Origin of the sequence: Clostridium sp. C8-1-8, assembly GCF_009928445.1 — a bacterium.
Lineage (GTDB): Bacteria > Bacillota > Clostridia > Clostridiales > Clostridiaceae > Clostridium_AR.
On sequence record NZ_JAABNO010000028.1, the window covers coordinates 1 to 57,671 of the forward strand.

A 57,671-nucleotide genomic window follows, 5' to 3' on the forward strand; every position below is an offset into this window, starting at 1 on the left:
AAGACTTAGACGGCTGATGGTACTGCATGGGCGACTGTGTGGGAGAGTAAGTGGTTGCCAGGTTAGTAAGGATCTTTAGCTCAGTTGGTTAGAGCAACCGGCTCATAACCGGTAGGTCCGGGGTTCGAGTCCCTGAAGGTCCACCATATTTGGGGGTATAGCTCAGTTGGGAGAGCACCTGCCTTGCACGCAGGGGGTCAAGAGTTCGAATCTCTTTATCTCCACCAAATTGAACCATGAACATTTAGTTCATGGTTTTTTTGTTTTGCCAAAATATTTCGCATGTAATATAACACTTTTGACTTATTTAGACATTTTGTGAGAACTATATGGATTTACTTGAATATAATATTATGAAACATACAAAAAGTAGGCTTTGTTTAAGAATATTGTTGAAATTAAGTTGTATGGTAAAATCATATTAATTATTTGCTTCAGTTCATAAAAGCATTTGATGACTGACGACTAAATTTCAATATGGTACTTTAGCAGAAAAAATAAAATTGTTACCCTCCAGTATATATACATTAGTATTAAAAGCAAGGTCTTTAGTATAGGTACTTACAGAGACAGGAGGATAAAGTTATGAGTTGGATCTATTTATTTGTGATAGCCTTTATTAACAGTATTGATAATATAGGAATAGGTGTTGCATATAGTGTAGGTAGAATAAAGATTGGTATTAAGAAAAATATAATTATATCATTTTTAGCCTTTTTTGTTTCCTATTTAGCTGCTTTTTTAGGAGATATACTATCTAGTTTTTTAAGTGATACTGTTTGTTCAATTGTAAGTATGGCAATATTAATCTTTATGGGAATTAAGATGATATACAAATCATTCAAAGGTAAAGATAGCAGTGATATAGAAATTAATTCTATAAATTATAAGGAGGCAATATCAATTGGAATAGTGCTAGCACTTGATGATGTTGGCAGTTCTATAAGTTCAAGTTTGATAGGACATTCATCTTTTATGATTGCATTTCCATACTTCATAATAAGTATGATTATCTTCATACTATCTGATTATGGAACAAAGTTTTTTAGTAAGCTTAAAATTGGTAGGAAGGCTACCATAGTATCTGGAGCGATAATGATATTAATGGGATTGCTTCAATTAATAGAATAAATTAATCATATCTAAATGTTTGGTTACGCATAGAATTACGAAATAGATATAGATAAAATAGCTAAAACCATTGTTTTAGCTATTTTTGTTTAACTAATATTTTTGAGTTATATAGTCTTATAAAATGACTTATGGATTTAATATCAAAACATGTACATTATTGTAATAATTATGATAACATTTTCTATAGGCAAGCCTATAGAATATATATATAATATTTAAAGAAAGGTAATTAAGAGGAATTACGATAGTATGAAGAATAATAAAATAAAGAAGATATTTATTGGATTTTGCATTTTTTTTATATGTAATAGTATAGTAGGTATTATTTATTCAGTACCTATGGTGTATTATGGACCTTTTGGTAATATTAGAGACATGTTAGTAACTTCTGCAATGAGAACACTTAGTCATCAATATATAGCTACATGGTTCTTAAGTAAAGATGAAATAGATAAAATAATCAATAAGAGTAAAATAGATAATAGTGAAAAGTCTGAGATTGCAGATATATCTATAGCTGTATCTGCACAAACAGATTCTGTTGTAAATACTGATGAAACCAAGTCAAGAACAGAAGGTGTTGAGGTTGTAAATATAGATGAGAGCAGATATAAGGGATATTTGTTAATTGTTAAAGATCCTAATCGCATAGAACTTGGGGTTACTAGTAATTTAAATAAGTTTGGTTTAAAGTTGGATGATATGGCTAAAGAGAATGGTGCGATAGGTGGTATAAATGCTGGAGGCTTCGAAGATAAAGATGGACAAGGAAATGGGGGGACTCCTACTAGCATAGTTGTAAAGGATGGAAATATATTATTTAAAACTCAGAGTGATAGCTATTCAATTGTTGGATTTAATAAGCAAGGAGTTTTGGTTATAGGAAATTACTCCTTAGAGGAAATAAGTAAGTTAAATTTAAAGGCGGCAGTTTCTTTTGAACCATTCTTGATAGTAAATGGTAAAACCACAATAAAATCTGGTAATGGTGGTTGGGGGATGTCTCCTAGAACTGTTATTGGTCAAAGAAAAGATGGTACAGTATTAATGCTTGTAACAGAAGGTAGGAAATTGACTGAACCTGGAGCTACATTAAAGGATGTACAAGATATTATGCTTAAGTATCAAGCTTACAATGCTGCTAATTTAGATGGAGGATCTTCATCTACCATATATTGGGATGGTAAAATTTTAAATGATCCTTCAAGTTCTGATGGTGTTAGATTTATACCTACTGCATTCTTAATTAAGTAGAAAGAGGTAAATAAATTAATGAAAAAAAGAGTTATTACAATTTCAGTTTACGTACTGATAGCTATAATTTTACAAACATCTATATTGGCATTTATAAATTATAGATATCTGGCTGGATTCAGCGATGAGGATAAAACTGTTCAGGCTAAGAAGGTAGAGATTCCAGTAAAACCTGTGGAAAAGAAGAACATAATTGAAGAAAAAGCAGAAGATATTAAAGCTTCGGATAGTAATAAATATGTTTCATATATAAAAGATAATCAATTAAAGTATATTGATTTAGAAAAGAAGGAGCTAAAGGTAGTATCTGATTCAAAGCCTACTATCTATAAATGGCTATACGATGATAAAATATTATTTATAAATAATACAGCTCAAACGTCTAATTATGATATATACATATATGATTTAGCGACAGGAGAAAAGAAGTTAGTAACAACTTTAAAATTAAAAAACGAAAGTGAGAAAATTGATAGTATAGTCAACTCCACTTTTAAGAATTTAGTTTTTATTCATGTTAAAAGTTCTGGTAAGAGTGAAATACTAAAGCTAAATGTAGCACAAGGTATATTGGAGGATGTAAATATTCAATGTAAGAGTATAGAAAGCTTATCTGTAATACCTCATGAGGACAAGCTTATGTACAAAGGTGAAAATGTAAGTAGACTTTATATAAGCTATATAAATAAAAGCATACTATTTAGAGATAATGGGCAGCAAGTGTTATTAGGGGTTGATGATTCTGATAAGGTATTTGTAGGAATACAGCAAGGTGAGTTCATAAAAAGTGTATATTATGGGCTTATAAATGAGGGAATAGATACTTGGACAAAAGTACAAATTAAAAGCGATGTGAAGAAGGATGATATTATTATAACTAGAGATGGAAAGATACTTGAGAATAATAAAGCAGATAAAGTTATTAAATCTGTTGTAGGAGATAAGGAGATTAGATACAAAGGAGCTTATTTATCTATGAATAAGTCTGATGTTTTATCTATTCTTGATAATGAAGTTATTATTAATAGTATTCCATAAGGTTATGCTGAGATATATAAGAAGTAAGTAATAAAGATTGCGTACTTCTCCATTCATTAAATATATAAATTTAAGGACATAAAACCCGTATAGCACAATAATAAAAAAATAAGTGTCTACTATGAAGGCTATAGTAGTTCTTTATTAAGATAAAAGTCATGCATAAAAAGTAGGATATTCTCTTTTTTGCATGACTTTTATTTTTATAAATATATAGATACTTGAATTGTAATAGGGCATAGCTATTTTATCATCAGAAAGTTATTTTAATATATAAAAAAATTAAAGAAGATAATAAGTGAAAAGGTTATCTTTGTAAAAAACATATTGACTCTTAAATATAACAGGAGTAGAATATATTTTGCATAAGAAATGTTTCGATGCGAAATATTTCTATAAAAAACATTTGTATGCGAAATTTATATAGAAGGTGATAATTTAATGGAAGAAACGAATAGTGGAGTAATCGTAATTAGGAAGCTTAAAGATATTGGAAAGTTAATGAAAAAGAATACCGGCAATAATTTTGAAGCAATGGGGCTTACGCATTCTCAAGGAATGCTTATTGGCGTTTTGTGCCATTCTGGCGAGATGAAGGTAAGTGATTTAAGCGAAAAATTAGGGCTATCTAATAGCACGGTTTCTGGAATAATAGATAGATTAGAGAAGCAAGGATTGGTAGAAAGAAAAAGAAGCAAGGATGATAAAAGAATTGTTAATGTAGCTGTTACAGAAGAGTTCTTAAAAAACTTTAGAGACAATTTTGAGCAACTGGAAAGAAGATTCGAACAGATGGTGAGTGATGCTACTGAAGAAGAAATTAATACTATATTAAAGGGATTAGAGACTCTGATTAAAGTGATGAAATATAATCCATAATAACTAATAAGGACTTGTATCGCTAAGCTATAAATATTTAGCTAGTTGGAGAAAATAAATTTTATTAAATATAAATTACATATAAAAAATAATTTACTATATTACGGAGAAGGAGTGAATGCTTAGATGGTTAAATTAGCTAAATATGCAAAGCCATTTATTTTACCATTAATAGTTGCAATAGCATTATTATTTGTACAGGCAATGACTGATTTGGCTCTGCCAGATTATATGTCAAATATCGTAAACAAAGGTATACAACAGAATGGTATTGAAAATGCGGTGCCAAATGCAATAACACAAAGTAAGATGAACAAGTTAACGTTGTTCATGAATGAAAATGATAAGAAAGAGGTAATGGATAACTACACTTTGATTAATAAGGATAGCTCAGATTATGATAAGTATGCTAAAGACTATCCTAAATTAGAAAAGGAATCAATATATGTATTAAAAGATATCAATAAGTCAGAGATTGAAGATTTGAATCCTATACTAGGTAAGGCATTTCTAACTGTTTCTGGTATAGATAAGATGAAGAGTGAAGCAAAGAATGGAAAAGTAAACTTTAATGGTCAAGAGATTCCTGCAAACACTGATCTTTTTGCTTTACTTGGAAAGCTTCCAGAAGAGCAACGTACCAAAGTAAGTGAGCAGGCAAACAAAAAGTTTGAAGAATTAGGCGATAATATGATTGTTCAGGCGGCTGTAGCTCCTATAAAGGATGAATATAAAGCATTAGGGGTAAATACTGATAAACTTCAAAGTAGCTATATAAAAAGAACTGGCGTCACAATGTTAGGAATCTCCCTGATTGGAGCAGTTTGTACTATTCTTGTTGGCTTTTTAGGAGCAAGGATCGCAGCAGGCCTTTCAAGAAATTTACGTAGAGATGTATTTACCAAGGTTGAAAGTTTCTCTAATACAGAGTTTGATAAGTTCTCAACAGCTTCACTTATAACAAGAACTACTAATGATATTACACAGATACAAATGGTTATAAACATGAGTGTGAGAATGGTATTTTATGCTCCAATAATGGGTGTAGGTGGTATACTTAGGGCATTGCAAAAGAGCCATTCGATGTCATGGATTATAGCTGTAGCCGTTATAGCTTTATTAGGTTTAATCCTTATTGTATTTTCTATAGCATTGCCAAAGTTTAAAGCAATACAAAAACTAATAGATAGACTTAATCTAGTTACAAGAGAAAATCTTTCAGGAATGATGGTAATAAGGGCATTCAGTACTCAAAGATTTGAAGAACAACGTTTTGACAAAGCTAATAAGGATTTAACTGGAACAAACCTTTTTGTAAATCGTGTTATGGTATCTATGATGCCTATAATGATGCTTATTATGAATGGTATAACTTTATTAATTGTATGGGTTGGAGCACATCAAGTAGCTGAGTCGTCAATGCAGGTTGGTGATATGATGGCCTTTATGCAATATGCTATGCAAATAATATTTTCATTCTTGATGTTATCCATGATGTTCATATTGATACCAAGAGCATCAGTTGCGGCTGATCGTGTAGCTGAGGTCTTAACAGTTCAACCTGTAATAGTTGATAAAAAGGATTCTAAGCATTTTGAAGAACAGATTCAAGGAACTATTGAATTCAAAAATGTATCCTTTAGATATCCTGGTGCAGAAGAAGACGTAATTAAAAATTTAAACTTTAAAGCACTACCTGGACAAACAACAGCAATAATAGGTTCCACTGGTGCAGGTAAAACAACGCTTATTAATCTTGTTCCACGTTTTTATGATGTTACTGATGGTCAAATACTTATAGATGGAGTAGACATAAGAGAAGTTCCTCAAAAAGAGCTTCGTGATAAAATTGGATATGTACCTCAAAAAGGTGCACTATTTAGTGGTACTATAGAATCAAATTTAAAGTATGCCGATGAAAACTCATCAGAAGAAAATATAAGAAGAGCTGCAGAAATTGCTCAAGCATTTGAGTTTATAGATGATAAGCCAGAGGGATTTGAAACTCCTATATCTCAAGGTGGTACAAATGTATCTGGTGGACAGAAACAGAGACTTTCTATTGCAAGAGCACTTGTTAAAAGACCAGAAATTTATATATTTGATGATAGCTTCTCAGCACTTGATTTCAAGACAGATTCAGCTCTTAGAAGAGCGCTTAAGAAGAATACTGGTTCAAGTACAGTACTATTGGTGGCACAACGTATATCAACTATCATGAATGCTGAACAAATAATAGTTCTTGATGAAGGGAAGATTGTTGGAGTTGGTACGCATAAAGAACTTATAAAGAGTTGTGAGACCTACCAAGAAATAGCTTCATCACAGCTTTCAAAGGAGGAATTAGCATGAGTGAGCATAATAAAAGACCAAGTGGAAATAAAAGAGGTCCTGGAGGTCCAGGTGGTCCAATGATGCATGGTGGAGAGAAGGCACGTGATTTTAAGGGAACAATGGGAAAGCTAGTTAAGTATTTAAGTGAGTTTAAGTTATCAATACTGATTGTAATGATATTTGCAATAGCTAGCACTATATTTACTATAGTTGGTCCTAAGATATTGGGTAAAGCAACAACAAAGCTATTTGAGGGAATCATGGCTAAGATGACAGGTTCCGGAAGTGTAGATTTTAATTATATTGGCAATATTATAATTACCCTTGCAGCACTGTATGTTATAAGTGCGTTATTTAGTTATATACAAGGATGGGTAATGTCTGGGGTTACTATGAAGGTGACATACAGATTAAGAAGAGATATTTCTGAAAAAATCAATCGCATACCTTTGAAGTATTTTGATGGTACTAACCATGGGGAAGTTTTATCTCGTGTTACTAATGATGTCGATACTATAAGTCAGACATTAAATCAGAGTTTGACGCAAATAATTACATCTGTAACTAGCGTAATTGGTGTGCTAGCAATGATGTTTAGTATAAATTGGCTTATGACCCTTGTAGCATTATGTATAATACCAGTATCTATGATATTTATAATGATAATAGTTAAAAACTCTCAAAAGTATTTTAAAGAGCAACAAGACTATTTAGGTCATGTTAATGGACATATAGAAGAGATGTATGGTGGCCATTTGGTTATGAAAGCTTTTAATGGTGAGGATAGAAGTGTAGAAAAGTTCCAAGGATTAAATGATACACTCTACAAATCTGCCTGGAAGTCACAATTTTTATCAGGACTTATGATGCCTATAATGGGATTTGTAGGTAACCTGGGGTATGTTGCAATTTCAATATTAGGTGGATATCTTGCTGCTAAGAAGACAATATCTGTTGGAGATATTCAAGCTTTTATCCAATATGTTCGTTCATTTACTCAACCTATAACTCAGCTTGCTAATATTTCCAATATACTTCAACAGACCGCGGCTTCTTCAGAAAGAGTTTTTGAGTTCTTAGAAGTTGAAGAAGAGGTAGCAGAAGTAGAAAATCCAGTTAAACTTGAAAAGGTTAATGGAAGAGTTGATTTTAATCATGTTCACTTTGGATACAATGCAGATAAGACTATAATTAATGACTTCTCAGCTTCAGTAAAACCTGGTCAAAAAGTTGCTATAGTTGGACCAACAGGTGCAGGTAAAACTACTATGATTAAGCTTCTTATGAGATTTTATGATGTTAATGAAGGAGCAATATTAGTTGATGGTCATGATATAAGGAACTTTACTCGTGGTGATCTAAGAGGCATGTTTGGTATGGTTCTACAAGATACTTGGCTTTACAATACATCTATAATGGAAAATATAAGATATGGAAGATTAGATGCTACTGATGAAGAAGTTATAGCTGCAGCAAAAGCTGCCCATGTAGATAGCTTCGTTCACACATTGCCTGATGGATATAATATGGTACTAAATGAAGAAGCCTCTAATATATCTCAAGGTCAGAAACAGCTTCTTACTATTGCTAGAGCAATACTTGCTGATCCTAGCATATTAATACTAGATGAAGCAACAAGTTCTGTAGATACCCGTACAGAAGTGCAAATTCAAAAAGCTATGAATAACCTTATGAAGAATAGAACCAGTTTCATAATAGCTCATCGTTTATCAACAATTCGTGATGCTGATTTAATTTTAGTCATGAATCATGGGGATATAGTTGAGCAAGGTAGTCATGAACAACTTCTTGCAAAGGGCGGTTTCTACGCTAATCTTTATAATAGCCAATTTGAAAGTCAGCAGATTAGCTAATATAAAAATAAAACTTAATTCTTCAGCTGGAATATGTACACATGAATTATGATATTAGGTATATAAAAAAAGTAACTATTTTTGCTGCTAAGTTTTTCACATATTAATTTAAAAAATCAGATACACAAAAAGATTCACTGAAGAATTTAGCTCCAGTGAATCTTTTTTCTATTAATACTAATTAGATTGTTTTTGCAACTTGTCCAGCAAAAGCTAGAGACACAACTATTGTCAGTACAATTATTATTGCTGAGAATATTAGAGTAGCCTGGCAGTAAGTTTTCTTGCTTTTATTAACATTAGTTCCGAATCCCCAAACAAATAATAAGACTAGATTCACTATTGGAATAGCTAATAAAATCATAGTTACTACCCAGTTACCTAGTGTCATTGGTTGTGAGTTCTTGTCAAACATCATTTCGTCTTTAGAATAAAAATTGTTTTCCATTATGTATTTTATAACTCCTTTTTATTAAAAAATATGTGTATTAATTCTATAATTGTAATATTTTTTTCTTCAAAATACAATATTAAAAAAATGGTAACAGATATATTAGTTGGATAAGTTATTGACCAATATGAATACTTTAACAGTAATAAAGCTTAAAGCCTGTTAGTATAGGCTGTATTATTGACTTGAAGATAAAGATGATTAATAATGATAATATACAATTAATGGGGAAAGATATATAAAGGGGATAATTTAATGGATATAAATATAAGACAAGCTTCCTTAGAGGATTGTGAAGAGCTATATAATATAAGGCAAATGCCAAAGGTTATGGAAAATATTTTATCATATCAAAATGAGCCTAAGGATGGTATAAAGAATAAGTTTTTAAATAAAGGACAGGACCTTTGGATAGTTGCAGAGGCTGAAGATAAGGTAGTTGGGCTTATAATTTTAGGAGTTCACAAGAATCCTAGAAAAAGCCATGTTGGTTATCTAACTATTATAGTTAATAGTAACTATCATGGTATGGGGATAGGTTCCAAACTAATGTCTACTGTCATGGATATAGCAGACAATAATCTTAAGCTAAAGAGACTAGAGTTATCAGTATTTATCGAAAACGAACGTGCCATTAATTTATATAAAAAGTTTGGCTTCGATATAGAGGGCATAGCTAAGATGACTGCACTGAGAAATGGCGTTTATTGTGACGAATATAATATGGCGAGACTTCTTTTGGATTAAATGTATTTAATTAAAATAATTCCATAATTAATTGCTAAACTATAGTAGTAATAGTTGTTTTTTGTTGACTAGAAACAGAAAATGAAATTAAAAATTTATAAAGTGTAATAAAGAACAAGTATATCAGAAATCACTAAATATTAGATATTTAGTGATTTTTTCGTTGCTATAGCTATGTTTTTAATACAGAATGTTAGTATCAGGTATTAGATTGTTTAAATGTACATTAGTGATAAACTTTGTTATTTGGCATTTTTGTTGTCCATACTGAAAGTAAAAATATATTAATAATTTTGTAATTTTATAGAATAGTATACGTTTTATAAATTGAAGATCTTCAATTTAGATAAATGGAGGAAGCTATGGATTTTGAAAACATTAACTATATAGCTGAATTAAAGCAAAAGAACGAAAAGGCAATGGATATAGTAATAAATAAATATAGTAAGTTATTATATAAGGTTATCTACTCTGTATTAGGACAATACAAGGATGAAGGACAAATGGAGGAGTGCTTAAGTGACGTGTTTTTATCCATATGGAATAATTCACACAAATTTTTAGGGGATGAGAGCAGATTTAAAAGTTGGATTTGTGTTATTGCAAAATATAAGGCTATTGATTATAGTCGAAAGAAGCTAAAGTTTGAAAATATGCACAATATTGCTGATATAGACTTAATTGTCAAAGGTAGTGTGGAAGAAGAGGTTCTAGTTAAGGAATATAAGGATAAGTTATTCGAATTAATAGATACGATGAAAGAACCAGACCGAAGTATATTTGTAAAAAAGTACTTTTTAGGGTATTCAGCTGAAAAAATATCAAAGGATCTTGGTATTACCAAGAGTAATGTAAATACTCACCTAAGCAGAGGTAGGAAAGCACTAAAGGAGAAATTAAATTTTATTTTAGGGGAGGTAATATAAATGAAAGACATGTATGACTTATTCGGTGATATAGAGATTGATATAGATGAATATGAGAATAGTAATATAGAGGTTCCTAAAGGTCTAGAAAGGAGAATGCGTCATAATTTTAAGAAGAATGTTAGTACTGAAAAAAGCAAGTTTTATAATATAAAGAGGTTTGGTAAAGTAGCTGTGTTTGCACTTGCATTAATCTCTTTTGGGACTATAACTAGCACTGTATTTGCAAAAGGTATACCTATAGTTGGAAGTTTTATAAGCTATCTACAAAATAGATCTACAATAAGCAATGAGGAATATAGCAAATATGCAAATAATATGACTTTAAGTTCCATAGATAAGAAAATAAACGTGCAATTAGATTCTGTTTTATATGATGGTAGCTATTTGTACTTAGCCTATAAGGTTCAAGGAGAGAACAGAGAGAGTCTAGTGAATAATGAAAATGACATTAATATAAAACAACTAGCGATTAATAATGTAAATATTGAATTAGATAAGGAAGTTTTTAAGTCCCAGGGAATCAAAAATACGTATAAGACATATGATACAGAAATAGGTTATGACTTTAATAATGCAGATAATAATACAATAGTTACAAGAGTAGATATAAAAAATACTAGGATAGCAGACACTTCAAATATACATCTATCAATAGACAAGATTGGAAAGGTCAGTGGTAATTGGGAGTTTAAATTTCAAGTGAATAAAAGTGAATTAGTAGATAGAACAAAGCGATACGAGAATTTAGGACAATTGAATGTTAATGATAAGGTGAAGTTTGATCTTAATGCAATTACATTTTCTCCCCTCGGAACAACAATAGAAAATACTATATTAGCTCCTAAAGACAGCTTTCAAAAGTTTATTGATGGCAAGTTTACCAATCTTGGCTTTAGCTATGTATTTATTACTGACAAAGGAGAAGAAATTTTTAGTCTAGGGGAAAGAGTTCAGAGTTTATATAATGACAAAGATGCATTAGTAAAAAGATATAGCAGATTCACTTCTTTAAAAGAAGTTCCGAAATCACTTACTATAGTACCTGTTATACAAAAAAAAGAACAACTGAATATAGGGTTTGAAAGCTATAAGTATATTAAGTTAAAGGATATAAAGAAAGGGCAGTATATATCTCAAGGCAAAGATTGTGGTGTGACTATAAATGATATTTATAAAAATGGTAGAAATACTATAGTTAGCATAAAATTTGATGGACTCGACATATATCGTAGAAGTAATATGTTTTTAGTTAAAGATATGGAAAAGTACAAAAGATATAATAGTATGGTTGAAGGAAAAGATAAGGACAAGATGTACTTGGATAGCGTTTTAGAGACGATAGAACATCAGCATAATGTAGATATCACAAGACATTACTCTAAAGAAGGAAATGAATATACCTTTGAAAATGCTAATGATGAATATTACCTAGCAACTCCTCAGTATGATGGCCTTTATAGGCTAGATATGAAAAATGCAAAAACTATTAATTTCGTCAATTAATAATTATATATTTCCTTGGAAATGAAGAGAAGTCTACTATTATTGTCATATGAAATTAATTTATAGTGAATTATGGTTTATTAATAGAAAATGTTTGAAAAGGTAAAAGACTATAATATAAGAGCCATGCATATAGGGAAAATGATTTCCTAACTATGCGTGGCTTTTTAATAATATTTATGATGCAAGTTATTATAGAAGTTTACTATAATTATGGAGTCCTATCCAGTATTATGCTAATTAGAATTTTACAGACGGAACCTTCTCTGCTCCTGCAGCAGCTTTAAAGTATTGTTTATCCTGATACTTGTTACCAAAGAACATATTTACAAAAAACGTCTTTTTATAGCTGTTAAAGTCTTGAACAGAATCATTATAATCTTTTCTTGATACAGCTATTCGGTTTTCTGTACCAGCTAACTCATCTTGTAGTCTTAAGTAATTTTCATTTGCCTTAAGGTTAGGATAGTTTTCTACTATAACATTAAGACCTCTCAGAGCAGTGGTGATCTGCGCGTCAGCATTAGCTCTATCTTGAACAGAAGCTGAATTTGCAAGTCTGCTTCTAGCGTCAGCTAGATCTTTAAAAACTTGTTCCTCATGTTTTGTATATCCTTTAACTGTTTCTACCAGATTAGGAATCAAGTCATTTCTTCTTTGAAGCTGATTGTCTATTTGGCTAAGTTTAGAATTAACATTTTGATCTTTAGCAACTAATTTGTTATAGGTACCTACATATGTACCAATTAATATAGAAATAATTAAAGCTAAAACAACTAATATAGATAAAAGTACTTTTTTATTCATTAACTAATTAACCTCCAAACATATTTTTTACCAACCACCTGATGAACCTCCGCCACCTGAGTCACCTCCGCCAAAGCTATCTGAACCTCCAGAACCTCCACCGAAACCGCTATCATTAAAGCCTCCGCCACCATAGAAGTATCCACCTCCGCCTCTTCCACCTCGTCCTCTCAATTTAGAGAAGAATACTAATAAAAACACAATCACAATTATGGTTTTTAATATACTCTCACCATTGCTAGAAGAAAGGTTTGATGAACCATTGTTATTTGTAGAATCATCAGCAATTTTATCAGGAACGCCTTTAGTATAATTAGTGGTATCTATATTATATTCTTGTCCAATGTCTCCTATTATTCTTTTATAGGTGGTAGCTATTCCTTTGTCATATTCATTGGACTTAAAATAACTAGACATTTCTCTCAGATAAGAGCCTGTTTTTCCATCTGGTAAAATTCCCTCTAAACCATAACCTACCTCAATTCTAAACTTTCTATCATTTTTTGATATTAATATTAGTACACCATTATTCTTTTCTTTATTTCCTATACCCCATTTTCTAAAAAGATTATTTGCATATTCCTCAATAGTGTTTCCGTTTAAAGAATCGATTGTGACTACAGCCACTTCAGCAGTAGTTTTATTTCGTATTTCATCAGAAGTTGATAGAATATAATTTTTTGTCTCCTTAGAAAACATCTTGGCATAGTCCTGAAAAAATATTTCTGATGTAGGTTTGGGTGGTATGCTTCCTGGAGAGACTCCAGATATTAATGTTGATAAAAGTAGTAGTACAAAGATAATTTTATAATATCCTTTCATAAAACGCTCCTTTTATGTTTGTTTAATACCATTGCATGGACCCTAATAAATTACTTTAAAATAATTTATTATAGATAATATTATCTTAAATACTTTGATAATTATATATTATGTATAAATGTAAGAAGTTATAAGTCCATGGTTATAATAAAATTATAATAAGCAACTATTATTAAATAATAGTTGACAATGAATAATGATTATTGATATCATATGTACATAAAATACTTTGATAATCAAAATATTATTTTTTAGAAACTGCTATACATCTACGTTTTGATGTAACGAGAGTATAAATTTATGCTCTGCTCTAAAGTAGTATATTAAGCAGGTTTCAGGGAGGATGTAATTAAATGAGAGAGTTTCATGACATTGCTTGGTATGTAAAGGCATTATCAAAAGAATTACCCAATGATATACGAAAGCCAGCTCCACAGAGATTGCTTGGAGGATTAGCATATATAATTGTTATTGTAGCTTGTATTGTGGCAATGTATAAGTTTGATATGAACTTAGTTGAAAAATTAATCTTTTCTTTAGTGTTAGGATTTAGTTTTGCTTCAATGGGGCTTTTAGGCCATGAAATACTTCATGGAACTGTGGTAAGGACACCATGGCTTAGAAATCTTCTTGGAGGAATAGCCTTTGGACCCTTAAGTGTAAGCTCAAGATTATGGATAAAGTGGCATAACACCACACACCATGCTCACACTCAAGATGAAGAAAAGGATCCGGATGCGTGGATAAGTTTAGAACAATTGGTGAAGAGTCCAAAGATTGTTAGATGGGTATATAGACTACCTCTTGGGTTTAGAGCCTTTGTAAGTTTTTTATCATTAAGCTTTACATTTTCAATGCATACAATGAGGATGTTCTTCATGTATATAAATGAGTTTAAGTCTAAAAAACTAGTGGTGTGGTTAGAAATGCTTATTCCTTGGGCTGTTTGGTTTGGACTTTTATTCTATGTTGGATTTAACAATTGGATATTTATGTACTTGATACCACTGTTGATAGGTAACTTTATAGTAATGGCTTATATATCTACTAATCATAGATTGAATCCATTGGTACCTATAAACGATCCTTTAGCTAACAGTCTTTCAGTAACAGTTCCAAAATTCATAGATGTTCTTAACTTTAATTTTTCTTATCACGTAGAGCATCACATGTTTCCAGGTATTAATCCTAAGCATTATCCGCTTATCAAGGCAAAGATACTAGAGCATTGGCCAGAAAGATATCTTCATATGTCTCTTATGAAAGCTCTTGTAACACTTTGGAAAACACCAAGAATATATTATAAAGAAACAGAATTCCTAGATCCACGCAAAAATACTGCATACGATTCTTTAGGTAATGGTTTAGATATAAATAATATAAAGTTTAAAAAGTTGAAGTCTATATAGATATATAATAATCCCTAGTGAGCTTCCATTGAAATTCACTAGGGATTTTATGTAGATGTAGCTTGGAATTGTTAGATATATAAGCTCAAATTATAAACAAGAAATAAAATAGCATCAGTAGCCAATAAAATAATACTAGTACATTTGTAAGTTAAAACCTACTTATGTTATAGAAAGTTTTCTTTGTAACCACTCAAGGATAAGAGCAGTTGTGATGGAAGGTAAAAGAACCATACTAAAAAGTATATTATTTGTAATGAAGGTACCTCATAACATAGAGTTAAAATTTGATATAACCCAACATTTATATCACATAAAAAGAATAGTGACATACCAATAGCTATCATAAAGGAACTTACTTTTTTATAAAACTCATTAAAGAGTGTGGACCATGCAATAGCCAAGCTGTTGAGTAGAAAATAACCATATACTAATGCTATTACGTACAGAGAAGTATTAATACAATATGGTTTAAATAGTATAGAGATAGCTATCAGTGCAGCAAATGCTAAAATACTTGTTTTTATATATTTAATATTAGGGCACCTTTTTCTAGAATGCCTTATTATGTAGGTTACTTGAACTAATATAAAAAACAAAATGCCAAGAATATAATAATTTTTAATTATTAAAAAGAAATCTGCAATTGATGTAAAGAAAAATGCTAGTTGCAAAAGATTTCTATCAGCAGTATCATAACCTTTCCTTCCTATAAGAAGAGTTAAGCTAAAGCACAATAGAATATAGATATATCTGATGTTTGATGGTAGAGCTAGCTCTACATTTTTTACAAGATAAAATGATATTAAGAAATATATATAAATAAAAAGATTAACTACTACGACTAAAATTCTAAAAAAGTTTTTCAATTTTTATAACCTCTGTTATATTCATATTAGATTTAATAAGCTAACTATATATATATTATGTAATTAGATAAATAAATATTTTAGAGATTATTAAGTTATTAAAAAGGCATGAAAAGAACTAAAAGCTAAACTTAAGCTTTAGTCCTTTTTAGGTTATACAAATTTATGGATTTTTTATTCTAATTACTTTAGCAATTTAGAATGTTTCTACTTTTTAAGTTGTTCAAGTATGGAAGCCATTATACTGAGACCTTTTTCAAGGGTTTCCTTATTAACTCCAGCTATGCTGATTCGGATACCTTTTTTATATTGATCTTGGTTGTAGTAAAATATTTTCCCTGACTTTACTAAAACCGATTTGTCTTCTAACTTTGCTCTTAATATATCTTCATTAATCCACTCTGGAAGCTTTAGATAAGAATAGAAACCATAATTGCCACCTATTGTTTCGACTCCATATTGTTTTAGCAACTTAAAGTGCTTTTTTAGTATAAGATGCTTTTCAGACAACTCCTTTGATATTTCAGTAGTATGCTTTTTAAGAATATTACTTCTTATATATATCTCTAAGGTAGCTTGAGATATAAGAGAAGCAGAGAAGTATGAAGAGTAATAAGATAGTTGTATATGTTCTTGAAATATTTCTAGTAAGTTAGTGGGAACAACTATAAGGCCTACTCTCATCCAAGGCATTATTTTTGAAAAACTCTTCAGATAAATGCTATGGGCATGGTCTGAATATGAGAATATAGGATCATACTTTGGGTCACTTGATATATCACCGAAGTAGTCATCTTCCACAATATAAACATCATATTTTTCAGCTAGTGAAGCGATGGCCTTTCTCTGAAGCTTATTGAGAGAAGTGCCTAAAGGGCTATGGTTTCTAGGGATTGTATAAAAGAACTTAATATCTCCTGTCTTAAAAAGTTTTTCAAGTTGCTTTAAGTTAATGCCACTATCTGTTCTTTCTATTGTTAGAACATCTACCTTAGAATATTTTAAAAAGTCAATATAATGACGATAAGTTGGTTCTTCAATAAGAATCTTTGACTTATTATTAGGAAAGGGCATAAAGGTTAAGATGCTCAGGGTTTGTTGAACTCCTAAAGTTACAAATATGTTTTTCATATCAACAAATATTTGAAAATCCGAAAGATACTTCGCTAATAATTTCCTTAAAGAGGCTACGCCATACATAGTGTTGTTTAAGGAATTATTTTTATATATATCAACAGCTCTATCCAAACAGTGTTTTAAATCAGGAGTATTCATTGTACCTATGGTTGGGTTACCTGTATCAAAGTGTATTATAGAGGAATTAGGCATATCATTTTTTATACTTTTTTCTACTACGTAGTACCCACTCTGAGGAATAGAATAAATTATATGGTTGTATCTTAGTATATTAAAGGCTTTAACTACAGTATTTTGAGAGCAGTTATATCTTTGAGAAAGCTTTCTTATTGAAGGCATTCTCTGACCTGACTTGTACATACCATTACTTATATCAGTCTCTATATCAGAAACTATCTTTTTATAAACATTATCCATAGAACATCCCCCTATCTGTATTAATACAGTTTAATTTTATCACCATTGAAAAGGTTTTTATAGAGCAATATTATATATTTAAGGACAGTTTTAGGCATAGGCAGAAAAGTGTGACTTCCTACAAAATCATGAATTATGAATATAAAAGGAGTGAGTTTAATGAGTGGTATTAAAATTGTTACTATAGGTGGAGGGTCAAGCTATACACCAGAACTTGTAGAAGGTTTTATAAAAAGGTATGAGGAATTACCTGTAAGAGAATTATGGTTAGTTGATATTGAAGAAGGAAAAGAAAAACTTGATATAGTAAGTAGCTTAGCTAGAAGAATGGTAGAAAAGGCTGGTGTACCTATTGAGATACACACAACTTTAGACAGAAGAGAAGCATTGCCAGGAGCAGACTTTGTAACTACTCAAATAAGAGTAGGCTTACTTGACGCAAGAATAAAGGATGAAAGAATTCCACTTAGTCATGGGTGTATGGGACAAGAAACAAACGGTGCAGGCGGAATGTTTAAAGGGTTAAGAACTGTTCCGGTGATATTAGATATAGATAAGGATATTGAGGAGCTATGTCCAGATGCTTGGCTCATTAATTTTGCTAATCCATCGGGAATGGTTACTGAGGCTGTTTTAAGATATGGAAGAAAAAATAAAAAGGTAGTTGGGCTATGCAATGTTCCAATAGGAATGGAAATGGCTGTAGCAAAGGATTTTGGAGTTGATCATAGTAAAGTTAGGATAGATTTTGCAGGATTAAACCATATGGTGTTTGGTCTTAATGTCTATGTAGAGGGGGAAAATGTTACAAATACAGTTGTAGATAGAATGGCGAAAGGCCTATTTAATGGCAGTCCTAAAAACATACAAGATGTTGAGTGGGTTTCAGAATTTGTTAAGGGACTTGGAATTATACCATGTGGATATCATAGATATTATTTCCTAGGAAAAGAAATGCTTGAAAAAGAACTTGCAGAGTTCTCAAAAGGAGAGACTAGAGCAGAGGTTGTAAAGCGATTAGAAAAAGATCTTTTTGAATTATATAAAGATCCTAATCTTGATATAAAGCCGCCTCAATTAGAAAAGAGAGGTGGAGCTTATTATAGCGATGCAGCATGTAGACTAATAAGTTCCATATATAATGACAGAGGTGATATTCAACCAGTAAATACTAGGAATAATGGTGCAATAACTGGAATTCCAGCAGAGTCAGCAGTTGAGATCAGCTGTGTTATAACTAAAGATGGACCTAAGACTATAACAGTAGGAGAACTTCCTGTAGCAGTAAATGGATTAATTCAACAGATTAAATCTTTTGAAAGGACAACCATAGAAGCAGCTTTAACTGGCGATTATAATACTGCATTAGTGGCTATGACTATAAATCCATTAGTACCATCACAAACAATAGGAAAGATATTGCTTGATGAACTATTGGAAGCACATAAAAAGTACCTTCCAAACTTTAATGCATACTTGGAAGGCAAATAGGTTTTGATTTAATATAAAGGTTTTTAGAAGCTTAAAAATTAGACTTCTAGAAGCCTTTTTACTATGATAAGTAATTTTTTAAGAAATGTAAGTTTTATGTTCTGTTAAAGTAGTGTGTTGAAATTAAGTGATAAATCATCCTAGGTCTGCGCAAAAGATCATTTAATTCTAATAGATTGCTTATATATCTTCTCCTTCATAACTACTTAATTTCAATAATATTATTGAACGTAGACAAGTTTAAAGCTTAAAATAGACCTTTGACATATACGTTAATAACATAGATTGAAAAGAAAGCTTATCCAACTGACAGCTTTGCCTCATATCTGATAATAGAGCTTTATTTTAGATATTGGGCTGAAAACACAATATCTACTTTTTATATATTGCAAAATAAAAATAAAAGGTATAATGATAAAGGATAAAAAAATAGTTATTATAGGAGAATGTTCATGGCAAATAAAAAGTCTGCATTGGATTCAGCAATCAATTTTATTTTAGGTTCTGCGGTAGGTGTAATTCTAGCTTATATATTTGTAAAAAGAAAAAGCATAAGCGTATTAAATCTACCAGCAGATAATATTAAACCTTATCATTGGATAGCGGTTATAGTATTGTTCTTCATAGTGTTTTACATACACCTTGCACTTCATGAGTTCGGACATCTTATAGCAGGATATTTAGTGAAGTTTAAGCTTTTTAGCTATAAGATTGGACCTTTTGGGTGGTATCGAGAGGGTGATAAAATCAAGCATGGAAAAGATAAGAGCCTTGGGTATGGTAGCAGATGTTCTATGCTTCCAGTTAATACTAACAATATATATCCAAAGCTTGCAGTATACTCTCTAGGTGGGATTACTTTAAACATAATTTTATCTATAGTATTCTTTTTAGGATCAGTTTACATAGCACCTAAGCACGATAATTTCTTTGTAAGCGTATTTTTCATTCTTGGATGGGGCATGGGTGCATTTGTAGTTATATACAATATAATACCTTTTTCAAATAAGGGATTTAAGACTGATGGCTTGTTAGCTCTAAGTGTTATGACAAAGTCTCCAGATGACATGGCTCAGTTAGCCACTGTTTTGGTAAGCAATCAACTGGCCGCTGGTATAAGACCTAAAGATGTTGATTCAAGCTTTTTTCAGAATAATGGATACCTACAGGATAACGATGTTTCAGGAATAGTTATGAACTATTATAGATTCTACCACTTCCTAGACTTAGGGGATAAGGTGAAAGCTATGGATGCAATTAGATCAATTGAAAACAACATAGAAGTATATCCAGAGTATTACAGAGCAGAGATGCTTTATAACGTTTTATATGCTTATTGCACTATAGAAACAGACAAGGATAAGGCAGAAGACATATTCAAAAAGGTTAAGGAAAGTCTTTTAGAATTTAATACTATATCCGGATACCGTGTAAAGATGGGTTATGAGCTTTATATGAAAAATGATTATAAAGAAGCTATAGAGTTAGGAAAAAAAGGTTTGGGTGTTAAGGATAGTTATCCAGTAAGAGGAGAGGCTATATTTGAAGAAGATCAGATTAATAATATGATGGCAATAGCTAAGAAAAATATGAAATCCTAACTTCTAATGAAACATACACTCTGTAAGAATTTACTACTATGTTCTTAGAAAATTAAGATTTAATAGGTAAAGGTTGCTCGCCTGCTAGATTATTTTAATATTCATTTAGGAAGGCAGATGGGAAAATAACTCACTGAAGAAGTTTTGCAAGCTACTTTATATAAACAGTTTCACTATTTTAACTGTCTACTATAAAGTAAGCATGTAAGTTTATCTCAGTGAGTTTTTTATATTTATAACTTTGTATCAAAGAAAAAGCTATGGATAAGCCTTAAATTCTAATGTTAGCAAAAGAATAAGTCAAGTTTCATGAAATGAAGTTGAAAATAATCATGAAAGTAAAGTTCTATCACTAAGTAAGCTTGAACTAGATAGCTTCTTGAAGTGTTCTAGGAGAGTCTCTATTGTTAGCTGTTTTTTATCAGCTCCTGACATGTCTAAAATTATCTCACCTCTATGAAGCATTATTATTCTATTGCCAAAGCTAATGGCTTGTTTTAAGTCATGAGTCACCATTAAAGTAGTAGTATTGTTTTCTGTAACTATGCTACTGGTTATATTCATTACCTTTTCTGACATAGAAGGATCTAAAGCTGCAGTATGCTCATCTAAAAGAAGTAATTCTGGATTAGAGAGAGTAGCCATTACTAGAGAGAGAGCTTGTCTTTGACCTCCTGACAACATTCCGACCTTTACATCTAGTTTATCTTCCAATCCAAGTGAGTAGTGTATTAATAGTTCTCTAAACACAGCTCTATCCTTCTTTTTTATTGCAGAGGATAAAGTAAATGTTTTATTCTTATTGTTTGCCATAGCAAGATTCTCTAGTACTGTCATTGATGGAGCTACTCCACTAGAAGGATCTTGAAAAACTCTTCCGATAAAACGTGTCCTCTTATACTCTGGTAGGGTAGAAATGTCCTTTCTGTTTAAAACTATATTTCCACTATCTAAAGCTGAACCACCTGAGATTATATTTAGTAGAGTTGATTTACCAGCTCCATTACTTCCTATGACAGTAATGAAATCTCCATCATTTATGGATAATGAAAGATTTTTGAATAATATACTTTCATTATCTGTACCACTGTTAAATATTTTTGTTAAGTTATTTACTTGAAGCAACTGAAGCCCTCCTTTTCTCTTTTAGTCTAAAACCTTTAAATAATAATTTGTTTTTAGAGCTATAGGCAGCTAGTATAATTACTACTATAACTGAAGTTATAAGCTTTAGATCAGTTGGAGGTAACCCTAAAGTAAGGACTAAAGCAATTACTGCTTTGTATAATATAGCGCCAAGTATAACTAAAGTTGTAGGGCTGAAGAGTGAGAATGTCTTAAAGATTGATTCACCTATTATAATAGATGCAAGTCCCATAACGATTGTTCCAGTACCCATTGTTATATCTGAAAAACCTTGATATTGCGACATCATTGCTCCTGATAGTGCAACAAAACCATTTGACAACATAAGACCAATAAGTTTTGTTATTGAAATATTAAAACCAAGAGAGGTTACTAACTTATGGTTATCTCCTGTTGCCTTTAGGAGATAACCAAGCTTGGTTTTAACAAACCTATCAAATAGTACCTTTACTGCTAATGCTATGCTTAATATAACTATTATCTTAGGGAAGTTTTCGGTAAATATTGTAGTCTTGTTAAATAGAGGTATATTAGGTTTGCCCATTATTCTTAAGTTGATTGAATATATACCAAGCATAACTAATATTCCTGAAAGTATGTTTGAAATATTAAATTTTATATGCAGCAATGCAGTTAAACTTCCACCAATCATTCCTCCTAAGATAGCAATTAAGGTAGCAAGGTAAGGATTTGCACCCTTTGATATGAGAAGAGAAGCTATGGCTGCTCCTAAAACGAAGGTTCCGTCTACTGACATATCAGGAAAGTCTAATATTCTATAAGTTATATAAACTCCTTGAGCCATTATAGAAAATATAAGACCTTGCTCTAAGATACTTAACAACATTGTTAATTACCTCCTATGGTCTTAATCTTGTTCTTAAGATTATCAGGTATAACTATTCCTAAGGCTTTAGCAGTATCAGAATTAACCACTATATCAAGATTGTCTAAGGTTTTTACTGCCATAGTTTTTGGAGATTGACCATTTATTACTTTCACAGCCATAAGGCCAGTTTCATGACCAAGCTTGTAGTAGTCTATTCCTTTAGTTGCAAGAGCACCAGCATCTACATGAGCTTTTTCTGCTCCTATAACTGGTATCTTATGTTCTAAAGATTTTTTTGATATTATTGGCATAGAAGAAGCAATTAGGTTGTCAGTAGGAGTATATAATACATCTACTTTAGTTAGTATATTATCAAGAGCAGATGGAATATCATTGGTACTTGTTACTCCTACCGGTTTTATATCAAGATTAAAGCTCTTAGCCACAGCTTTAGCTTCATCTAGTTGGTTTTGTGAATTTGCTTCACTTGTGTTGTATATAAATCCTACTGTTTTAGCAGAAGGAATTAATTGTCTTATTAATTCGAACTGAGTGTCTATAGGAACATAATCACTAGTGCCAGTAACATTTGTATCTGGTTTATCTTTTGATTTTACTAATTCGGCTTTTTGTGGATCTGTAACCGCAGTTATCAGTATTGGGATATCTTTAGTTGAATTAAAAGCTGCTTGAGCACTAGGAGTTGATATAGCAAAGATTAGATCTTTTTTGTCAGAAGCAAATTTCTGACCAATACTTTGAGCTGTAGCCAAGTCCCCCTGAGCATTTTGAAAGTCTATGGTTATATTTTCTTTATCTTTAAGGCCATTCTCTGAAAGAGCATCTATGAAACCTTTTCTAGCTGAGTCTAAGGCTGGATGTTCTACTATTTGGGTTATTCCAATATTTTTTAATTTTGTTGATCCTTTTGAAGCTGGGGCACACCCCACTAAAAGAAATGCTGTAATACCTAAGGAAATTAATGAAATGAATTTTTTTCTTTGTGCTACCATACTACCATCCTCCAAATTTATAATTGTTTAGTTAAACATGGATTGAATCGTAGATTTAAAGAATAAGAAATGAGAGTATGTGAAGCAATATTCTTTTTAAGTATATTTTTTATAAGTTAATATTTTAATTATATTACTTTGCTAAAATATAATCTTGAAGAATAAAAAAACTCTCACTAAAAGTAATTAGGAGAGGTTTAAGCATAACAAATAAAACCTATAAAGGCTTAAAATTTCTATATCTCCTACAAATCCTACAATACTACGATTCTACAATTTAACTGAAGCCAAAAAATCTACTATAAGACTAATTATTCTAATCTTAAACTACAAAACTTCTACTATTGGCTTAAAACAGATTTTATACTAGCTGATAGAGGTTGTCAATATGTCTTTTTAAATGAATATACTATTAACAATTTTTATTCTGGTATAGATCGGTGTCCAAGACCTATAACAACTTCGTTCAAATGCAACAGCCCTATACTCATAAATATGCATACACTTATATGTTCACCTTGTCGTGCTATACCTATTTTTCCTCCTACATTTAAACCATTAGCTTTAGCGGCTACTTGCATAAGTGCTTCTCTCGTTGCACCAGCCACAGCTCCATCATGAACATGACAGTCTCTTATTAGACCGCTTCGCTTGGAGGCTACTAAGGCCCTTTCAATAATCTTTGGTATTGATGATATAAGGTTGCCGCCTACATCTACGGCAACAGCTTTTATTCCTTTATCATTAAAGTCATTTATAAGTTGTGACTCGCTTTCTCTACTGGATATAGCCATCTGTATGGATGCCTTAGCTATATAATTACTATCAAAATTCATAATATCAACTCCAAGAATTATATTTTTTATATGTGAAAAAGGTAATACCAAGTAATATATAGATTATTGCATTATAAAGAATTAAATTCAACTGATAGATAATAAGTTTTAATTATTATATTTATTAGCGTTGATATCCTTATTTAGCTCTATATGTTAATGTAAATCCATATATTATTAAAAATTTATATTGGATGTAATTAAAGACATATAAGATTCATAGGTATACATAGGAAGAATATATATGTGGAGGAACATGAAATGCTGAAATATTATTTATTAAGAATTTTGAAATACGCAATAATTATATTTGCTTTATTTATAGTAATAGTAATTATCTTCGGTTTTGATTATAATGCTAAAGGACTTACACAAGTATCTTTGGGACAAGACTGGTATATGGTCTTTCAGTATGAAAAGAAAAGAGAAAGCTTTGCTATTAATTTTGGAGTATTATCTATAGTTATTCCTATATTTGCCGCGATAATATCAGATTTCATGGTGAGGAGCTTCACTAGAAGGATGCTTAGGGTGAAGGCTGTAAAAGCAAATTAAAAAAGTAACGTTTTTTTGTGAATAACATAAAATATGATGAATTCATTTTTAGTAGTTACTTATATTACAATAATTAATGTATAAATATACATTAATTATTTGGGTTAGCAGTGTATTAAGGTACATCGAAATTTAGTGATAAATGTTAAAAATTGTTAATAAATTTATTATGTACTTGCATTGATTTTATTATATAATTAAATTATGAGAATAGTTAAAAAATAATATTATATAAATTTATAATAAAATAGTTGAACGTATCTTGTATAGGTAGTAGTGAAAAAGTTATGAAAAATATGAGAGTTTAAGATGGGGAGTGTTTGGACGATGACAAAACTAAAGGAATTGGAAGAACAATTAGTTAACTTAAAGCTACAGAAGAGAAATTTAATATTAGCTGGAAAAAAAACAGATGATATCGATGAATTTATAAAAGATATTGAAAAAGATATAAAAAGGGAAAAAGAAACTTCTGATGCGGTTGAATAAATTAATATATATAAGTTACTATAAGATTTAAATGTTCTTTCGATTTGATTGAGTCATAAAATTGTATTTTAATATTTACAGGAAACATACAAGGTTTAAATTCAAAAAACTAAGTATGTTTCTTTTATTTTTGTTATAAATTAGTATTTTACTTGTTATTAAGATATGAGTTAATATCCTCTATGACATTTTAATGGAATAATTATTATTTTTTAGTGGTTATGGTTCATCATTTTAAATATAAATCATATATCAGTATTGTAATGTTTAAGTAGTTTGGAGGACACTATGATTTATAAGTTTTTAGATGATGAGTTATATGGTTTTATAAACGAAAAAGGTCAAGTTGTAGTAGAACCTCAATTTCTAGGACTCTTGCCTGCTTCAGAAGGTCTTATACCATTCTACAGAGAAGATGGTTATGGATTTATAAGTTATGATGGAAAGATATCTAAAACCTTCACAGAATTCAGAGCCTTTGAGTTTTATGGTGGAATGTCCATAATAGAAAGTGACGGTCTCTATGGATTTATGGATAAGAATTTAAATATCATTGTTGACCCGTATTACGATGGTGCTATGAATTTTTCAGATGGATTAGCACTGGTTGAGAAGAATGGAAAGAAAGGTTATATTGATACAAAAGGAAGTATAAGGATTCCTCTACAATATGAAGAAGGTAGTAGTTTTAGTGAGGGGTTAGCAGTAATATGTTATAACAATAAAATGGGCTATATTAACACTGAGGGAAGTATTGTAATAAAGCCTACTTTCCAACGTTGTGGATTGTTTAGTGAAGGTTTAGCTGTATACGAAAATGATGGTAAATATGGATATTTGGACACAAAGGGAAATATAGTTATACCTTCTCAGTTTGATATGGCAGAAAGTTTTTCTGAAGGGTTTGCTATAGTTATGAAAAATCAAAAGATGGCAGTAATAAATAAAAGGGGAGAGTATATAACTGAATTCCTTTTTGACTATTCCTTAGGATTTAGTGAAGGTCGTTGTGCTGTAGGCTTGAATAAAAAAGGTGAAGAGGTATGGGGATATATAAATACTTCTGGAAAACCAGCTTCTGAATTTAAATTTGAGAACGCATCTTACTATAATGAAGGGTTAGCGGTAGTGCAAGTTAACAGCAAGTGTGGATATATAGATCTAAAGGGGCAATACAAAGTTAAACCTGCATTGCAAATGGCCTTTGATTTGGAGTACGGTTTGGGTGAATTTTTACTAGATGATAGAAATGGATACTTAGATAAAGAGGGAAATGTTATTTTTTATTCAAAAAACAAGGTTAATATAGAGAAGTATTCAATGGATAAGAGAATATTATCTATTATATAAGGTAAGTAATATTATAAATCTGTATATAGGTATAGAAAGGCTATGAATTAAAGGCGATGTCTTCATTCATGGCCTTTTTTTGTTAATAAGGGTGTAAAGGTTGTGAATGGCTAAACCTAATGATATTAAGGGCTTAGGACAGCTAACAAGTGTAAATATCCACAAAGTGTAACAGGAAATTTGTACCTATAAGGATTATGAGAGTATAGATATCTATAATAACTTTAAAAAGGTTAATTAGAAATGAAGAAAATAAACACAACTTTATGAATTAGTTAGATAAAAGGTATTAATGATGAAAAAAAGGATAATTATGACATAATAGTGAACGTAGCGGAGAAATAGTGGATTTAACAAAAACATGGGAAAAGGGTATACTTTCTATATAACAATGAAAAAGATTATAAGTTACTGAAGAGGGTTTCGATATCACTTATATATTGACTTGGTACTGAGAAATGTTACAAAATACTGCTGAATGTAAAGTTTTTAAGGCTGTTTTTATATGTTAAGTATTTTGTAAATTAACAAAAGAATTAAAATAGTATAACTAAGGATTTATAAGTTGGTAGAAGTAAAATAAAGAGGTTAAAAAATAGGGAGGGAATTTTGTGAGTAAAAGCCAGTTTTTTTATGATTTTAAAGAAAATATTATTTTACAGTATCTCCAGTGTCCAGCATATAAGTTTTTATGTGACAGTCAGGGATATGATCCTAGGATAAGTCTAAATGAAGAAGGTGATCTAGAGAAAGTACCATACTTTACAACTACATTATTTAAAAGATCATCTAACTTGTTTTCTAATTTGCTTAGAGTATCTACTAATCAAATCGATATGTGGACAGTCTCTAGCAGTACAAGCGGAGATCCTAGCATTGTAGGAAGATCTTTTAAGGATATAGAGCAACTAAAAAGAGTTGCTATGTTAGATCCAGATATTCTTGATCCTAATTGTGATTATGATTGTGTATTCTATCCAGAACCTTTGGAAATGAGAAAATTTAAAAGTGAATATATATTGGGGAAACCTACAGAATCGTATATAGGTAATATTTTAAATCTTTTTGAGTTTAAAGGAGATGCATTATTTCTGTTAAAGCAAGAAAAAGATGAGTTTAACCTAGATATAGAAGCTTTCAAAAGATATATTCAATTTCACGACAAAAAAAATCATCACTTATCAGTGAGAGGTTCTACTTTACTTATATATAATACTATAAAACAACTAAGAGAAATAATTCCACCTGTAGAGTTAGGGAAAAGGGTAATAGTTAGCACTGGAGGAGGAGGCTGGGATGGTAAAAAGGGTGCTATAAGCATTGGTACACAAATTCCAAGAAGACAATTTGTTGAAGAAGTATCAAGTTTCCTTGGAATACCAGAAGAGAGCTTTGTAGATACTTATTCTTTCACTGAAAATAGTCTTCCTATACATGGACATTATTCTAAGGAACATGGTGACTATCTGTTCCATGTACCGAATGCAGGTAAAGTTATAATCAGGGATATAAAAACATTAAAGCCACTAACCAATGTAGGGGATAAAGGAGTAATACAGATTTTAAATGCTTATGGAACATCAACCTTTGCAGGTGCATCTGTTTTAGTTGATGATATAGGCGAAATTGTATCTATGGATAAATGCCCTAAATGTGGACAAGCTGGAATGACGATTAAAATATTAGGAAGAGTAAAAGGCGCTGAAGCAAAAGGCTGTGGGGCTACACTAGATGTAAAGGAGAAAGAGATAGTATGAAAATAGAATATTCATGTGGAAGTGAAGTTTACTTAGAAAAGCAAATCAATAATATGAAGCTTAATCTTCAAATATCAGAAAAAGAAGATATTCAAAGAGAAATCAATAGATTAAAAAGAAATAAATTAAAAGTTCATGATATATCTTCAGAAGAAACCGTTAAAATACTAGACAGTTGTGCAAGACTGTGGCTTGATAGAGATTACAGCAAGCGGCATATTGAAGTAATAGCTAACTTAACAAATCAAAGTCCTCAGCTTGTGACTTACGAATTAGAAAGTTGTATGCAGGCTTTATTAAAGGAGAATATATATACTACTATAAAGGAAGAATTGGGACACTTAGATATATTAGATAATTGGGTTGAAACAAGCTACGGTTACGTACATAGGCAACCAAGAGGCTTGGCTTTTCATAATATATCGGGTAATGCATTTGTAGTCATACCAGTAAGTATATCTATGGGACTTTTATCTAAGAATTGCAACTTAATTAAGGTTTCTGGAGATGAGCCATATTTTGCTAATGCATTTTATAAAAGTCTTTGTGAAATTGATGAAAGTATAAAAGAAAGGCTATCAATAGTATACTTCGATAGCAGCAAATCAGATATATATGAAGAAATAGTTAAAGAAAGTGATTGTGTCATACATTGGGGAGGAGAGTATTCTGGCAGAATAATGAAAGAGTTGTGTGTAAGATACGATACTCATATAGTTATGCATGGAGCAAAAATAAGTTTTGAAGTCATAGAAAGTATACCTGACATTGATTATAATGCTAACCTTGTTGCAAGAGATATAATAGCCTGGGAACAAAAAGCCTGTCTTTCACCAAGAATAGTATTTATAAATAGGGATGTAGACTATGAAAAGTTTTCTCAAAGTTTAGCTGAAGCGCTTAATACTCTAAGTAAGGAGTTCCCAAAATCATATCTAAATACCTGGAATTCAGTTAAAGCAATACAAGATAGGCAATTTTGTACTTTAAAGTATGGACTAAATAAAGGTATAAAGGTATATTCCTCTGAAAATGCAGATTATACTGTCTTACTAAATGAAGATATGCCAGATAAAGTAGATCTTGATAGGTGTTTCTATAGATTCATATTTGTATGTCCATATAGTGATAAAAGGCAAGTATATAGTTATGTGGAAGAAAATCTGAAAGATTATTTGCAAACTATGGGATATCTAGGGGATGATGAGGCTTTTATAGAAAAGATGACTTTGTTAGGAGTAAGCATAGTTACGAAGCCTGGTGAAATGTCTCTTCATCAACCAGGCACATCACATGATGGACTTCATAACCTCGATGAAATGACCTTCATAGTTAGCAGACAGCTTTAATACGAAGAAGCCCAATAGTAGGAGAACTCTAACTATAGGGCTTCTGAATTTATATGGTATATAAGTTTTAATACATTTAAATTAGTTGGATATTCTTATATTTGAACTAGTCCTTGTATGTCAACATCTGGATTAATATCTGTATCATAATCTACCTGTTGATGGCCAAAGCCAAATAGTTTAAAGAATTCTTTTCTGAATCCTTCTATATCGGTTAACTGTCTTATGTTATCAGAATTTATTTCATCCCATTGAAGAATTACTTCTTTTTGTATATCTTCTCTTAATTCTAAGTCGTCTAATCTAATTATTTGGCTTTCATCAAGAGGAGCTTCAGAATATAGTTTTGTACTCATAAGTCTATAGATCTGCTCGATACAAGACTCATCCAAATTTCTATCTTTCATAAGTTTAAATAGCAAGGCTATATAAAGTGGTACTACAGGTATTGCTGCACTTGATTGTGTAACTAAAGCTTTATTTGAGGATATATAGGCTTTTCCGTTTATATGCTTTAGCTTGTCATTTAATATTTTAGCAGTTTGTTCTAAATGTTTCTTTGCTTCTCCTATTGTTCCGTTTCTATATATAGGATAAGTAAGCTCGGAACCTATATATGTATAGGCCACAGTTTTAACATTAGGCGATAACACTTTAGCATTTGACAAAGCTTCAATCCAAAGTTGCCAATCTTCTCCGCCCATTACCTTTCTTGTGCTTTCAACTTCTTCTTCTGATGCTGGAGATATTGTTACCTCTTGGATTATATCAGTGTGGAAGTTTACAGCCTTGTTAGTATAGGCTTCTCCTATTGGCTTAAGGGATGATTGATAGGTTTCACCGGTATTAGGGTCTGTTCTTCTTGGAGAAGCAATGCTATAAATTATAAGATCTATTTGTCCTAAGTCGCTTTTTATCAATTCGACAACTTTTTCTTTAACTTCATTTGAGAAAGCATCTCCATTTATTGTTTTTGAGTAAAGACCTTCTTCTTTGGCTAATCTCTCAAACTCAGCTGTGTTATACCAACCTGCACTTGCAGTTCTAGATTTTGTTGCAGGTCTTTCAAAAGCAACTCCTATTGTATTAGCTCTTGCTCCAAAAGCCATAGCTATTCTTGAAGCTAAGCCGTATCCAGTAGATGATCCGATAACGAGAACGTTTTTAGGACTATTTATATGTTTCTGATTTTTTATAAATTCCACTTGCTCACGAACATTTATAGCACAACCTTCAGGATGAGCTGTTAAACATATATAATCTCTAAATTTAGGTTTAATTATCATACTTAACTCCTTACGCGATATTTTATTATAAAAATATTAATCTTTAGTTAAGTTTATCATAAATTAATTTGATATTCAAAGTAATTTGTTCTACAAAATATGTGATATAGATGTATGCTTAAATAAAAAGTATATTTATTACTTTATAGTTGAGAACTATAATATTTGATTAAACAATATTGATTAATTTAAAAGGAACTAGAAAAAAGCTAGTACTACAGAATGTTAGAAATTGTACGAGAATACAAATAAGACTAGTATAATATAGATGCAGGAGGATATAATGCTGAAAAATTGTATGGAAGATATAGTTGATGACATCTTACCTCTAGTTTTAGAAGACTATAAGGGGGCCTGCACTTGCTGTAAATGCATAAACGATGTTAAAGCTATTGCTCTTAATAATCTTCCCCCACTTTATGCGGTTACAGAAAGTGGACGATTATATCTAAAAATGAATGAGATGAAAGCTCAAGTGAAGATTGATGTTATTTATGAACTTACTAAAGCATTTCAAAAAGTAACTCAAAATCCACTTCATGAAATATCAGGAGAAGTATAATATTAAGAAAACTGCTACCTTAAAAGGTAGTAGTTTTTTTATTCTTTAGTGAATTATATTTTAGGTGATTTTCTATATAAGACCGCATAGAGAGTTTTGATACCGCGTAAGTTTCGGTTAGGGAATGGTATAAAATTAATTGATATTAAGCATAAGTAAATTTATAATTTAAGTTATGTAAATAAAGTTAAATTAGTATAATGTAAATCGATATATAGGATGTTTGTAATAAGTGTATAATTAGAATACTAACTTAAAATTAGATGTATGTTTAAATTCTATTAAGATAGTTAAATAAATTATATTATTGTAGAACATGAAGGAATACTTGCTATTATATGAGTATAAAGTTTTTTACCTTATTTAAGAAATTATTCAGAATTCATTAAGGAATTATTAATTTAATACAGTTATAGTAATAAGTAAGTTCTTGCTGATGATGTACGGCTTGAACTATTAAAGATAATTTAAAGCATAAGGTTTATTAATAAGAGGATTTTAAGATTTGTTATTTTAATATAATAGCTAATATAGATGGTTTGACTTTAATATATTCAACTCTAAGTTGAATATTAAAAGGAGTGGTATTTATGAACGGAAAGATATTAATTATAACTGCATCTACTGGTCAGGGGCATAACTCTGTTGCAGATTCACTAAAGAATGAATTGGTGAATAAGGGGTATGATGTTAAGTGCATTGAGCCTATAAGAGAGAGTGCTAGGATGCTGGATAAAGTAGTATCAGGAGGTTACGAAATCCTAGCTACAAAAACTCCGGCTTTGTTTGGAATGTTATATAGAGTTAGTGATCATAGGGTAACCAGCGTTGGAATAAATAAGTTAGTTGGTGGGTCTATAAAGGAAGCAACTTATCAGATAATAAGTCAATACAATCCTAGCTTAATAATATCGACTCACCCCCTACTGGTAAGCGTTATTTCAAGTTTAAAAATTGAAGGGAAAATAAGCATACCATTTATATCTGTAGTAACGGACTATAAAGCACACAGTGCTTATGTTAATTCAAAAGTGGATGGTTATATAGTAGGAAGCAATTATACCAAGAATAGTCTTATAGAAAAAGGAGTAGATGAAGATAAGGTACATACCTATGGCATACCGATTAAGAGAGATTTCTTAAATGTGAATAACTCGTTGAAACAGGATGAGGTTTTCACCATACTTTTAATGGGAGGAAGTATGGGAGTTAAGGCTATGAAAAAGGCTCTAATGAAAATAATGAATTTAGATATTCCGATTAGGATTATAGTGGTTTGTGGGAATAATATGGAGTTAAAGCAACATTTAGAGAGTGTTTATGAAAGAGTTCCTTTGGATAAGCAACTAATAATATTAGGCTTTACTCAGAAGGTATCAGAGCTTATGGATGTATCAGATTTAATAATTACCAAGGCAGGTGGTCTTACTATAACCGAAGCCTTGAATAAAAAACTTCCAATAGTAGTACCTTATTATATTCCAGGGCAAGAAGCTGAAAATGTTAGGTTTTTGGTTGCAGAAGAGGTGGCTATGTCAACTAGCGTAGAGGAACTTGATGGCGTTATAAAAGATCTTTTTTATAATCAAGCTAAATTACAAGAGATGAGATTAAACATAGAGAATTTAATTAAGGGCACATCTTTAGATAGTACTGTTGATTTGTTAGCTTCATTAGTAGCTATATAAATAATTTTAATAAAGCGAGAATCATTGATGAATATATCATTAATGATTCTCGCTTTATTACTTAAAAGTTATTTTATTACATACTAATAATTAACTATGTAACCAGAACAATTCTATTACATTATAAGTATATTCGCGATAATATATAGAAGTGATGAGATTTCAAATAACTTCATGTGTGAAGTGTATATCTTTTAGAAGTTACTACTTTAAATTTTAAGTTATTAAAATTTAATTGGGTGGTTAATCTTTTTAGTTAATATTTTTAAGGGGTGCTTGGATGAAGATAAAATTAACTATTTCATTAGATGAAAAACTTATATTACCTTTGAATTACAATCATGTACTAAAGGATGCTATCGATAAATGGTTTGATGACCCTAGTTATGGATTGTTAATGGGAAAGGTAATAGGTCAAGATAAAACAGATGCTAAGAAGAGATTTTCTTTTTCTGAAATCAAAGGAATTAGAAAAATTAATGAATCAGAAAACTATACTACATTTTATAATGAATTTGAGCTAGAATTAGAGAGCTATGATGAGTGGTTTATGATGTACTTGGCAAACAATTTGGCAATGGGCCATTGGTTCCTGCTAGCTGGACAACCTGTTTTTGTTAGTGATGTTCAGTTGTTGAGTATGGATGCAGCATTTAATCACTAATTACATAAGAAGAGCCTATATCTTGCAGCTAAGATATAGGCTTATAGTATAGTTTAAAGTGTAATTTTTTTATTAGATTTTGCGGCAGATTCAAATCTAATATAGGGTGCGCAATTTGTTTTATTACTTAATATTTTCTTAGAACTTCAGAGGCAGATTGAAGTTCTAATTAATTTAATAATTGAGGTGCAAAGTTATTTTTTAGTGATATAACATTCTCTCCCTGTATGATACATTCTGCAACTAAGTTTTTAGATTGATCATATAGGTCAAAAAGTTTCTTTGCATAAGCTGTATCTGAGTAAACTTTCCAATACCCGGATAGCAGGCAAGGTTTATTGCAGCTAATAAAACCTTCTACATCATGAATTGGTATTCCAAGAAAGATTCCTGCTTCATGAGGAAATCTATTCTCTTTTAACCTGTTATATAAATGATTTAGAACAGCATTTGTGTCATCTAAATCAGTATAACCATAATTGTTTAATAATGATCTTACTTTAGGGCAACTTAATACATCAGCAATAGAGTTTTTGTTATATATAAGTATTGTTTCTCTAGTGCTTATGTGATCGATAGATATATAATCGAGTTTTAAATTGGACAGGAAATCAGCACCTATGGCGTTCCATAAATTTAAAAGGTTTCTATTAGTATTAAGTATATTAATTATAGAAGAAGGTTTAACCCCTGTTATCACAGGTGAAATGAGATAAGAAATAAAACATTTAAAGTACTCCTCATCTTTCATATTATCTAATTGTTTAAAAAACATTAGATTATCCAAATTAAACCCTCCTATAGTAACGTTATATTATTGATTTACCAAATTCTATGCAACGGTTTTCTTCTTCGTCTTCAGGATAACCATTAACTATAAGTCCATCTCCTATTAAGACAGCTCCGTATTCAGACATTCTATCTTGCCAGTTTCTCATCCATTCTCCATCTCCCCAGCCATAGGAACCAAAGAGTGCCACCTTTTTGCCTGAAACAATATCTTTAATTGATTCAACAAAAGGTTCCATTTCGGATTCTTCTATTACTTCATTTCCCATTGATGGTGATCCTAAGACTATTATGTCTGAATCTGTTACATCATCTAAGGTTGCGTTGGATACCTGTAATAGTTTAACCTGTGATTCCTTTTCTGATAGAGCAGAGGATATAAGCTCTGCCATTTTTTCTGTATTGCCTGTACCACTATAGTAAATAATACTTACCTTTGACATTATTCTAACCACCTTTTCATAAAATATTAGTAATGAAAATCATTATCAATTACATGATAATATTTTATCAATGGCTTGTCAATAGATGGATTAAAAAATGTTTATAATTTAACAAAATTTTTGTGAAAAAAATTGTAAATTGAATCAATGTACATATGACATGTATTTTTATAGTTAATAGAAATCCCTCTCCAAGAATAGATAATTAAATCTATCAATAGAGAGGGAGTTAGTGGTTACAAATATCTTCTTAGTTTAATTATATTTCTTTTGTAAAAGCACCTATCATATGAACTACTAGCTTACGTGGTAAGAATTTTGATGTGTAGGCCATAGCTTTGTTAACTATACCTGGAATAACTACTCGTGCTCCTTTATGCATTGCTTTATAGCCTATTTTAACAACAGAGCTTGCGGACATAGGATTTTTGAACATTCTAGTATTTTCCACACTTGCAACTTTACCGAAGTTAGTCTTAGATGCTCCTGGGCATAAAGTTGTAACTGTTATACCACTACCTTTAAGTTCTCTTGCTAAAGCTTCAGAAAATGATAACACATATGCCTTTGTTGCACAGTATACTGCCATCATTGGAGCTGGTTGAAAAGATCCTAAAGATGCTATATTTATAATTTTTCCATGCTTTCTTAACTTCATCTCCTGTATAGCGTAATGACTTAACTCAGTTAAAACTGAGATATTAAGTGATATCATGTTAGACTGGGATTCAACTGATAGTTTATCAAATTCTCCAAACAGTCCGAAACCAGCATTATTCACCAAAATATCTACAGATAAGTTCTTACTTTTTATTTCTGAATATAATTCTTTTACAGCATTTGGCTTAGTTAAATCTTTTTGTATAACTGTAATGTTAACGTCTTTAAACTCACTTTTTATTTCCGTTAATCTATCAATATTTCTTGCAACTAGGATCATATCATATTTATCTTGAGCAAATAATTTTACGAATTCGTACCCAAAACCGCTAGAAGCACCTGTTATTAATGCTATTTCTCTCATAAAATCTCCTTTATTGTATGAATTAATTGTATTTTGTGTTAATTATAATAAATAGCCTATTTTTCATCAAGAAAATCAAATTTAATTTTTTATATAGTATATGTTATTAATATATCATTTAATTAATGTAGTATGTCATAAACTTGTTAAATTATTAGATAATAAGTATTTATTATAGTTTACATAAGTGATATAATATAAAGCGTATTTTTGCACAAAGAAGGGATAAAATGAATAATATTCTTAATAAATTTACCCCATTTATAATTTCTCTAAACGTAATAATATTACATGTTTTGGGATGCATTCTGGATTTATACATTCCTAGAACATATGTATTCATAATTTGGACAAGTATAGCTCTTATAGACGCCTTTTTTGCCTTTAGATGTGGAATGATGATAAAGGATCTACATATCCTTGCTTATACAGATAAACTTACTGAATTATATAATAGAAGATTTTTTGTAGGCAAAATGGTAGATGAGATGAAAAAGTTAAAGCATAATGACTTAGGAATATCGTTATTAATGATTGATGTAGATAATTTTAAGATAATAAATGATACCTATGGACATATTGCAGGAGACTTAGTTCTTAAAGAATTGGCAGATATAATAAAACCTAATATAAGAGTCAGAGATACTATAACTCGATTCGGTGGTGAAGAGTTTGCGATAATTCTTCCAGAAACAAATAAGGAAAGGGCTACAATAGTAGCTGAAAAGATTAGAAATCTAGTAGCAAATCATGTGTTTAGATTTAAAGAAGATGAAAGAAACGTGACTATAAGTATAGGAGTAGTTTCAGTTAGAGACCAGGTAGATACTCAGCTGCTTATTGACTTGGCTGATAGAGCTCTTTATAAGGCTAAGGAAAGAAAAAACACCGTTGTTTTTTCGGAATTAGGAGATTTGCTCGTATAAAGGATTAAGCATAACTATATGAAAATTTGTGGCAGCTATTGGAAGCAGTCGTGCTCATGAGGGGATTTTTGATGAAGTAAAATATATGTAAATATAATGTTTCTACTAACCTCTTTTTTTAACGGTTTTATTTTCTCGTCTTGATAGAAATATATTTATAAAGAAATATATAAATGTATATCCTATACCTAACGTTATTATAAATACCCCTTTTGCATTTTGTATTAGAGATATGTCTGACGGATGATTTAAATAATCTTTGTAATAATCATATGTGTAATAAAGTGAGTATAATGAAGAAAAAAAGAATAGTATAGTAAGTTTTATTAAGTCTTTAGTATCATTGCTAGAGAATTTCTCAATATCATTTAATCCAAAAAAAATATTTAATTTTTTCATAAAAAACACCACCTAACTTCATAATCTTTAAGATTATTGACATTAAGGTGGTAGAGTATACCAGAGTAGGGGTGTTAATTTTTATTTAACATAAGAAACATGGTGATATGACTAGCACCAATAAAGATAATTTATCACCTAAGTATAATCTTTCGACTATAAAAAAGCACATCACTACCAATACTAATGGTTCGCTCGACCTTATAAGATATTTACATAACTATATATAACCTTTCGGCTATATATAACCATTACAACACCATACAACATCTTATCTCGACCCAATATGATAAGTTGGGACCTCAGTATAATCAAAATATATGACTATAATAAAGCCTTTCCTAACCATATAGAATCTTATTTACATAACAACAGCTATTACTGTCACTATATAAATTCCTCTTATAAAGATAGTATAAACTATATTATAAGAATTGACTTATCACCATGTTCCTTATGATATTAATATAACCTCTATGTCGTTAATAATACATGGAATATTTTGTTATAAAATTATATCTATATTATATTTTTATTAAAACACTATATTCTTTTTTTCCCCCTTTATCCAAGAATGCACATTATCGAAAACTATATTAGCTCTTTTTATCATAGATTCATCAGTTGCAAAAGCTACATGAGGTGTAACAAGGGTGTTTTTTGAGTCAAATAAAGGGTGACAAGCTTTAACAGGTGGTTCAACCTCAAAGACATCTATTCCAGCACCAGCTATAGTTCCATTATTCAAAGCTTCTGATAAGGCATCGCTATCAACAACAGGACCTCTTGCCATATTTATTAGTATGGATGTTTTTTTCATTAATGATAAATTGTTTTTATTTATAAGCTTATTTGTACTATCTGTAAGAGGTACATGAAGTGATACTATATCACTATTCTTTAATAGTTCTTCTAAGCTTACATAATTAATTCCTAAGTTTTTAGCTTCAATTCTCTCCGTTCTGCTGTAGCCTAATAGTTTGCACTTGAATGCCTTAAGAATTTCAGCAGTTCTTATGCCTATATCCCCAGTTCCTACTATTCCTACAGTTTTTCCGTTTAGTTCTGTGCCTACTAAACCTAATTTTGTTCCTTCTTTACGTGCAACATCATCACATTGTTTTACATTTCTAAGCAAAGATATTATCATTCCTATAGTTAGTTCTGCTACAGCTTCTGTGGCATAACCTTTAGCGTTTGATACTGTTATTCCTCTTTCTTCACAGGCTGCTTTATCCACATGGTCTACCCCTGTAAAGGCGACTGCTATATATTTTAGATTTTCTACACTTCTTATAACCTCACCGCATAAAGGATTATTTGCTATCATAAGGATATCTGCACCGCTAGCTCTTTTTTTTAATATTTCAGTATCTTTTTCTACTGTATCATAAGCTACAAACTCATGACCTTTAGCAATAAGGTCTGAAGCTAAGTTAGCTAAGGTATCTTTACTTATACCTAGTGGTTCCAATAATACTATTTTCATAATGATTCCCCCTAAATGAATAAAAATATAAGTATTTACTAATATTATAACTGTTTTATTCATAACTAGGATAAAAAATATATGATAGCCAGTGATTTCTTTATATGCCACTGATTAATCGTTGAATGAACTGACTGTAAAGTATAATATTTAATTAAGTTAAATAATATATTTAATTAAATTAAAAATGCAATTAAAAAATATCAGGGGGAGAGATTATGTTTAAATTTTTTAAGAAAGCTAGGATATCTACTATGGTCATTTTGATAGCTTTTTTATCCATTGTTTTCACAGTCACGATAGGAGGACTAGCTATAAGGAATATGGATAAACTAAATGACAATTTAGGCAAAATGTATAAGGGTGATTTGCAGACTACTTATTATGTGTCTCAAATAAGAGCTAATTTTCTTAATGTAAGATTGAATGCTACTTCAGTAAGTTCCAAATTTAATGAACAAGATAATAGTGCAATAAAGACTTATGACAAAATAGTTCAAGATAATCTAGCTTTATATGAAAAGAATTCAACTAACAGCGAAGAGATAGCTAATGTAGCATCCTTTAAAAAGGACTATGCAGAATACATAAGTTTGTGGAATAAAAATGAAGATAACTTAAGAGCAGGAGGTAAGCTCCCAAGTTCTGATGCTTCAAGATTTGGGCAGCTAGGAGACAAAATCGCTTCAATTCTTGAAGATACCATGGAATTACACCAAAAGGTGGCTTCTAATGTATATAATCAAAGTAATTTATTATATTCCAGCAGTTATGCGACGTTTTGTATTATTTTAATTGTCATATTTATTATATTAAGTTCAATTTCATTTTTGATAATTCACAATATAAGAGTAGCATCAAAGGATATGATTGAAAAAATAGAAAAGGTAGCACTAGGAGACTTTACTGTAGATATAACCTATGATGGGGATAATGAGTTCGATATAATAAAGAGATCTTTAAATAAGATGCTTACGGATATATCTGAAACTCTTAAAGGTTTTGTTGATCATTCAAAAACTATTAATGTACAAACTGAGAGTTTATCTGCAGTAGCGGAAGAAATGTCTGCAACAACTAGTGATATAACTACAAGTATAACTGAAATAGCTTCAAGTACAAATGACCAAGCAAGTGGTTTATCAGATATAGATAAGAGCATAAATAAATTTAATGAAGATTTAAATAGTATACTAGCATCTATAGGGGAAGTTGACAATAATTCTAGAGAAGTTGTGGTCTTAGCAAACGAAAGTAACGACAGTATGAATGGAATGGTGAGCTCCATCAATAAGGTATCTACATCGTTAGCTAACTTTATATCAAAGCTATCTAGCTTAGGTGATAACATTGAGCATATCAATGAAATTACAGGATTGATAAATGCAATTGCTGACCAGACCAACCTATTGGCACTAAATGCTGCTATAGAGGCTGCAAGAGCAGGAGAAGCAGGTAAGGGTTTTGCAGTAGTGGCAGAAGAAATAAGGAAGCTTGCTGAGCAGTCTAAGAATTCTTCAGGAGAGATAAATTTGATAGTAAATAGTGTTTCAAGTGATACTAAGAACCTTATTTCTAGCTCAGATGTAATGAGTAGTGAGTTGTCTAATCAGTTAACAGGAATAAATACATCTGCAGACTCCTTTAAGAAGATATTAGAAGAAATAAATAATGTTATACCTCAAATAGAATCTATAGCTAAATCTGCTGAAAGTGTCAAATCAGAGAAGAATGCTATAGTAAGAAGCATAGGGGAATCTACTTCAGCAGCTGAAGAAATAGCATCATCATCTGAGGTTATAGCAGCATCATCAGAAGAAATAAATGCTTCATCAGAAGAAATTGCAGCAGCAGCTCAAACTCTATCTTCTATGACTAAAGGGATGGTTGAGGCTGTAAATAAGTTCAGGCTTAAGTAAGAATCGGTTTATTAAGAGGAATATGATTTAGAAGTAGTTCTTTAATATTAATAAAAGCATGTTCAAGTGAGATTATAAATCCTACTTCAACATGCTTTTTGTTTTAGTTTCTTAGATATTTTAAAGGACTTACTCCATCTTGAGCATTTAAAAGATCCCCTTTTACCGCCATGATGTAATAACCTAGAATAAACAATATTACAAATGGTCCCATTAGATTACCTATGAATATAGCTATTAGTAGTGTATGGGTAGCATAGTTATAGATTGAACTAAAGCTCATATTATTAATATGCTTAAACTTGTTGTAGCCAAGGAATAAGAAACTTAAAAATAGTGCGGTTATAGCAGTTCCTATAGCTGAATAAAGTATAATTCCAAGTATAGTAGCTACATCAAAAGTAATATAGTAGTTAATTACAGAGCTAAAGTTGCCATAAATTACTCCTTTTATAGCCTTCATAAACATAAAAAATATAAATCCTGTTATAGCTACTAAAAAATCAAATTTTAATAACTTACCAAAGGGTTGATCTTTAAACTTATGATATAGATGTGGCTTAAACATGCTTATTTTTAGTTCATATAAAAGATTCAAAATAAAGTCTCCCTTCCCATTAGGTTGTGATTATTGCTTCAATATTGTAAATATAGAGATATAGATGGTTACAACTCTGTAACCATCTATATTCTTTCTATAATATAATATTGTTTCTATACAGTTAAGTTTGCATCAGCAGATTCGTAAGCTTTTTCTTCAGCAAGATATTGCTTATCAACAACTCTGATGAATGGGTAGTAACATATGAATGAAACTGCAATTTCCACTACTTGAAGTAATGCACCTTTAACTCCTGATACTAGGAAGCCACCGAATATTGCTGGAGTAGTCCAAGGAATAATAACTCCTGAAGGACGAGGAACCAATCCTGTAGATACTGCCGCGTAACATAAAACTGCTAGTATTATTGGAGTTAATATGAATGGTATCATCATTATTGGGTTAAGAACTATTGGAAGACCGAAAGTTATTGGTTCATTTATATTGAATAAACCAGGAAGGAATGCTAGTCTACCAAGTTTCTTACAGATTTGAGATCTACAGATGAACATCATTGTTAAGCATAATGCAAGTGTAGAACCAGAACCACCTAATTGTAAGAATATTTCTTGGAATTGTTGAGTGATAATATGTGGAAGTGCTGAGCCAGTTGCACCAGCTTTGAATGCAGTCAAGTTTTCAGCTGATAATGAAAGCCAGATTGGTGACATAACAGAACCAACTATATTAGCACCGTGAATACCAAATACCCAGAATAAGCCGATGAATAAGTTTGCAATAATTGTTGCGCCTAAACTATCACCTAAGTGAGTCAATGGAGCTTGAAGTACTTTGTAAATGAAGCCATGTACTGTTCCATATGAGGTCCAAGTGAATAAAAGTCTAATAACGTCAAAGCTTAATATTACTAAAGCTGCTGGAATAAGCGCTGAGAATGCTTTTGATACTGTTGGAGGAACTCCTTCAGGCATCTTGATAACCCAGCCTCTTTTTACTACCATTCTTATAATTTCTGTAGTTAGTATAGCAGTAAGCATACCAACGAATAATCCTTTTGATCCAAGCCAGTCCATAGGAATAACATTTGTTATATCGTAAGCTATTTTTGAATCTTTTGGAGTAAAAGTTGTTGCAAATGGAGTAAGCATAAAGAATGCTACTAAAGATATAGCACCTGAGCTTATTCCTTCTAATTCGTAGTGAAGTGCCAAGCTGTTTGATATACCATATACTACGAAGATTGTCATTATAGACATTGTTATGTCATTAGGTCTTGAAAAGAATACAGTCCAGTTCTTTCCGAATACACTAGCCATAAAGTCTAAGAAGCCTTGAATTGGGAAGTTTGCCACAAGAAGTGACATAGCACCGATTATAAGTAATGGCATAGCTAGCATAAAGCCATCACGAATTGCTAACAAGTATCTGTTTGCAGATATTTTGGCAGCTACGGGCATTAGTTTACTTTCTAATAAGTCCATAGGTTTTGACATGATTTTTATCTCCTTTCATTTTAAGAAATATATAATAAAAAAATTTCTAACAATGAATTAAGGTGTTATTTAGTTATTAAGAAGTTCTACTTTTTTATTAAGGTCAATGCTTTTTCAAGAACCTTTTGACCGTTCATCATACCGTAATCTTGAGGAGCGATAACATCTATTGGTACATTATGTTCATCACATATCTGTTTAGCTCTTGCTAGTGCAAATCTTATTTGAGGCCCAAGCAATACTAAATCAGCTTCAGGGATATATTTCTTCATTTGAGCTTCTGGGTAAGCATTTATAGTTACTTCTAACCCTTTTGCTTTTGCTGCTGCTTCCATCTTGGTTACCAACAAACTAGTAGACATACCTGCTGAACAGAATAAAACGATATTAATCATAATAAGTTCCTCCTATAAATATAATTTTATTAACGGAATTTTAATGCTAAATACTTGTTTATAAGTTTTATGATGTTTTAGACAAACCCTTATTTACTTTTATGAATTTGGTAATTGAGCCAGCAAAGGTTGCAGCTGTTTTCTAAGTTCAATAATCTGAATTATTAAGTTTTTTTCGGATATAGCAGTCATCAAGTGATCTTGGCTGTGAACAAACAAAGCTGTTATTTCCAGTTTTTCACCTGAAGCTTCTCTGTGCAATAGTGAAGTTTGAGAGTCGTGAGCGCGGCCTATTGCTTCGTCTGCAAGTTCCATAGAGGTAGAGGCTCCTTGAAAATCTCCACTATTGGCTTTAGCGAGTGCTTCGTGAGCGTAAGCTCTAGCATCACCTGCATTGATGATGATACCCATTATTACTTCTTCCATGTTCATTGTCCTGTCCCCCTTTAGGTGAGTATTTTGGTTTAATTTACTTCTCATGCCATATTCTATAGCAAGTGTCATGCCAAAACTCTAAGAAACTTATAATTTAAAGCATTACAGTAAATGTTTACAGTGTGTTTTTATATAAAACCATAGTGTTTTAACAAAAAGTAGCTAGTGTTTTGATATGAGAAATAGTGTTTTTTTTACTTTAAACAGTGTTTTTATTAACTGAAGTTACAGTGATAACTTTTTGAAAAGTTTATAGTATTAGGTATATTTACTTTTGTTATGAAAATGTTTTAATATATAGTTAATTACTATAATGTATTTTTTTGAGATTATTTGTGGAAAGGAGATGAATTATGAAAAGAATAGATTTGGTTTATAATAAGTTGCTAGAACTTTCGCGCCCAGATGGAATAAGTGCTTCTGAGCTTGCTGAAATAACGAATATATCTAGAGCAAATATTAGTTTCGATTTGAATAGGCTGTGGGAAGAAGGTAAGGTTAAGAAATCTCCTGGAAGACCAGTAAAGTATTCGGTTTCCATAAAGGGACATAATAGTTCAGATGGTAAAACATCCTTAGATGATTTATTAAGAAAAAATGAAAGTTTACTAGAGGCTATTGAGGGGGCTAAGGCTGCTATACTTTATCCTCCTAAAGGAATGCATTGTTTGATATTAGGAGAAACTGGTGTTGGAAAGTCAATGTTTGCTGATTATATGCATGAATATGCTGTTGAAATGAGAGTAAAGAAAAAGGATTCTCCCTTCATAATATTTAACTGTGCTGACTATTCAAATAATCCTCAGCTTTTAAATGCTCAATTATTTGGCGTTAAAAAAGGAGCATATACTGGGGCTGAGTTTGATAAAGAGGGTTTAATAGAGAAAGCAGATGGGGGAATTTTATTTCTAGATGAAGTTCATAGATTACCACCAGAAGGGCAAGAGGCCTTTTTTACCTTTATGGATAAGGGGTGTTTTAGAAGAATAGGTGAATCTGATATGAGGAGGGCAGATGTGCTTATAATATCTGCAACCACAGAAGAACCGGCTTCTACTCTCTTAAAGACCTTTACTAGAAGAATTCCTATGACTATAAACTTACCTTCTCTTAGAGAAAGGTCTCCTAAAGAGAGACTTGGACTAATCAAAGGCTTTTTTGATGCTGAAAGGGTAAGACTTGATAGGGAGATTGCTGCATCTTTAAATACTATGAGAGCATTGTTATCTTATGATTGTCCTAATAATGTTGGACAACTAAAAGCAGATATACAGCTTTTATGTGCAAAGGCTTATTCAGATTTTCTAACTGGAAAGAAGAATGAAGTTAAGATAACTAGTACAGACCTTCCTCCACACATAAAAGAAGGGCTTTATAATGAGAAAGGGAATAGAATACTCTGGAATGAAACCTTGGGAGAGAAAATAAATTTCTTTAAGTTCTCAAAGGGAGAAGACGATATTGTTAAGCAGCATAAAGAGGGAAGTATATATGACATTATAGATAATAAAGTAAAAGAACTGAGACTAAAGGGAGTATCTAGTCTTGATATTGAAACAATACTTGAGAATGACATAACAAAATATTTCAAAATGTATATTAAAGGAGCAGAAAATGCTATAAGTAGGAAGAACCTAATAAATATATTGGGCGAAGATACACTACTTCTGATTGATAAGATGTTCTATTATGCCACAACTTCCTTAGGAAGAAATTTTGATTCCAATACTTTTTCTGCCCTTTCGCTACATGTTAATACCTTGATAGAAAGACTAAATAATAATAAGACTATAATAAATCCTCAATTGAATTATATAATAAAAAGATATCCTAAGGAATTTGAAGTGGCAAAGGAATGCGTAAATATATTAGAAGAGCATTTAAACATAACGGTTCCTGAAGATGAGGCTGGATTTATAACTTTATTTTGGATTTTAGATAAGGAAAATAAAGAAAAAGATAAAGTCAAGGTTATATTGATAGCACATGGTGAAAGTACAGCCACCTCTATGGCTGATGTTGCTAATAAGCTTCTAGGAGAAGATGATGTTGTTGCTATTAATGCACCAATTGAAGTTAGTCCTCTTGAAGTATTGGCGGCGCTTAGAGCCTATGTTAAAAATCACTTAAACCCAGTTGGATACTTAATATTAGTAGATATGGGATCGCTAACAACCTTCGGAGAAACTATAGAAAAAGAGTATGGTATACCTGTTAGAGTGGTGCCACTTGTTTCAACTCTACATGTATTAGAGGCGGCAAGAAAAGCAAGATTAGGTAATGGAATAGAAGAAATATATAAAGATGTTATTGCTGTCAATTCCTATGTATTTGAGCATAGCTACAATAATAAAGCCCCAGATAAATCTAAGAAGATGGCTATTGTAACAGTTTGCTTAACTGGAGAAGGTACTGCTATTGCTATGAAGAGCTTCTTATCTCATAATTTGAGGTTCGACAAAGATTTATTGGAGATTATTCCTATAAATTTTATTGAAAGAAATTTAATAAAATCTAAGCTTCAGGAAATAGAGAGAGAGAAAGAAATAATTTTTATTGTATCATCTTTTCCTTTGGATACAGAGATAAAACAATACAATATCCATGATGTTATAAGTCTTAAGGTTATAAATGAAATACAAGAAATAGTTGATATAAAAACTACCCTTGTAAAGATGGAGGATGTTATAACTGAAAATATAGAGGGAGTAAACGGGAAAGAGCTATATAATGATATTGTAGATACTCTGAACAATGCAAAGTTTATGCTTAGAATGGAGCTTCCAGATTCAACTATACCAGGAATAGTTCTTCATATAGCATTTATGGTCAAAAGAATTAGTAATGGTCAGAGTGCTAGTGAATATGAAGGAAGAGAGAGTTTCATAGAAGAAAACTTAAATATCTATGAAGCTGTGAAAAAGTCTTTAGTTAACCTAGAAGAAAAATATTCTATACAGGTTTCAGAGGATGAAATATGTTATATAATGAACTTCTTTCGCTAAGTGAATAGCAGTTTTCTATTAGTAGATATATAGATACAACTATCATGGATAAAGTAAAGAATCATGAATATATTTACAGTAAGGAGGTGCAAAAATGGGAAAGGTTAATTCTAATGTATTGTCAAAATCAGCCTTACTATTGGCTATAGCTATAATGTTTCAACTTATAGGAAGAACTATACCGGAAATAAATCAGTTTCTAGTAGGACCTATTATTAATGCAGTATTGCTGCTTTCAGTTTATATTTGTGGAGTCAAGTGGGGAGTTCTCACGGCTGTGCTTACTCCAATTTTGGCTTGGTTAGTTGGACAACTTGCTGCGCCTATGGCACCGTTCATACCGTTTGTAATTATTGGAAATATAATTTATGTGATGTTGTTTGGAGCGATTAGGGAAAAGAGATATGGAATTTATATAGGAATAATACTAGGTTCATTTGCTAAGTTTTTATTTTTATCACTTTCTGCATCACACTTAGTTAAGCTTATTAAGATTGGAATACCAATAAAGGTTTTAGATAAATTAGTACTATCCATGGGAGTCCCCCAGCTTATAACTGGATTAACAGGAGGAATAATTGCGATGGTACTTATACAAATACTTTCTAAAAGAAAAGTTATATGATAAATCCGCAATGAAGACTGAGGTCTCCACAAATTATAATTAAGAACTTACATTTCAATATGAAACTTATTTGCTTCTGATTGTTACTTTTTATATAAATGCTAGAATTAAAAATTTAGGATACCATATATTTACAAAAAATATGATGCTGTATAAAGACAAATATAGATTAATATTGAGATTAATGGTAAAATATAGATAAAATTATAATAAAAGTTTAATTATAAATAATATTTTTCTTAAAATTAAATCTCAAATTATGTGGAGGACACAAGATGTTAAGTGAGCAACTATCTCATCGTATAGAATATGGTGCATATTTCACAACTATTAATTCTATTGTGGTTAAAGCTAGTAATGAATTTTTTTATTTATCTGGTTATTCAGTAGACGAGACTATAGGGAAAAATGTCTCCGAATTATATGAAATGATAAGACTTAATATAGATTCCTTATCACTAAATGAAAATAGAAGTTATTATATTTTTGATTCTAAATTAAATTCAATAGAAGTAGATATCTTAATTGAAAGTAATAATTATAGCAATGAGATAACTTATTTTCTTATCAGAAAAGAGGCTCAAAGCTTGGGAGAAAAGCTTCCGATATTTGAAAGGTTATACTTAGACAATAGATCAGGGGTGGCTGTTTTTGCTATGCCAGATAGGATATTATTGAAGGCTAACCAAACTTATTTGGATTTTTTTGATAAGCCTTTTAATTCAAGAGAAACTACTTATGGCAGAAAGGTTGATGAGTTTGTAACAGGGTGGGATTTAAGTCCTTTTAAAGGATTTTGGGATCAAGTAATAAAGACAAAGCAATCTTTATATATAGACGAATACTCTTTTCCTCATTTTGAAAAAGGAATAACTTATTGGGATGGATCTCTTATTCCTATTGTATATAATGAACAGTTAAAATATGTTGTTGAGATTACCAATGATATTACTGATAAAGTAACTTATAGAAATCTAATAGAGCAGCAGAGCCAAATAATAAAAGAGGAAAAGCAGAAGGCAGAAAGAGCATTAAAAATGCAGGAAGAGTTCTTTTCATTTATATCACATGAGTTCAAAACTCCTCTAACTGTGGCTATGTCGGCTACTCAATTTTTAGAGCTAACATGCAAGGATACCTTATCTGACATGGGTAAAAAATATTTGAGGAAGATTCATCAGAGTTCATTGCAGCAGCTTAGATTAGTAAATAATCTATTAGATATTACTAGAGCTGATACTGGATATTTAAAGTTTCATAACAGAAATGTAGACATAGTAACTGTGACAAAGGCAATAGTTGATTCCATAGCGCTTCTTGCAAAAGAAAAGAAAATTGATGTTAAGTTTTCTTCTACTATTTCAGAGTTAATCATGGCTATTGATGATGAAAAATATGAAAGAATAATATTAAATCTTCTTTCCAATGCTATAAAGTTCACCGATGTTAAAGGTAATATTTATGTTAAGTTATCAAAGAAAAAAGGTGAATTTTGTATAAGAGTAATAGATGAGGGTGTAGGTATACCTAAGGATAAACAAAATATAATATTTGAGAGATTTGGACAAGTAAATAATAGTCTTACTAGAGCTTCGGAAGGAACAGGCATAGGTCTATGTTTAGTTAAGCTTCTAGTAAATTCTTTAGGGGGTACGATAGAATTAGATAGCGAGGTTGGAAAAGGCAGTGTTTTCACTATCCTTCTACCAATAACTATTGCTGATGATTTCGAAGAAAGTAATAATGATTTGATGAATGATAGATTGGCTAGAGCTGTTAATATTGAGTTTTCTAATGTATATCTAAATTATCAATAAATTTGATGTATAATAATTGTTAAAAAAATATATGCCTAGGATATTATTAAAGCTATAGAAGTTAAATCATTGGTGATTTAGCATCTATAGCTTTAATGCGCTTGTTTATATTATAAGTTAGTTAGTTAAATACGGATATACATAATACCATAGCATACCACTTAGTATTGAATATAGATATAATATGGATGTTTAATTACTACCACTTAATTGCTACAATAAATATATAAGTTGTTTAGGAGATGATTGATTTGAAGATGATGCATCCAGTTTGGGTAGAGATAAATCTTGATAATTTAGAATTTAATATAAATCATATAAAAAGTAGGATAGGAAATAGCGAGATAATAAGCGTTATAAAGGCTAATGCCTATGGTCATGGTGCTTTAGAATGTGCAAAACTCCTATCAAGTATAGGTATAAATAGATTTGGTGTTGCCAATATAATGGAAGCCATTGAGTTAAGAAAAGGTGGAATAGAAGACTCTATAATGGTACTTGGAATTTCAGGTGAAGAAACTATTGAAGAGCTTATAAAATATGACATAGAAGCAACTGTTTCAAGCTATGGATTTGCTAAGAAACTATCGGAAGCTTCAAAGGAGTTTAGGAAGATAAGTAGTGTTCATATAAAGCTAGATACTGGGATGGGGAGGATTGGGTTTTTGCCCAAAGAAGAAGAATTAAAGATAGTAGAAAATATTTGTAGGTTAGAAAACATAAAAGTTGAAAGTATATTCTCTCACTTTGCATCTGCAGATAAAAAAGATAAGAGCTATACCTTAGAACAACTAAGTACTTATAATAATGAGATTAAAGAAATTTCCTATATTTATAAAGGCAACATAAGAAGGAATATCGCAAATAGTGCTGGGATAATAGACATACCTGAAAGTTGTTATGACTATGTAAGGCCAGGAATTGTTCAGTACGGGTACTATCCTTCAGAAGATGTTATAAAAGAAAATTTAGAACTTAAGCCTGTATTAACTTGGAAAAGTAGAATAGTCTATTTGAAATGCTTAGATGAAAACCAATTTATAGGATATGGGCAAAACTTTAAAACTGAGAGAAAGAGTAAGATAGCAACTATACCAGTTGGATATGCTGATGGATATTCAAGAATACTGTCAGGAAAGGCTAAGGTTATAATAAATGGAAAGCTAGCACCAGTGGTTGGCAATATATGTATGGATCAAATTATGGTAGATGTCACTGAGATTCCTGATGTTAAGCTTAATGATGAGGTTATACTTTTAGGAAGTGATGGAGCTGTAAAGTTTGATGCAGATGATATGGCAGATATAATGGGTACTATTAATTATGAGGTGTTATGTAATATAGGTAGGAGAGTTACTAGAGTATATAGGAAATGTGGTCGAGATACAGATGTGGTTAATTATGTATTTTAGTCCATTAAAACACCAATAAAATATGATGATGGAAGGCTTCAGAATATAACTGATACCAACGATACTAGTATTAAAATTGTATAAAAAAATTTATACTTTTTTAGTCAAAAGATAAAGGGGGAGGTTCTTCTGAAGCTTAACAGAAAATTTGGTGTTTTCTTTTTTATTATGCTGATAACGCTTGCATTTCAAAATGTAAAGGCTCATGCTATCAGCATTGGTGTAACAAGCCTTACTGCAGATAGACAATCAGCTAAGGTTGGGGAAATTGTAAAGATAAATGCTAGTGCAACAGGAACAAAAAATTTACTTTATAAGTTTTCTATTTATGATGGTGCAAGATGGTACACTTTACAAGATTATTCCTCAAAGAACAGTACGCAGTGGCAGCCTTATAGACCTGCAACACAAAAGATAAAGGTTGAAGTAAAGGATAGGTATAGTAAAACTATTGCTACTGTTTATAAACAAATAAGCTTTGAAGTATACAGTACTGTAAAAGCTCAGAGTATAACTAGTAGTATCAGTTCTCCAGTTACAGTAAACACTTCTGTAAAGTTTACTGCTAATATCAACTTAACTAATGGAGTGCTCTATAGATATTATATCTATGATGGACAATCCTGGAGTATGGTTAGAGACTATACTTATGATAAGATGTATACCTGGGTACCATCAAAGGAAGGTAAGTATAAAGTAAAAGTAGATATAAAACAAGCTAATTCATTAAGAAATCCAGATACTTCAATTGAGACATCTTATGAAGTTAGAAGTTCAACTGCAACAATAAGCAATATAGCTTTTGATAAAACATCGCCAACTCTTGTAAATACCCCAATTACAATTACAGCAATCGGTGGTGGGACAAGCAGTATATTATATAAGTTTATGGTGAATGATGGAACTGGTTGGGTTACCTTGAAAGATTACTCTGTTGATAATAAATTTATTTGGAATCCTACATCAGGAGCTAGCTATACCGTTAGGGTTCAAGTAAAAGCACAAGGATCAACAAGTGATTTTGAAAACTTTTTAGATAAGACCTTTGTAGTTGCAAAGCTTCCACAGGTTCAGCAGATTTCAACAAACTTAGCATCTCCAAGAAGACTTGGTAATACAATAATAATAAGCTCTAAGTCTGTTGACGGGATTGCAAGCTTATATAGATATTGGATTAATGATGGTAGTCAGTGGATTTTAGTTAACGACTACTCAACTAATTCTACATATACTTGGATACCTTCAAAAGAGGGTAAGTACAAGATTAAAGTTGATGTTAAGGATATATCATCTAAGAATATTTATGATGGATCAAAAGAAATTGAGTTTGAAATTTTGAGATACGGGAGTATTAGTTACAATAACACTAATATTACACTAGATAGTTTTGTTAATAGTCAAATGGGACTAGCTTCTAAAGCACAGACTTGGAGTAGCGGTAACTGGATTGATGCCACAAGAGATCAAGCTAAGTATTATGCCGACCCTAATAACTTTATAACAGATTACGGGGTATATCAATTCTTAAAGCTTAACTATGTAGATGGAATAACTGTTGAGGACTTAAATAATGTGCTTTTAGGAAAAGGTGTTCTAGAAGGAAAGGGCGCTTCTTTTATACAGGCAGGAAAAACCTATAATGTGAACCCGGTATATTTGGTAGCGCACTCTTTATTAGAGACTGGAAACGGAACATCAGCATTAGCTACAGGAATAACAGTTAGTCAGGTTCATGAGATTTTTGGAAATATAGGGTCTAAATTAATCCCTGTTAGTTCTCCTGTGAAAGTATATAATGTTTATGGTGTAGGCGCTTATGATTCCAATCCTGATCTTTGGGGATCAGAAAATGCGTATAAACAGGGATGGTTCACAGTTGATCAAGCAATTGTAGGTGGGGCAAAGTTTATATCTCAAAGTTATATTAATAGTACAACTTATAATCAAAATACGTTATACAAGATGAGATGGGATATTGCAACTATATACAAATCGCCTAATACATTATATGTCCATCAATATGCTACAGATGTGGGATGGGCATATAAGCAATCTCAAATTATGAAAAACATAATATTAAAAATGAAAAATTCTATGTTCTACTATGAGATTCCTAAGTTCAATTAATTAAATTCGGCTATAGAGTTTGATTTGAATTTTATCTGATAGGCAAAATAACGAAAAATAGAAAAGCTACAGGTGCAAACGAAAATTCACTGAAGAAAATTACTTCAGTGAATTTTTTGTTTATCATTATTGAGAAGCATCAAAGCTTCGTAGAAGCTTTAAATAGTAATTTGCTTCTCTTAGCACATGGTCGCTCAATAGAGGAGGTATTATAGAACGTATTTTACAAGAAAGTATTCCTTCTACAGATTGAGCTTTAAAATCTCTTAGGCTGGTAACTTGAGTTATAGTTTCTCTTGTAACTCGTGCAAGTTCTTCTGGATTATCTTCAAGTGCTAAGGTTGAGGCAAATAGCTTATCTAGTTCGTTGGAGAATCCGTTAGCTGTGTCAAAAAGTGCTGGCTGAGATGGATCTAGATATCCTCTTATAAATTTTGAATGCTCATCCATAAGTCTAGTCCAATTAATTTCAAAGTTTATTATTTCATTTATTGTATCTATAGTATCTTTCATTTGTAGCTTCCTTAGAGTCATTACAGCAAACTGAGCCTCTCTAGTGACGTGTTCTAGCATTAAGGGATAGGTATAAGAAAAGGCTCTGCAGTTTAATACATCATTTAATAATTTTGTTTGAAAGTCTATGACTATATTTGTAAGACGGATAGCCTCTTCATTTAATCCTGATATTTGAGCTATTAGGTTGTCTTGTCTGGAGCTTGGAAAACTAGACTTAAACATTTCTATTTCTTTATTTGTGATAGTTGTTTCTATAGGGATTCCAGTTAATTGAGATGTTATTGTTTCAGCAGCTAAGGTGTATTCTGTCACATATTCTCCTGAGTTTGTCATAGAGCCACCAACTTGCTCGTTTGTACTAAGCAATATGACTCTGGAAAGAAGATCTTCATATGCTCTCTTAAAGATATTAGCCTGTTTTATAACATTTAAGTTCTTTATTGGTAGCGAAGCTGCCGCAAAAATTGTATGTTCCTTTGCAATTCTTAAAAAGAATAGGTTAAACTCTAATGAGTGAATGATATAGTCTCTATCATTGAGCATAATGTATCCTTCCTTAATATTATTTATGTAGCTTTGTAAACCTTACAATGACTATTATATGATCCTATGAAGTAAAAGGTTACTTTTACTTATTAAAATTATTATTTATACCTAGTAGCTTTCTATAACTGGCTTACAAGGTTGTCCCGAGGGGACTTTCAGTATTATAATTATTTTATTAATAAAATTTTGACTATTATAAGTTGAAACAATTTAGTATAATAAAGTAAATATAAAGAGTAGAAGGTGATATGATGAAGGATATAGGATTAGTGCTTGAAGGTGGAGGTCTAAGAGGAGTTTATACTGCTGGTGTACTTGACTTCTTTCTTGAAAAATCTTTACACTTCCCATATGTAATTGGAGTTTCAGCAGGTGCATGTAATGCAGCATCATATATTTCTAAACAGTTCGAGAGAAACAAAAGAATTAACATAGGTTATATAGGAGATCATAGGTATTTAAGTTATAGAAACTTTTTCAAGGAAAAGAGTTTGTTTGGAATAGATTTTGTCTATAACAAGATACCCAATGAATTAGATCCTTTTGATTATGATACATTTTTTAATTCTGATCAAAGATTTGTAATTGGAACTACAGATTGTATAACAGGGGAACCTTTTTATGTAGAAAAAAATCAGTGCTTTAAAGATAATGACAAGATAATAACTGTTATACGAGCATCTAGTAGTCTTCCATTTGCAGCGCCAATAGTTAATTATGATAAGTATAATCTGCTTGATGGAGGAATATCAGATCCTATACCATTGAACAAGTCTATAATTGATGGCAATAAGAAACACGTGGTGATATTAACAAGGCCAGAAGGTTATAGAAAAGAAGCTTTTAAGAGAAGATGGATTGTAGATAGAGTTTACTCTAAATATAAAGGTCTAGCTGAGGCTATGGTAAACAGACATTCTGTTTATAATAAAACTTTAGATTTAATAGAGCAGATGAATAGAGACGGAGATATATTTGTTTTAAGGCCAAGCGAAGACTTACAGGTTGATAGATTAGAAAAGAGGCCTGAGAAACTTTATAAACTATATGATTTGGGTTATGAAGATGCAAAGAAAAATTATGAAAAGTTAAAGGCTTGGTTATAATAAGCCTTTAGCTTTTTTCCTATTTACTACAATTTAAAAAGAATTAATATAGTTGTCATATTGTATATTAACCAAGGAGATTAAATATGAGAGTAAGTGAAACGAAAATTAAAGTGAGATATGTAGAAACTGACCAGATGGGAATAGTGCATCATTCAAATTATTATGCCTGGTTTGAAGTAGGAAGAACTGAATTTATTAAAGAATCAGGTATGACTTATAGGCAGATGGAAGAGGAAAATATTATGATTCCTTTAGTTGAGAGTAAATGCAAGTATATTATAGGAGCAAAATATGAGGACGAACTTACAGTGAAAACTAGAATAGAAGAGCTAAATGGAGCTAAGGTTATATTTTCTTACGAGGTTGTAAGGGATGAAGATAGTGCTGTTTTAGCAAAGGGAAGCACTGTTCATGCATTTGTTAATAAAAGTTTTAAGATAATAAATCTAAAAAAGAGTAATCCTGATGTATGGCAAAGGATTCAGCAGCTATTATAATATAGCAAAATAGGCATATAAATTATCTGGATACATAAACCTCCTGTCATAAGTAAATGATATATTGAGATAAAATCTTTTATTTTATATAAAGATATATATTAAGAGATATTAAAATAGGAGGGAAGAAGATGATTATTGATTTTTATACTGCTGTTAAAAGTAGGAGATCAATTTATGCTATTAGTAATGAATCAACTATACCTGACGATAGGATAGTAGATATACTTAAGGATGCGGTAAAGTATGCTCCAACTTCATTTAATTCGCAGAGTGGAAGAGTTTTATTGCTACTAGGAAATCATCACACTAAGCTGTGGGAGATAACTAAGGAAGCTTTAAGAAAAATAGTACCTGAAGCTAGTTTTTCTCAAACTGAAGAAAAGCTAGATTCCTTTGCTGGGGGACACGGGACAATACTTTATTTTGAAGATCAAGATGTAATAAAGAGTCTTCAAGACAAATTCTCGCTATATAAAGATAACTTTCCAGTTTGGTCTGAGCAGTCCTCTGGTATACTTCAATATATAGTATGGACTGCTTTAGAGATAGAAGGACTTGGAGCATCGCTTCAGCATTATAATCCATTAATTGATGAGGAAGTTAGAAGCAATTGGCATATACCAGAAAGTTGGATGCTTATTGCACAAATGCCATTTGGAAAGCCACTCCAATTAGCTGGAGAAAAAGAGTATCAGTCTATAGATGAGAGATTTAGACTCTTTCAGTAGTGACATATTTAAAACACCTAAAAGTAAGTATAGCTTAAAAATTAGTGGATATTAACTAATTAATGGCAGTACTCAAATTATGGGTGTTTTTTGTTTTATATAAAAATATAAGATTTTTTTAGTTGATATTAGTAGTTATAGGGAGTTGAGACGATTATGGGTATATATGTTAAAGGACAAGGATTGTTCAACTTGCGGATTTTCTTTATATGAATTTGGAAAGATAAAGATATAAAAACAGTTGATAAAATAAAAGTTTACTCATTGTGAGGAAGAGGAGATATTGCTTATACATAAATAGAGGACCTCATTCAAATAATAAGACATAAGCTATATGGGAAAGGAGTCTTTATATGATCAAAGAGCTTTTTATAAATCTCTCTATTCTAATAAGTTCTATCAGTTTATTTACTCAGTGGAAAAAAGAATATGATCATATAAAAATAAATCCTTATACTAAGAAGTTGATTATAGGAATTCTCAATGGAATCTTAGGAATAGGACTAATCTATTTTGGATGCCCTGTTTATACAAATTCAATAATCGACTTTAGAAATATGGCAATAATAATAGCAGCAATTTATGGTGGTGGACTATCAATATACGTATGTAGCATCATGATTGTGTTTTTCAGAATAGCTTATTTTGGAGTAAATATTTCATCTATCTATGGGGTTGTTTTAATTATAGTTTCTGGTTCAGCCAATTGGGTGATTTGTAATAAGAAACTTAGGCTTTGGCAAAAGTGGGCTTACTGCACTTCCTTTAACACAGTTGCCGCCAGCATTGCACTTATAATAAATTATTACAATGCTGTTCAGTTTAAATCCATACTAGCCATGTATATAATGTCATCTATAATTGTATCTTCAATTACTTATAAGTATCTTGAATATTGTTTCTCTTCAAATAGACTTTATGTAAAGCTTGTGAAAGAATCTTCTCAAGACTTTTTGACAGGACTAAACAATCTAAGGCAATTTAACATAGTGATGAAGAGGTTATCTTCTAATGCTGTAGATAAAGAGGAAAGACTTTCACTTTTAGTTATAGATGTAGACCATTTTAAACATATAAACGATACCTATGGTCATGCAAATGGTGATATTGTATTGAAGGAAATGGCAAGTATATTCGTTAATAGTAGCAGATCTTTTGATGTGATATCAAGGAATGGAGGAGAGGAATTTAC

50 protein-coding genes and 2 tRNA genes (1 of these 52 running past the window's edge) are annotated in these 57,671 nt (G+C 31.0%); 33 read left to right on the plus strand and 19 right to left on the minus strand.

What is annotated here, in order from left to right:
* Window positions 1-69: 69 nt before the first annotated feature.
* From GXK57_RS21090 to GXK57_RS21125, 8 genes are all read left to right on the plus strand, one after another.
* Window positions 70-146 (plus strand) — tRNA-Ile (locus GXK57_RS21090).
* Window positions 147-151: 5 nt separating this feature from the next.
* A tRNA-Ala gene (locus GXK57_RS21095) sits at window positions 152-227 on the plus strand.
* A 358-nt stretch (window positions 228-585) separates the two neighbouring features.
* On the plus strand, window positions 586-1,131 hold the full coding sequence (locus GXK57_RS21100; protein WP_160680004.1) for a manganese efflux pump: 546 nt from the start codon (window positions 586-588) through the stop codon (window positions 1,129-1,131).
* A 252-nt stretch (window positions 1,132-1,383) separates the two neighbouring features.
* Window positions 1,384-2,388, plus strand: coding sequence for a phosphodiester glycosidase family protein (locus GXK57_RS21105; protein ID WP_160680005.1), 1,005 nt, complete (start codon window positions 1,384-1,386; stop codon window positions 2,386-2,388).
* 18 nt (window positions 2,389-2,406) lie between these two features.
* Window positions 2,407-3,426: a hypothetical protein gene (locus GXK57_RS21110; protein ID WP_160680006.1), complete on the plus strand. Its 1,020-nt coding sequence runs from the start codon at window positions 2,407-2,409 to the stop codon at window positions 3,424-3,426.
* A gap of 441 nt (window positions 3,427-3,867) precedes the next feature.
* Entirely contained in the window at window positions 3,868-4,305 is a 438-nt protein-coding gene (locus GXK57_RS21115) for a MarR family transcriptional regulator (RefSeq protein ID WP_160680007.1), read from the plus strand.
* Between the two features lie 126 nt (window positions 4,306-4,431).
* Complete coding sequence (locus tag GXK57_RS21120) at window positions 4,432-6,657, plus strand: ABC transporter ATP-binding protein (protein ID WP_160680008.1); 2,226 nt, start codon at window positions 4,432-4,434, stop codon at window positions 6,655-6,657.
* Window positions 6,654-8,513 carry an ABC transporter ATP-binding protein gene (locus tag GXK57_RS21125; protein ID WP_160680009.1) on the plus strand — a complete coding sequence of 620 codons (1,860 nt, stop codon included), beginning with the start codon at window positions 6,654-6,656 and terminating at the stop codon, window positions 8,511-8,513. The genes GXK57_RS21120 and GXK57_RS21125 overlap by 4 nt, the downstream gene beginning before the upstream one ends.
* A 181-nt stretch (window positions 8,514-8,694) precedes the next feature.
* On the opposite strand, the gene GXK57_RS21130 is transcribed toward GXK57_RS21125, so the two are convergent.
* On the minus strand, window positions 8,695-8,961 hold the full coding sequence (locus GXK57_RS21130; protein WP_243156485.1) for a hypothetical protein: 267 nt from the start codon (window positions 8,959-8,961) through the stop codon (window positions 8,695-8,697).
* Window positions 8,962-9,219: 258 nt separating this feature from the next.
* On the opposite strand from GXK57_RS21130, the gene GXK57_RS21135 reads away from it, so the two are divergent.
* The 3 genes from GXK57_RS21135 to GXK57_RS21145 all read left to right on the plus strand — a co-directional run bounded on the left by GXK57_RS21135 (window position 9,220) and on the right by GXK57_RS21145 (window position 12,143).
* Window positions 9,220-9,711 (plus strand): GNAT family N-acetyltransferase, encoded by a 492-nt coding sequence (locus GXK57_RS21135; protein ID WP_160680010.1) that lies wholly within the window; start codon window positions 9,220-9,222, stop codon window positions 9,709-9,711.
* 362 nt (window positions 9,712-10,073) lie between these two features.
* The gene (locus GXK57_RS21140; protein WP_160680011.1) at window positions 10,074-10,637 is read left to right on the plus strand and encodes a sigma-70 family RNA polymerase sigma factor; all 564 of its coding nucleotides are present in this window, start codon (window positions 10,074-10,076) and stop codon (window positions 10,635-10,637) included.
* A complete protein-coding gene (locus GXK57_RS21145; protein WP_160680012.1) occupies window positions 10,638-12,143 on the plus strand; it encodes a DUF4179 domain-containing protein in 1,506 nt (501 codons plus the stop codon).
* Between the two features lie 240 nt (window positions 12,144-12,383).
* Here the strand turns inward: GXK57_RS21145 and GXK57_RS21150 are convergent, their stop codons facing one another.
* The gene (locus tag GXK57_RS21150; protein WP_160680013.1) at window positions 12,384-12,950 is read right to left on the minus strand and encodes a LemA family protein; all 567 of its coding nucleotides are present in this window, start codon (window positions 12,948-12,950) and stop codon (window positions 12,384-12,386) included.
* A gap of 27 nt (window positions 12,951-12,977) precedes the next feature.
* Entirely contained in the window at window positions 12,978-13,772 is a 795-nt protein-coding gene (locus tag GXK57_RS21155) for a TPM domain-containing protein (RefSeq protein WP_160680014.1), read from the minus strand.
* Window positions 13,773-14,125: 353 nt separating this feature from the next.
* On the opposite strand from GXK57_RS21155, the gene GXK57_RS21160 reads away from it, so the two are divergent.
* Window positions 14,126-15,181, plus strand: a complete 1,056-nt coding sequence (locus GXK57_RS21160) for an acyl-CoA desaturase (protein WP_160680015.1) — start codon at window positions 14,126-14,128, stop codon at window positions 15,179-15,181.
* A gap of 1,076 nt (window positions 15,182-16,257) precedes the next feature.
* On the opposite strand, the gene GXK57_RS21165 is transcribed toward GXK57_RS21160, so the two are convergent.
* The gene (locus tag GXK57_RS21165) at window positions 16,258-17,604 is read right to left on the minus strand and encodes a PLP-dependent aminotransferase family protein (protein ID WP_160680016.1); all 1,347 of its coding nucleotides are present in this window, start codon (window positions 17,602-17,604) and stop codon (window positions 16,258-16,260) included.
* A 159-nt stretch (window positions 17,605-17,763) separates the two neighbouring features.
* Here GXK57_RS21165 and GXK57_RS21170 point away from each other — a divergent pair, with 159 nt between their 5' ends.
* Both GXK57_RS21170 and GXK57_RS21175 read left to right on the plus strand, forming a co-directional pair.
* Window positions 17,764-19,095, plus strand: coding sequence for a 6-phospho-beta-glucosidase (locus GXK57_RS21170; protein WP_160680017.1), 1,332 nt, complete (start codon window positions 17,764-17,766; stop codon window positions 19,093-19,095).
* Between the two features lie 452 nt (window positions 19,096-19,547).
* Window positions 19,548-20,696 carry a M50 family metallopeptidase gene (locus GXK57_RS21175; RefSeq protein ID WP_160680018.1) on the plus strand — a complete coding sequence of 383 codons (1,149 nt, stop codon included), beginning with the start codon at window positions 19,548-19,550 and terminating at the stop codon, window positions 20,694-20,696.
* Between the two features lie 330 nt (window positions 20,697-21,026).
* Here GXK57_RS21175 and GXK57_RS21180 read toward each other — a convergent pair whose 3' ends face one another.
* The 4 genes from GXK57_RS21180 to GXK57_RS21195 form a co-directional block, all read right to left on the minus strand.
* Window positions 21,027-21,821 carry an ATP-binding cassette domain-containing protein gene (locus tag GXK57_RS21180; protein ID WP_160680019.1) on the minus strand — a complete coding sequence of 265 codons (795 nt, stop codon included), beginning with the start codon at window positions 21,819-21,821 and terminating at the stop codon, window positions 21,027-21,029.
* Complete coding sequence (locus GXK57_RS21185; protein ID WP_160680020.1) at window positions 21,805-22,689, minus strand: ABC transporter permease; 885 nt, start codon at window positions 22,687-22,689, stop codon at window positions 21,805-21,807. The genes GXK57_RS21180 and GXK57_RS21185 overlap by 17 nt, the downstream gene beginning before the upstream one ends.
* A gap of 2 nt (window positions 22,690-22,691) precedes the next feature.
* On the minus strand, window positions 22,692-23,684 hold the full coding sequence (locus tag GXK57_RS21190; RefSeq protein ID WP_160680021.1) for an ABC transporter substrate-binding protein: 993 nt from the start codon (window positions 23,682-23,684) through the stop codon (window positions 22,692-22,694).
* A gap of 422 nt (window positions 23,685-24,106) precedes the next feature.
* Complete coding sequence (locus GXK57_RS21195) at window positions 24,107-24,520, minus strand: HutP family protein (RefSeq protein ID WP_160680022.1); 414 nt, start codon at window positions 24,518-24,520, stop codon at window positions 24,107-24,109.
* Between the two features lie 261 nt (window positions 24,521-24,781).
* Here GXK57_RS21195 and GXK57_RS21200 point away from each other — a divergent pair, with 261 nt between their 5' ends.
* From GXK57_RS21200 to GXK57_RS21215, 5 genes are all read left to right on the plus strand, one after another.
* Window positions 24,782-25,075: a hypothetical protein gene (locus GXK57_RS21200; RefSeq protein WP_160680023.1), complete on the plus strand. Its 294-nt coding sequence runs from the start codon at window positions 24,782-24,784 to the stop codon at window positions 25,073-25,075.
* Between the two features lie 327 nt (window positions 25,076-25,402).
* Window positions 25,403-25,564 (plus strand): hypothetical protein, encoded by a 162-nt coding sequence (locus GXK57_RS26405; RefSeq protein WP_202127763.1) that lies wholly within the window; start codon window positions 25,403-25,405, stop codon window positions 25,562-25,564.
* A 288-nt stretch (window positions 25,565-25,852) separates the two neighbouring features.
* The gene (locus GXK57_RS21205) at window positions 25,853-26,914 is read left to right on the plus strand and encodes a WG repeat-containing protein (RefSeq protein ID WP_160680024.1); all 1,062 of its coding nucleotides are present in this window, start codon (window positions 25,853-25,855) and stop codon (window positions 26,912-26,914) included.
* A gap of 611 nt (window positions 26,915-27,525) precedes the next feature.
* The gene (locus tag GXK57_RS21210; protein WP_160680025.1) at window positions 27,526-28,671 is read left to right on the plus strand and encodes an acyl-protein synthetase; all 1,146 of its coding nucleotides are present in this window, start codon (window positions 27,526-27,528) and stop codon (window positions 28,669-28,671) included.
* Window positions 28,668-30,020, plus strand: a complete 1,353-nt coding sequence (locus GXK57_RS21215) for an acyl-CoA reductase (protein WP_160680026.1) — start codon at window positions 28,668-28,670, stop codon at window positions 30,018-30,020. The genes GXK57_RS21210 and GXK57_RS21215 overlap by 4 nt, the downstream gene beginning before the upstream one ends.
* Before the next feature lie 95 nt (window positions 30,021-30,115).
* Here the strand turns inward: GXK57_RS21215 and fabV are convergent, their stop codons facing one another.
* Window positions 30,116-31,306, minus strand: a complete 1,191-nt coding sequence (fabV, locus tag GXK57_RS21220) for an enoyl-ACP reductase FabV (RefSeq protein WP_160680027.1) — start codon at window positions 31,304-31,306, stop codon at window positions 30,116-30,118.
* Between the two features lie 283 nt (window positions 31,307-31,589).
* Between fabV and GXK57_RS21225 the strand changes: the two genes are divergently transcribed.
* From GXK57_RS21225 to GXK57_RS21235, 3 genes are all read left to right on the plus strand, one after another.
* On the plus strand, window positions 31,590-31,868 hold the full coding sequence (locus tag GXK57_RS21225; protein ID WP_160680028.1) for a late competence development ComFB family protein: 279 nt from the start codon (window positions 31,590-31,592) through the stop codon (window positions 31,866-31,868).
* 590 nt (window positions 31,869-32,458) lie between these two features.
* Complete coding sequence (locus tag GXK57_RS21230) at window positions 32,459-33,556, plus strand: glycosyltransferase (protein WP_160680029.1); 1,098 nt, start codon at window positions 32,459-32,461, stop codon at window positions 33,554-33,556.
* Window positions 33,557-33,836: 280 nt separating this feature from the next.
* On the plus strand, window positions 33,837-34,220 hold the full coding sequence (locus GXK57_RS21235; RefSeq protein ID WP_160680030.1) for a hypothetical protein: 384 nt from the start codon (window positions 33,837-33,839) through the stop codon (window positions 34,218-34,220).
* A 169-nt stretch (window positions 34,221-34,389) separates the two neighbouring features.
* Here GXK57_RS21235 and GXK57_RS21240 read toward each other — a convergent pair whose 3' ends face one another.
* From GXK57_RS21240 to GXK57_RS21250, 3 genes are all read right to left on the minus strand, one after another.
* A complete protein-coding gene (locus GXK57_RS21240; protein WP_160680031.1) occupies window positions 34,390-35,007 on the minus strand; it encodes a DUF3793 family protein in 618 nt (205 codons plus the stop codon).
* Between the two features lie 22 nt (window positions 35,008-35,029).
* On the minus strand, window positions 35,030-35,452 hold the full coding sequence (locus tag GXK57_RS21245) for a flavodoxin (RefSeq protein ID WP_160680032.1): 423 nt from the start codon (window positions 35,450-35,452) through the stop codon (window positions 35,030-35,032).
* 259 nt (window positions 35,453-35,711) lie between these two features.
* Entirely contained in the window at window positions 35,712-36,476 is a 765-nt protein-coding gene (locus GXK57_RS21250) for an SDR family oxidoreductase (protein ID WP_160680033.1), read from the minus strand.
* Window positions 36,477-36,706: 230 nt separating this feature from the next.
* Here GXK57_RS21250 and GXK57_RS21255 point away from each other — a divergent pair, with 230 nt between their 5' ends.
* The gene (locus tag GXK57_RS21255; RefSeq protein WP_160680034.1) at window positions 36,707-37,402 is read left to right on the plus strand and encodes a GGDEF domain-containing protein; all 696 of its coding nucleotides are present in this window, start codon (window positions 36,707-36,709) and stop codon (window positions 37,400-37,402) included.
* Between the two features lie 105 nt (window positions 37,403-37,507).
* On the opposite strand, the gene GXK57_RS21260 is transcribed toward GXK57_RS21255, so the two are convergent.
* Together GXK57_RS21260 and GXK57_RS21265 are read right to left on the minus strand one after the other, a co-directional pair.
* Complete coding sequence (locus tag GXK57_RS21260) at window positions 37,508-37,801, minus strand: hypothetical protein (protein WP_160680035.1); 294 nt, start codon at window positions 37,799-37,801, stop codon at window positions 37,508-37,510.
* A gap of 535 nt (window positions 37,802-38,336) precedes the next feature.
* Window positions 38,337-39,290 (minus strand): 2-hydroxyacid dehydrogenase, encoded by a 954-nt coding sequence (locus GXK57_RS21265; protein ID WP_160680036.1) that lies wholly within the window; start codon window positions 39,288-39,290, stop codon window positions 38,337-38,339.
* 218 nt (window positions 39,291-39,508) lie between these two features.
* On the opposite strand from GXK57_RS21265, the gene GXK57_RS21270 reads away from it, so the two are divergent.
* Complete coding sequence (locus GXK57_RS21270) at window positions 39,509-41,209, plus strand: methyl-accepting chemotaxis protein (protein ID WP_160680037.1); 1,701 nt, start codon at window positions 39,509-39,511, stop codon at window positions 41,207-41,209.
* Between the two features lie 103 nt (window positions 41,210-41,312).
* Here GXK57_RS21270 and GXK57_RS21275 read toward each other — a convergent pair whose 3' ends face one another.
* The 4 genes from GXK57_RS21275 to GXK57_RS21290 all read right to left on the minus strand — a co-directional run bounded on the left by GXK57_RS21275 (window position 41,313) and on the right by GXK57_RS21290 (window position 44,085).
* Window positions 41,313-41,807, minus strand: a complete 495-nt coding sequence (locus GXK57_RS21275; RefSeq protein ID WP_160680038.1) for a hypothetical protein — start codon at window positions 41,805-41,807, stop codon at window positions 41,313-41,315.
* Between the two features lie 116 nt (window positions 41,808-41,923).
* Window positions 41,924-43,264, minus strand: coding sequence for a PTS cellobiose transporter subunit IIC (gene celB / locus GXK57_RS21280; RefSeq protein WP_160680039.1), 1,341 nt, complete (start codon window positions 43,262-43,264; stop codon window positions 41,924-41,926).
* Between the two features lie 86 nt (window positions 43,265-43,350).
* Window positions 43,351-43,659: a PTS sugar transporter subunit IIB gene (locus GXK57_RS21285; RefSeq protein ID WP_160680040.1), complete on the minus strand. Its 309-nt coding sequence runs from the start codon at window positions 43,657-43,659 to the stop codon at window positions 43,351-43,353.
* Window positions 43,660-43,758: 99 nt separating this feature from the next.
* The gene (locus tag GXK57_RS21290) at window positions 43,759-44,085 is read right to left on the minus strand and encodes a PTS lactose/cellobiose transporter subunit IIA (RefSeq protein WP_202127765.1); all 327 of its coding nucleotides are present in this window, start codon (window positions 44,083-44,085) and stop codon (window positions 43,759-43,761) included.
* A gap of 362 nt (window positions 44,086-44,447) precedes the next feature.
* Here GXK57_RS21290 and GXK57_RS21295 point away from each other — a divergent pair, with 362 nt between their 5' ends.
* From GXK57_RS21295 to GXK57_RS21315, 5 genes are all read left to right on the plus strand, one after another.
* Window positions 44,448-47,099 (plus strand): sigma-54-dependent transcriptional regulator, encoded by a 2,652-nt coding sequence (locus GXK57_RS21295; protein ID WP_160680041.1) that lies wholly within the window; start codon window positions 44,448-44,450, stop codon window positions 47,097-47,099.
* A 94-nt stretch (window positions 47,100-47,193) separates the two neighbouring features.
* On the plus strand, window positions 47,194-47,724 hold the full coding sequence (locus GXK57_RS21300) for an ECF transporter S component (protein WP_160680042.1): 531 nt from the start codon (window positions 47,194-47,196) through the stop codon (window positions 47,722-47,724).
* 275 nt (window positions 47,725-47,999) lie between these two features.
* Entirely contained in the window at window positions 48,000-49,541 is a 1,542-nt protein-coding gene (locus GXK57_RS21305; protein ID WP_160680043.1) for a HAMP domain-containing sensor histidine kinase, read from the plus strand.
* Window positions 49,542-49,783: 242 nt separating this feature from the next.
* A complete protein-coding gene (gene alr, locus GXK57_RS21310) occupies window positions 49,784-50,953 on the plus strand; it encodes an alanine racemase (protein WP_160680044.1) in 1,170 nt (389 codons plus the stop codon).
* Between the two features lie 168 nt (window positions 50,954-51,121).
* Window positions 51,122-53,080, plus strand: a complete 1,959-nt coding sequence (locus GXK57_RS21315) for a triple tyrosine motif-containing protein (RefSeq protein WP_160680045.1) — start codon at window positions 51,122-51,124, stop codon at window positions 53,078-53,080.
* A 126-nt stretch (window positions 53,081-53,206) separates the two neighbouring features.
* Here the strand turns inward: GXK57_RS21315 and GXK57_RS21320 are convergent, their stop codons facing one another.
* Entirely contained in the window at window positions 53,207-54,139 is a 933-nt protein-coding gene (locus tag GXK57_RS21320; protein WP_160680046.1) for a DUF2935 domain-containing protein, read from the minus strand.
* A 254-nt stretch (window positions 54,140-54,393) separates the two neighbouring features.
* On the opposite strand from GXK57_RS21320, the gene GXK57_RS21325 reads away from it, so the two are divergent.
* From GXK57_RS21325 to GXK57_RS21340, 4 genes are all read left to right on the plus strand, one after another.
* Complete coding sequence (locus tag GXK57_RS21325; protein ID WP_160680061.1) at window positions 54,394-55,248, plus strand: patatin family protein; 855 nt, start codon at window positions 54,394-54,396, stop codon at window positions 55,246-55,248.
* Between the two features lie 86 nt (window positions 55,249-55,334).
* Complete coding sequence (locus GXK57_RS21330; RefSeq protein WP_160680047.1) at window positions 55,335-55,748, plus strand: thioesterase family protein; 414 nt, start codon at window positions 55,335-55,337, stop codon at window positions 55,746-55,748.
* A 131-nt stretch (window positions 55,749-55,879) separates the two neighbouring features.
* On the plus strand, window positions 55,880-56,479 hold the full coding sequence (locus tag GXK57_RS21335; RefSeq protein WP_160680048.1) for a nitroreductase family protein: 600 nt from the start codon (window positions 55,880-55,882) through the stop codon (window positions 56,477-56,479).
* 353 nt (window positions 56,480-56,832) lie between these two features.
* Window positions 56,833-57,671, plus strand: partial view of a diguanylate cyclase gene (locus GXK57_RS21340; protein WP_160680049.1) — the 5' portion only. The gene runs 238 nt beyond the window's last position; only the first 839 of its 1,077 coding nucleotides appear in the window; its start codon is at window positions 56,833-56,835; its stop codon lies off the right edge, out of view.

Bases quoted from the DNA above. Each gene is read 5' to 3' on its own strand.
- GXK57_RS21320 (WP_160680046.1), bottom strand. From the start codon at position 54,139: ATGCTCAATGATAGAGACTATATCATTCACTCATTAGAGTTTAACCTA.
- GXK57_RS21125 (WP_160680009.1), top strand. From the start codon at position 6,654: ATGAGTGAGCATAATAAAAGACCAAGTGGAAATAAAAGAGGTCCTGGA.
- GXK57_RS21250 (WP_160680033.1), bottom strand. From the start codon at position 36,476: ATGAGAGAAATAGCATTAATAACAGGTGCTTCTAGCGGTTTTGGGTAC.
- GXK57_RS21330 (WP_160680047.1), top strand. From the start codon at position 55,335: ATGAGAGTAAGTGAAACGAAAATTAAAGTGAGATATGTAGAAACTGAC.
- GXK57_RS21285 (WP_160680040.1), bottom strand. From the start codon at position 43,659: ATGATTAATATCGTTTTATTCTGTTCAGCAGGTATGTCTACTAGTTTG.
- GXK57_RS21255 (WP_160680034.1), top strand. From the start codon at position 36,707: ATGAATAATATTCTTAATAAATTTACCCCATTTATAATTTCTCTAAAC.
- GXK57_RS21325 (WP_160680061.1), top strand. From the start codon at position 54,394: ATGAAGGATATAGGATTAGTGCTTGAAGGTGGAGGTCTAAGAGGAGTT.
- GXK57_RS21145 (WP_160680012.1), top strand. From the start codon at position 10,638: ATGAAAGACATGTATGACTTATTCGGTGATATAGAGATTGATATAGAT.
- GXK57_RS21110 (WP_160680006.1), top strand. From the start codon at position 2,407: ATGAAAAAAAGAGTTATTACAATTTCAGTTTACGTACTGATAGCTATA.
- GXK57_RS21115 (WP_160680007.1), top strand. From the start codon at position 3,868: ATGGAAGAAACGAATAGTGGAGTAATCGTAATTAGGAAGCTTAAAGAT.
- GXK57_RS21200 (WP_160680023.1), top strand. From the start codon at position 24,782: ATGCTGAAATATTATTTATTAAGAATTTTGAAATACGCAATAATTATA.
- GXK57_RS21290 (WP_202127765.1), bottom strand. From the start codon at position 44,085: ATGGAAGAAGTAATAATGGGTATCATCATCAATGCAGGTGATGCTAGA.
- GXK57_RS21235 (WP_160680030.1), top strand. From the start codon at position 33,837: ATGAAGATAAAATTAACTATTTCATTAGATGAAAAACTTATATTACCT.
- GXK57_RS21140 (WP_160680011.1), top strand. From the start codon at position 10,074: ATGGATTTTGAAAACATTAACTATATAGCTGAATTAAAGCAAAAGAAC.
- fabV (WP_160680027.1), bottom strand. From the start codon at position 31,306: ATGATAATTAAACCTAAATTTAGAGATTATATATGTTTAACAGCTCAT.
- GXK57_RS21335 (WP_160680048.1), top strand. From the start codon at position 55,880: ATGATTATTGATTTTTATACTGCTGTTAAAAGTAGGAGATCAATTTAT.
- GXK57_RS21230 (WP_160680029.1), top strand. From the start codon at position 32,459: ATGAACGGAAAGATATTAATTATAACTGCATCTACTGGTCAGGGGCAT.
- GXK57_RS21175 (WP_160680018.1), top strand. From the start codon at position 19,548: ATGGCAAATAAAAAGTCTGCATTGGATTCAGCAATCAATTTTATTTTA.
- GXK57_RS21185 (WP_160680020.1), bottom strand. From the start codon at position 22,689: ATGTTGTTAAGTATCTTAGAGCAAGGTCTTATATTTTCTATAATGGCT.
- GXK57_RS21155 (WP_160680014.1), bottom strand. From the start codon at position 13,772: ATGAAAGGATATTATAAAATTATCTTTGTACTACTACTTTTATCAACA.
- celB (WP_160680039.1), bottom strand. From the start codon at position 43,264: ATGTCAAAACCTATGGACTTATTAGAAAGTAAACTAATGCCCGTAGCT.
- GXK57_RS21135 (WP_160680010.1), top strand. From the start codon at position 9,220: ATGGATATAAATATAAGACAAGCTTCCTTAGAGGATTGTGAAGAGCTA.
- GXK57_RS21105 (WP_160680005.1), top strand. From the start codon at position 1,384: ATGAAGAATAATAAAATAAAGAAGATATTTATTGGATTTTGCATTTTT.
- GXK57_RS21205 (WP_160680024.1), top strand. From the start codon at position 25,853: ATGATTTATAAGTTTTTAGATGATGAGTTATATGGTTTTATAAACGAA.
- GXK57_RS21260 (WP_160680035.1), bottom strand. From the start codon at position 37,801: ATGAAAAAATTAAATATTTTTTTTGGATTAAATGATATTGAGAAATTC.
- alr (WP_160680044.1), top strand. From the start codon at position 49,784: ATGATTGATTTGAAGATGATGCATCCAGTTTGGGTAGAGATAAATCTT.
- GXK57_RS26405 (WP_202127763.1), top strand. From the start codon at position 25,403: ATGACAAAACTAAAGGAATTGGAAGAACAATTAGTTAACTTAAAGCTA.
- GXK57_RS21100 (WP_160680004.1), top strand. From the start codon at position 586: ATGAGTTGGATCTATTTATTTGTGATAGCCTTTATTAACAGTATTGAT.
- GXK57_RS21190 (WP_160680021.1), bottom strand. From the start codon at position 23,684: ATGGTAGCACAAAGAAAAAAATTCATTTCATTAATTTCCTTAGGTATT.
- GXK57_RS21215 (WP_160680026.1), top strand. From the start codon at position 28,668: ATGAAAATAGAATATTCATGTGGAAGTGAAGTTTACTTAGAAAAGCAA.
- GXK57_RS21165 (WP_160680016.1), bottom strand. From the start codon at position 17,604: ATGGATAATGTTTATAAAAAGATAGTTTCTGATATAGAGACTGATATA.
- GXK57_RS21170 (WP_160680017.1), top strand. From the start codon at position 17,764: ATGAGTGGTATTAAAATTGTTACTATAGGTGGAGGGTCAAGCTATACA.
- GXK57_RS21225 (WP_160680028.1), top strand. From the start codon at position 31,590: ATGCTGAAAAATTGTATGGAAGATATAGTTGATGACATCTTACCTCTA.
- GXK57_RS21120 (WP_160680008.1), top strand. From the start codon at position 4,432: ATGGTTAAATTAGCTAAATATGCAAAGCCATTTATTTTACCATTAATA.
- GXK57_RS21315 (WP_160680045.1), top strand. From the start codon at position 51,122: ATGCTGATAACGCTTGCATTTCAAAATGTAAAGGCTCATGCTATCAGC.
- GXK57_RS21130 (WP_243156485.1), bottom strand. From the start codon at position 8,961: ATGGAAAACAATTTTTATTCTAAAGACGAAATGATGTTTGACAAGAAC.
- GXK57_RS21245 (WP_160680032.1), bottom strand. From the start codon at position 35,452: ATGTCAAAGGTAAGTATTATTTACTATAGTGGTACAGGCAATACAGAA.
- GXK57_RS21295 (WP_160680041.1), top strand. From the start codon at position 44,448: ATGAAAAGAATAGATTTGGTTTATAATAAGTTGCTAGAACTTTCGCGC.
- GXK57_RS21300 (WP_160680042.1), top strand. From the start codon at position 47,194: ATGGGAAAGGTTAATTCTAATGTATTGTCAAAATCAGCCTTACTATTG.
- GXK57_RS21150 (WP_160680013.1), bottom strand. From the start codon at position 12,950: ATGAATAAAAAAGTACTTTTATCTATATTAGTTGTTTTAGCTTTAATT.
- GXK57_RS21265 (WP_160680036.1), bottom strand. From the start codon at position 39,290: ATGAAAATAGTATTATTGGAACCACTAGGTATAAGTAAAGATACCTTA.
- GXK57_RS21305 (WP_160680043.1), top strand. From the start codon at position 48,000: ATGTTAAGTGAGCAACTATCTCATCGTATAGAATATGGTGCATATTTC.
- GXK57_RS21270 (WP_160680037.1), top strand. From the start codon at position 39,509: ATGTTTAAATTTTTTAAGAAAGCTAGGATATCTACTATGGTCATTTTG.
- GXK57_RS21160 (WP_160680015.1), top strand. From the start codon at position 14,126: ATGAGAGAGTTTCATGACATTGCTTGGTATGTAAAGGCATTATCAAAA.
- GXK57_RS21195 (WP_160680022.1), bottom strand. From the start codon at position 24,520: ATGAATTTTGATAGTAATTATATAGCTAAGGCATCCATACAGATGGCT.